General features: G+C 58.3%; 47 protein-coding genes. 16 read left to right on the top strand and 31 right to left on the bottom strand.

What is annotated here, in order from left to right; genetic code table 11:
* Positions 1-260: 260 nt before the first annotated feature.
* Positions 261-1,358, bottom strand: coding sequence for a dimethylsulfone monooxygenase SfnG (gene sfnG / locus EDF73_RS16045; protein ID WP_132730077.1), 1,098 nt, complete (start codon positions 1,356-1,358; stop codon positions 261-263).
* Between the two features lie 636 nt (positions 1,359-1,994).
* Here sfnG and EDF73_RS16040 point away from each other — a divergent pair.
* From EDF73_RS16040 to EDF73_RS16000, 9 genes are all read left to right on the top strand, one after another.
* Positions 1,995-2,315, top strand: coding sequence for a hypothetical protein (locus tag EDF73_RS16040; RefSeq protein WP_132730076.1), 321 nt, complete (start codon positions 1,995-1,997; stop codon positions 2,313-2,315).
* 376 nt (positions 2,316-2,691) lie between these two features.
* Positions 2,692-3,510, top strand: coding sequence for a transporter substrate-binding domain-containing protein (locus EDF73_RS16035; RefSeq protein WP_165905730.1), 819 nt, complete (start codon positions 2,692-2,694; stop codon positions 3,508-3,510).
* A 7-nt stretch (positions 3,511-3,517) separates the two neighbouring features.
* Positions 3,518-4,180: an ABC transporter permease subunit gene (locus tag EDF73_RS16030; protein WP_243655222.1), complete on the top strand. Its 663-nt coding sequence runs from the start codon at positions 3,518-3,520 to the stop codon at positions 4,178-4,180.
* A complete protein-coding gene (locus tag EDF73_RS16025; RefSeq protein WP_132730074.1) occupies positions 4,177-4,818 on the top strand; it encodes an amino acid ABC transporter permease in 642 nt (213 codons plus the stop codon). The genes EDF73_RS16030 and EDF73_RS16025 overlap by 4 nt, the downstream gene beginning before the upstream one ends.
* 31 nt (positions 4,819-4,849) lie before the next feature.
* The gene (locus EDF73_RS16020) at positions 4,850-5,635 is read left to right on the top strand and encodes an amino acid ABC transporter ATP-binding protein (protein ID WP_132730096.1); all 786 of its coding nucleotides are present in this window, start codon (positions 4,850-4,852) and stop codon (positions 5,633-5,635) included.
* Positions 5,632-6,885 (top strand): M20 family metallo-hydrolase, encoded by a 1,254-nt coding sequence (locus EDF73_RS16015; RefSeq protein ID WP_132730073.1) that lies wholly within the window; start codon positions 5,632-5,634, stop codon positions 6,883-6,885. The genes EDF73_RS16020 and EDF73_RS16015 overlap by 4 nt, the downstream gene beginning before the upstream one ends.
* Positions 6,882-7,583: an urea carboxylase-associated family protein gene (locus EDF73_RS16010; protein ID WP_165905729.1), complete on the top strand. Its 702-nt coding sequence runs from the start codon at positions 6,882-6,884 to the stop codon at positions 7,581-7,583. The genes EDF73_RS16015 and EDF73_RS16010 overlap by 4 nt, the downstream gene beginning before the upstream one ends.
* 104 nt (positions 7,584-7,687) lie before the next feature.
* The gene (locus tag EDF73_RS16005; RefSeq protein WP_243655221.1) at positions 7,688-8,230 is read left to right on the top strand and encodes an XRE family transcriptional regulator; all 543 of its coding nucleotides are present in this window, start codon (positions 7,688-7,690) and stop codon (positions 8,228-8,230) included.
* Positions 8,231-8,518: 288 nt separating this feature from the next.
* Positions 8,519-9,925, top strand: a complete 1,407-nt coding sequence (locus EDF73_RS16000) for a GGDEF domain-containing protein (RefSeq protein WP_132730071.1) — start codon at positions 8,519-8,521, stop codon at positions 9,923-9,925.
* A 19-nt stretch (positions 9,926-9,944) separates the two neighbouring features.
* Here EDF73_RS16000 and EDF73_RS15995 read toward each other — a convergent pair whose 3' ends face one another.
* From EDF73_RS15995 to EDF73_RS15910, 18 genes are all read right to left on the bottom strand, one after another.
* Positions 9,945-10,463, bottom strand: coding sequence for a hypothetical protein (locus EDF73_RS15995; protein ID WP_132730070.1), 519 nt, complete (start codon positions 10,461-10,463; stop codon positions 9,945-9,947).
* Positions 10,464-10,682: 219 nt separating this feature from the next.
* On the bottom strand, positions 10,683-11,012 hold the full coding sequence (locus EDF73_RS15990) for a multidrug efflux SMR transporter (protein ID WP_132730069.1): 330 nt from the start codon (positions 11,010-11,012) through the stop codon (positions 10,683-10,685).
* A gap of 17 nt (positions 11,013-11,029) precedes the next feature.
* Positions 11,030-11,440, bottom strand: coding sequence for a multidrug efflux SMR transporter (locus tag EDF73_RS15985; protein WP_132730068.1), 411 nt, complete (start codon positions 11,438-11,440; stop codon positions 11,030-11,032).
* A 14-nt stretch (positions 11,441-11,454) separates the two neighbouring features.
* Positions 11,455-12,147, bottom strand: coding sequence for a hypothetical protein (locus EDF73_RS15980; protein ID WP_132730067.1), 693 nt, complete (start codon positions 12,145-12,147; stop codon positions 11,455-11,457).
* 12 nt (positions 12,148-12,159) lie between these two features.
* Positions 12,160-12,780, bottom strand: a complete 621-nt coding sequence (locus EDF73_RS15975; protein ID WP_132730066.1) for a phosphate propanoyltransferase — start codon at positions 12,778-12,780, stop codon at positions 12,160-12,162.
* A complete protein-coding gene (locus EDF73_RS15970) occupies positions 12,777-13,229 on the bottom strand; it encodes a BMC domain-containing protein (protein WP_132730065.1) in 453 nt (150 codons plus the stop codon). Before EDF73_RS15970 ends, EDF73_RS15975 begins: the two co-directional genes overlap by 4 nt.
* A gap of 11 nt (positions 13,230-13,240) precedes the next feature.
* Complete coding sequence (gene cutD, locus EDF73_RS15965) at positions 13,241-14,188, bottom strand: choline TMA-lyase-activating enzyme (RefSeq protein ID WP_132730064.1); 948 nt, start codon at positions 14,186-14,188, stop codon at positions 13,241-13,243.
* A gap of 56 nt (positions 14,189-14,244) precedes the next feature.
* Positions 14,245-17,637, bottom strand: coding sequence for a choline trimethylamine-lyase (gene cutC, locus EDF73_RS15960; RefSeq protein WP_132730063.1), 3,393 nt, complete (start codon positions 17,635-17,637; stop codon positions 14,245-14,247).
* A 20-nt stretch (positions 17,638-17,657) separates the two neighbouring features.
* The gene (locus EDF73_RS15955; RefSeq protein WP_132730062.1) at positions 17,658-18,827 is read right to left on the bottom strand and encodes a 1-propanol dehydrogenase PduQ; all 1,170 of its coding nucleotides are present in this window, start codon (positions 18,825-18,827) and stop codon (positions 17,658-17,660) included.
* 15 nt (positions 18,828-18,842) lie between these two features.
* Positions 18,843-19,100: a EutN/CcmL family microcompartment protein gene (locus EDF73_RS15950; RefSeq protein ID WP_132730061.1), complete on the bottom strand. Its 258-nt coding sequence runs from the start codon at positions 19,098-19,100 to the stop codon at positions 18,843-18,845.
* Between the two features lie 26 nt (positions 19,101-19,126).
* Complete coding sequence (locus EDF73_RS15945) at positions 19,127-20,731, bottom strand: acetaldehyde dehydrogenase (acetylating) (protein ID WP_132730060.1); 1,605 nt, start codon at positions 20,729-20,731, stop codon at positions 19,127-19,129.
* Positions 20,732-20,784: 53 nt separating this feature from the next.
* On the bottom strand, positions 20,785-21,063 hold the full coding sequence (locus EDF73_RS15940; RefSeq protein WP_015585230.1) for a BMC domain-containing protein: 279 nt from the start codon (positions 21,061-21,063) through the stop codon (positions 20,785-20,787).
* 14 nt (positions 21,064-21,077) lie between these two features.
* Positions 21,078-21,362: a BMC domain-containing protein gene (locus tag EDF73_RS15935; protein WP_041143877.1), complete on the bottom strand. Its 285-nt coding sequence runs from the start codon at positions 21,360-21,362 to the stop codon at positions 21,078-21,080.
* A 16-nt stretch (positions 21,363-21,378) separates the two neighbouring features.
* A complete protein-coding gene (locus EDF73_RS15930) occupies positions 21,379-21,657 on the bottom strand; it encodes a BMC domain-containing protein (RefSeq protein ID WP_001540796.1) in 279 nt (92 codons plus the stop codon).
* A 407-nt stretch (positions 21,658-22,064) separates the two neighbouring features.
* The gene (locus tag EDF73_RS15925) at positions 22,065-22,583 is read right to left on the bottom strand and encodes a FidL-like protein (protein ID WP_085397217.1); all 519 of its coding nucleotides are present in this window, start codon (positions 22,581-22,583) and stop codon (positions 22,065-22,067) included.
* The gene (locus EDF73_RS15920; protein WP_132730059.1) at positions 22,580-23,389 is read right to left on the bottom strand and encodes a winged helix-turn-helix domain-containing protein; all 810 of its coding nucleotides are present in this window, start codon (positions 23,387-23,389) and stop codon (positions 22,580-22,582) included. The genes EDF73_RS15925 and EDF73_RS15920 overlap by 4 nt, the downstream gene beginning before the upstream one ends.
* Before the next feature lie 21 nt (positions 23,390-23,410).
* Entirely contained in the window at positions 23,411-23,989 is a 579-nt protein-coding gene (locus EDF73_RS15915; RefSeq protein WP_132730058.1) for a TetR/AcrR family transcriptional regulator, read from the bottom strand.
* Positions 23,990-24,135: 146 nt separating this feature from the next.
* The gene (locus EDF73_RS15910; protein WP_132730057.1) at positions 24,136-24,918 is read right to left on the bottom strand and encodes an NAD(P)H-dependent oxidoreductase; all 783 of its coding nucleotides are present in this window, start codon (positions 24,916-24,918) and stop codon (positions 24,136-24,138) included.
* 86 nt (positions 24,919-25,004) lie between these two features.
* Between EDF73_RS15910 and EDF73_RS15905 the strand changes: the two genes are divergently transcribed.
* Positions 25,005-25,913 (top strand): LysR family transcriptional regulator, encoded by a 909-nt coding sequence (locus EDF73_RS15905; protein ID WP_132730056.1) that lies wholly within the window; start codon positions 25,005-25,007, stop codon positions 25,911-25,913.
* Positions 25,907-26,350, top strand: coding sequence for a FosA family fosfomycin resistance glutathione transferase (locus EDF73_RS15900; RefSeq protein ID WP_132730055.1), 444 nt, complete (start codon positions 25,907-25,909; stop codon positions 26,348-26,350). Before EDF73_RS15905 ends, EDF73_RS15900 begins: the two co-directional genes overlap by 7 nt.
* 53 nt (positions 26,351-26,403) lie before the next feature.
* On the opposite strand, the gene EDF73_RS15895 is transcribed toward EDF73_RS15900, so the two are convergent.
* On the bottom strand, positions 26,404-27,816 hold the full coding sequence (locus tag EDF73_RS15895; protein ID WP_132730054.1) for a PLP-dependent aminotransferase family protein: 1,413 nt from the start codon (positions 27,814-27,816) through the stop codon (positions 26,404-26,406).
* Positions 27,817-27,993: 177 nt separating this feature from the next.
* On the opposite strand from EDF73_RS15895, the gene EDF73_RS15890 reads away from it, so the two are divergent.
* The 4 genes from EDF73_RS15890 to EDF73_RS15875 all read left to right on the top strand — a co-directional run bounded on the left by EDF73_RS15890 (position 27,994) and on the right by EDF73_RS15875 (position 30,955).
* Positions 27,994-28,158 (top strand): DUF1127 domain-containing protein, encoded by a 165-nt coding sequence (locus tag EDF73_RS15890; protein ID WP_132730053.1) that lies wholly within the window; start codon positions 27,994-27,996, stop codon positions 28,156-28,158.
* Between the two features lie 204 nt (positions 28,159-28,362).
* The gene (locus tag EDF73_RS15885) at positions 28,363-28,827 is read left to right on the top strand and encodes a MarR family transcriptional regulator (protein ID WP_132730052.1); all 465 of its coding nucleotides are present in this window, start codon (positions 28,363-28,365) and stop codon (positions 28,825-28,827) included.
* Between the two features lie 6 nt (positions 28,828-28,833).
* Positions 28,834-29,901, top strand: a complete 1,068-nt coding sequence (locus tag EDF73_RS15880) for an HlyD family secretion protein (protein WP_132730051.1) — start codon at positions 28,834-28,836, stop codon at positions 29,899-29,901.
* Positions 29,891-30,955 (top strand): DUF2955 domain-containing protein, encoded by a 1,065-nt coding sequence (locus tag EDF73_RS15875; protein ID WP_132730050.1) that lies wholly within the window; start codon positions 29,891-29,893, stop codon positions 30,953-30,955. The genes EDF73_RS15880 and EDF73_RS15875 overlap by 11 nt, the downstream gene beginning before the upstream one ends.
* A 2-nt stretch (positions 30,956-30,957) precedes the next feature.
* On the opposite strand, the gene EDF73_RS15870 is transcribed toward EDF73_RS15875, so the two are convergent.
* From EDF73_RS15870 to EDF73_RS15835, 8 genes are all read right to left on the bottom strand, one after another.
* A complete protein-coding gene (locus EDF73_RS15870; protein WP_132730049.1) occupies positions 30,958-31,206 on the bottom strand; it encodes a DUF3343 domain-containing protein in 249 nt (82 codons plus the stop codon).
* Positions 31,203-31,970, bottom strand: coding sequence for a putative 2-hydroxyacyl-CoA dehydratase activator YjiL (yjiL, locus tag EDF73_RS15865; RefSeq protein ID WP_132730048.1), 768 nt, complete (start codon positions 31,968-31,970; stop codon positions 31,203-31,205). The genes EDF73_RS15870 and yjiL overlap by 4 nt, the downstream gene beginning before the upstream one ends.
* A 9-nt stretch (positions 31,971-31,979) precedes the next feature.
* Complete coding sequence (locus EDF73_RS15860; RefSeq protein WP_132730047.1) at positions 31,980-33,131, bottom strand: double-cubane-cluster-containing anaerobic reductase; 1,152 nt, start codon at positions 33,129-33,131, stop codon at positions 31,980-31,982.
* 97 nt (positions 33,132-33,228) lie between these two features.
* Positions 33,229-33,468 (bottom strand): DUF2164 domain-containing protein, encoded by a 240-nt coding sequence (locus tag EDF73_RS15855; RefSeq protein WP_132730046.1) that lies wholly within the window; start codon positions 33,466-33,468, stop codon positions 33,229-33,231.
* 37 nt (positions 33,469-33,505) lie between these two features.
* Entirely contained in the window at positions 33,506-34,750 is a 1,245-nt protein-coding gene (mdtM, locus tag EDF73_RS15850; protein ID WP_132730045.1) for a multidrug efflux MFS transporter MdtM, read from the bottom strand.
* A 56-nt stretch (positions 34,751-34,806) separates the two neighbouring features.
* Positions 34,807-36,099 (bottom strand): DUF445 domain-containing protein, encoded by a 1,293-nt coding sequence (locus EDF73_RS15845; RefSeq protein WP_132730044.1) that lies wholly within the window; start codon positions 36,097-36,099, stop codon positions 34,807-34,809.
* On the bottom strand, positions 36,092-36,754 hold the full coding sequence (locus tag EDF73_RS15840; RefSeq protein WP_132730043.1) for a LysE family translocator: 663 nt from the start codon (positions 36,752-36,754) through the stop codon (positions 36,092-36,094). The genes EDF73_RS15845 and EDF73_RS15840 overlap by 8 nt, the downstream gene beginning before the upstream one ends.
* A gap of 46 nt (positions 36,755-36,800) precedes the next feature.
* A complete protein-coding gene (locus EDF73_RS15835; RefSeq protein ID WP_132730042.1) occupies positions 36,801-37,616 on the bottom strand; it encodes an AraC family transcriptional regulator in 816 nt (271 codons plus the stop codon).
* 214 nt (positions 37,617-37,830) lie between these two features.
* Here EDF73_RS15835 and EDF73_RS15830 point away from each other — a divergent pair, with 214 nt between their 5' ends.
* Positions 37,831-39,201 carry an NAD-dependent succinate-semialdehyde dehydrogenase gene (locus EDF73_RS15830; RefSeq protein WP_132730041.1) on the top strand — a complete coding sequence of 457 codons (1,371 nt, stop codon included), beginning with the start codon at positions 37,831-37,833 and terminating at the stop codon, positions 39,199-39,201.
* A 62-nt stretch (positions 39,202-39,263) separates the two neighbouring features.
* On the opposite strand, the gene EDF73_RS15825 is transcribed toward EDF73_RS15830, so the two are convergent.
* From EDF73_RS15825 to EDF73_RS15815, 3 genes are all read right to left on the bottom strand, one after another.
* The gene (locus tag EDF73_RS15825; protein ID WP_032689621.1) at positions 39,264-39,809 is read right to left on the bottom strand and encodes a YfaZ family outer membrane protein; all 546 of its coding nucleotides are present in this window, start codon (positions 39,807-39,809) and stop codon (positions 39,264-39,266) included.
* Positions 39,810-40,289: 480 nt separating this feature from the next.
* Complete coding sequence (gene yjiA, locus EDF73_RS15820) at positions 40,290-41,246, bottom strand: GTPase (protein WP_132730040.1); 957 nt, start codon at positions 41,244-41,246, stop codon at positions 40,290-40,292.
* Between the two features lie 11 nt (positions 41,247-41,257).
* On the bottom strand, positions 41,258-41,461 hold the full coding sequence (locus EDF73_RS15815) for a YbdD/YjiX family protein (protein ID WP_132730039.1): 204 nt from the start codon (positions 41,459-41,461) through the stop codon (positions 41,258-41,260).
* Between the last annotated feature and the right edge of the window lie 81 nt (positions 41,462-41,542).

Below are 41,542 nucleotides of genomic sequence, written 5' to 3'. Positions count from 1 at the left end.
ATGGTAGTGTGGGGTCTCCCCATGTGAGAGTAGGGAACTGCCAGGCATCAAATACAGAAGTATGGCACTGACCTTTGAGGCAGTTCACTACTCGAAAGAGAGTAGGACAAAAGCGAAAGCTTTTGAACGTTGCGAAGCAACGGCCCGAAGGGTGGATCACCGAGTGATTCATAAACTGCCAGGCATCAAATCAGTAAGAAGCCCATCCTCGCGGATGGGCTTTTTGCGTTTATGATTTTTGCGTTTATGATAGTAGCCGGCTACGGTTGATAAACTGTGGCTTTCTGCTTTTCCAGCTCGCGCACCAGAGGGATGACCTCGCGGCCAAAATATGCCACCTCTTCGTGAAAATGGAGAAAAGCGAGCAGCATTAAATCCACACCCGCCCGCTTTAATTCAACGATCCGTTCGGCGATTTGCTGCGGCGTGCCGATAAGATTGGTTTTAAAACCATCGTTATACTGCACCAGATCGTCAAAAGTCGATGCGGCCCAGTTGCCTTCACCTTCCGGAGAAGACTGTCCGGCATTTTTGACCTCATGAGCGAAGCCTTTCACTGCATCCGGATTGGCTTTGGCAATGATTTCCTGCAGAACGGCCTGCGCTTCGCGTTCGCTCTCCCGGGCGATAACAAATCCATTCAGTCCCACCTTCACCCGGCGCTGGTTCACCTGCGCTTTTGTCCGGATATCTTCCGTCTGCTTACGCACCCCGTCCGGCGTGTTGCCGTTAGTAAAATACCAGTCCGACACCCTCGCGGCCATATCTCTGGCCGCACGCGAACTGCCACCCTGAAAGATCTCCGGCTGCGGATCGAGCGGTTTTGGCTTCAGCGAATAGTCGCGGAAACGATAAAAATCGCCGGCAAAGGTGAAGTGCTCCTCATTCCAGATCCCTCTCAGGCAGCGGATAAACTCTTCGGAACGTAAATAGCGCTCTTCGTGATCGAGCCAGGGTTCGCCGATCGCCTTAAACTCGCCGCGAAACCAGCCGCTAACGATATTGACCGCAATGCGCGGTCCGTACAAATGGCTGATGGTCGCAATCTGCTTTGCCGCCAGCACCGGATTCCAGGGACCGGGCAGCAGAGCGGCTATCACCTTTAATTTCGACGTGTGGCTGAGAATATCCTGTGAAAAGGTGACTGACTCATGTTGATTATCCGCGCCATAACCGGCGGTGAAACGGATTTGCGTCAGGGCATAATCAAAACCCGCCTGCTCGGCAATCTGCGCAAGCTGGCGGTTATACTCCGCGCTCCAGTGGGTCCGCTGCTCGATCTGGCTAATGACCAGCCCCCCGGAAACGTTCGGCACCCAGTAGGCGAACTGAATGGGCTTATTGATATTGTCTGACATAGAACAGCCTCTCGACGATTAAGCAGGATCAACCTGGCTATTAACGTGTCCGACTATTAGCAAATAATAGCCAGTTATTATCCATATTCCTTAATTCTCTCAATTAATAATTATTCAGACCGCTCAGGAATATAAGCAGATATAGCAATAAGCGTTCCAGCAGGATGTGCCAGGTAATTCCTTGTTTTATCATATTATTATGGAGCGATTTTTTTTACAGGCTGTGGCAATTGCAGCAGCGGGCAACACCGCTGTTGCAATTGCATCAGTGGCGTAGCGTCAGATAATGGGTTTTATGTCAGGCGGTAGGGCATTTTTATGGCGGGAAAATAAATCCAGCTGTCGTAGCAGGATATTTTATAGATTTATTATTTAATATTCTGGTGGTGAATTAGTGCTTCCCGGCGTAATAAAACGGCCAGAAAAAGAATGGTATTCTGCTCGTTTATTTCATGATGCGGTTAGCATAAATGGCCCTGATTACTGGACTTTCTGGCGGAAATGCCTTAATTTCCTTAACAAAATCTTAACTGCAAAAGAATCAGAGTTAAAAAGCATGACATTGCGAATCAGGGAGAATTGCCTGGAGTGCAGTCGCCTGGATCATCCGTATGGACGACAACCGCAGGAGAAGGAATGAAAAACCTGCTTAACTGGTCGCCATTACGCCAGCTCATCAGGGGGATTCAGGAACGTTTTACCTTTCTGGTTTTGCTGTGCTGGCCGGCAATCATCTGGCTGGTTTGCAGACTGTTTGTCTGGCTCACCGACAGCGCGCTTGATCTCATGGGCCGCTCCGCCGCACGCTCCTTTACCGTCTATCTGCAGCCCTATATGACACTGAGTACGTTGTTGCGTATCTCTCTGAGTTGGGTAGCGCTGTTATTTATTTTGTTCGGCATGGCGATGGGCTTTACCTGGTTGCTGCGCCGCTTTATGAACCGCAACAGCCCATAGTTTTCGCCAGGGCAGGCCGCGATGGTTTCCTCCTAAAAACCCCTCTTTTTATCTGTGCCAGCGGGCGTTTCTCACGCCACACAAACAGAGACGTTAATATCCTATCCCGTGCGGCTATGCACTGCGAACGTGCAGCGGCGGCATTGATTTTGTGCATCGCTATTTTTTAGCGCCCGCCAGCACGATCTATCTTCACACCCTGAATTTATATATTTTTATATTTATCAATATGTTGATTTTATTTTTGCCGCTTTGAAGTGGTTGGCACATTTCATGCTTTTGTCATTGTGTTCAAGTTACTTGACTAAAGTTCAAACCACTTTCAGAGAGCGAACCCATGAAACCGAGCCATTTTTGCCTACCCGCCTGTTGGGCGATGCTGATATCCGCCAGCGTTTTTTCGTCTGCCGCCTTTAGCGCCGATCTTTTGCAACGCATTAAGGAAGCGAAGGTGATAACGGTGGCCACCGAAGCGCGCTATGCCCCGTTTGAATATGTCGATAACGGTAAAATCGTCGGCTACGACGTGGATCTGATGAACCATATCTTCGAAAAGTCGCTCCCTGGGGTAAAGGTTAAACAGCTGGATCTTCCCTTTCAGGGCATTCTCCCGGGACTGGATGCCGGGAAATTCGATTTTGTGGTTACGGCAGTGACGGTAAACAAACAGCGGGTTGAGCATTTCGCCTTTACTGCGCCGGTGGCGGAATCGACGGTCGCTCTGTTGAAACGGGCGGATGATAGCACCATCCATGCCCCGGCAGACCTGAACGGTAAAGTGGTCGGCTCACAGGCAGGATCGGGCCAGCTACAGGTTCTGCAGTCCTTCGATGAGGCGCTGCGCGCGGACGGCAAACCGGGCATTAAAGAGATCAAACAGTATGTCGCGTTTGATGAAGCCTATGCTGACCTCGCCTCTCATCGTCTGGATGGCGTAGCCCAATCGCTTTCCAACCTCGGACCACTGATTAAAACGCGGCCAGGCGTGTTCGCGACTTTACCGGAAATGCTTGGCCCACAGACCTACTTCGGCTGGGTAGGGCGCAAGGATGCCGACAGCGCGTCGCTGGTGAAATTGATTAGCGACGGGATCGTCGAGGCCAACCGTGACGGAACGATGAACGCGCTTCAGCAAAAATGGTTCGGTTTCACTATGGCCATTCCAGCAACCGACATGCCTGCTCCGGCGCTGTGAGCCGCTGATGATGACGGATTTCATTACAAGCTTTGTCCGCTGGCTCCCGGTGTTGCTGGAAGGGGCATTAACGACGGCAACGCTGTGCCTGACGGCGATGGCGTCCGGATTTATCGTGGGGATAGGCGTCTGGCGCCTGTCGAGAAGTCCGTTACGGGTATATCGCAATGTGGCCCATGGATGGGTCAGCCTGTTTCGCGGCACTCCGGTGCTGGTCCAGCTCTTACTCTGCTTTTATCTGCCTTCCCGGCTCGGGCTGGATATTCCCGGTTTTTTGGCGGCGGCTCTCGCGCTGACCCTTAATACGGCAGCCTATCAGTCGCAGATCCTGCAAAGCGGGTTTGCCAGCCTTGCTCCGGGCCAGATGGAAGCGGCGGCCATCTGTGGTCTCACGCCGCGGCAAATTTTATGGCGCATTCAGGTACCGCAGGTGGTTCGCGCCACCTTACCGTCATTGATCTCTGAACTGATTGACGTGGTGAAGGCTTCGGCGGTGGTGTCGGTGATTGCGTTGACCGACCTGATGCGGGTTGGGCAGCAACTAGCGTCCGCGACCTATCAACCGCTACAGGTGTATCTGGCCGTGGCGTTGGTATATTTGCTGCTAACCAGCCTGTTAGCCCTGCTGGGACGCCAGGCGGAGCGGCACTGGCAGAGGGAGCAACGATGAGCGAACTCGCGCAGTATCTGCCTGATTATCTGCAGGCGCTAGGCGTGACCCTGTGGCTCAGCTTGTGCGCCGCGTTCGGCGGTATGGCCCTGGGGTTTGCCATGAATGGCCTGTGCCGCAAGAGCGGGCTGGCTTTTCGTCTATGGCGTACCTATGTCTGGATCATCCGCGGTACGCCGTTCCTGGCGCAACTGGCGGTTATCTATTTCGGCCTGCCTTCGATCGGCGTCATGCTCAGCGCCGTCGAAGCCACGATCCTGTCTCTGATGCTCTATAGCGCGGCCTATTTTAGCGAAATATTTCGCGCGGCGTGGAACAGCATCCCACCGGGACAGAGAGAGGCCGCGCTAGCGAATAATATCTCCCCGCTACGCTGCTTCTGGCATATCCAGACGCCGCAGGCCGTGCGCTTTGCGCTGCCGCTGCTCGGCAACCAGTTTATTCTGACCATCAAAGAAAGTGCCATCGCCTCGATCATTACCGTACCAGAATTGACCATGACGACGAGTCAGATTGTCGCCAACACCTATAGCTACATTCTGCCGTACACCCTGCTGATCATCAGCTACTGGCTTCTCGCCCAGGGCGTGAGTCTGGGCGTCAGAACGCTGAGCTATGTATTAAGAACCGGAGAATAATGTGAGCAATACATCCGCACCCGTGCTTGAAATGCGTCATGTAGGCAAGTCATTCGCCAACCACGTGGTCCTGAATGATATCAATCTGAGCGTCCATCACGGGGAGATTGTGACGCTGATCGGTCCCTCGGGTTCCGGGAAGACGACCGCGCTACGCTGCATGAACTTTCTCGAAGCCTATGACCACGGCGAGGTGCTGATTAAAGGGCAGCTCCTCGGCTATTCCGGCCCGCAGCGAGGCCCGGCGCATGTCGACAGCCCTGGTCTGATTGCGGAGGTGCGCAAGCCTCTGGCGATGGTCTTTCAGCAGTTCAATCTCTGGCCGCATATGACCGTCCTGGAAAACGTCGTCGCGCCATTGGTGTTGGGGAAAAAGATGCCCCGACATGAGGCGAAGCAAGCGGCTATGTCCGCGCTCGCCCGCGTCGGCATGGCGCAAAAATCTGATGACTGGCCGGTACGATTGTCCGGCGGGCAGCAGCAGCGGGTAGGGATTGCCCGCGCCCTGGCGCTCAACCCGGAATTACTGCTGTTGGATGAGCCTACCTCCGCCCTCGATCCGGAACGCGTTGAAGAGGTTCTCGACGTCATCCGCGCTCTGGCCGGGCAGGGCATGACCATGGTGATGGTGACTCATGAAATGGCCTTTGCCGCGCATATTTCTTCGCGGCTGGTGTTTATGGCCGATGGCCGCATCATCGAGAGCGGGACGCCGCGGCAGATGTTTACCCAGCCGCAGAGCGAACGGTTGCGCAGTTTCCTCGCGCCGCTGTTTCGTCGTCCATTACAAACGGAAGAGCTGGAGAAATTAGCATGAAGGAAGCCAGTTTACGGGCCGCCCGTTATCTGGATGAGTCCTGGCTCAATCAGCTGCTGGCGCAGCTTGCCGGGTTTGGCAAACTGGCCAACGGCGGCGTCGATCGCCAGGCGCTGAGCGAAGTGGAACTTGAGGCGCGCGCCTGGCTTATCGCTCTCGCGCGTGAACTTGGCTGTGAGGTCTACCGCGACGCGGCGGCAAACCTGTTTTTCCGGCGCGCCGGGCGTTTGCCTCTGCCGCCGGTGAGTACCGGCAGTCATATCGATACGCAGCCCTGCGGCGGTAATTATGACGGCTGCTATGGGGTTATCGCCGGGCTGGCGTGCCTGAAGGCGTTGAATGACGCGCAGGTGGAGACGGAACGCCCGATCGAAGTGGTGATCTGGACTAACGAAGAGGGAAGCCGTTTCGCGCCTGGCGCGATGGGATCCAGCGCTTTTGTCGATCCCGCGCGGCTGGCTCGCTATCTCGTGACCGTTGGCGAAGATGGCGTGCCATTTCGCGAGGCGTTAGCGCGTCATCAGCAGCGTTTCGCTGACATTCCACAACGGCCAAATCGGGAGATGGCTGGCTTTGTGGAGCTGCATATCGAACAGGGGCCGGTACTGGAAGCGCGTGATTTGTCCCTGGCGGTGGTGCAAGGTATCCAGGGCGTGCGCTGGTATCAGGTGACCTGTCAGGGGATATCGGCGCATGCGGGAACTACGCCGATGACACTTCGTCAGGATGCGATGATCCTGGCGCGGGAACTAGCGGCACGCATTGAAAACGCAATGTGTGATGCCGACGATACACAGTTGCGCATCACTTTCGGTCGCTGGCAGATTACCCCGAACGCCATCAACACGATCCCTTCCTGCGTAAGCTTTACCCTGGATTTTCGCCATCCCGCAAGGGAAACGCTGGCCCGACTTGATACGTTGATGGCTGGGCTTGTCTGTGAACGGGTGAATGTTGACGCGCTATTAGCTAAAGCGCCGGTCACCTTTGATCCTCACATGAACCATGTTTTGAAAAACGCCGGCAATGCGCTGGATATTGCGCATATGGAGCTGCTATCCGGCGCGTTTCATGACGCGATGAATCTGGCGGAGCACTGTCCCACCAGCATGTTATTTGTCCCCAGCCGTCAAGGCATTAGCCATAACCCGGCTGAATATACTGACCCGCGCTCGTTGGCCGCTGGCGCTCGTACCTTAGCCTGCGCTCTGACTGAGCTTTCCTGTACCATCGAAGGAGTTTATCCATGACTGCGAACACCCACTTCCCAACCTGCTGCGAACCAGACAACGGCGATGCCCTGGGCGTGAATCCAACGGCAACGACACCGATTTCACCCGATGGCGCGCCGGTGATTAACGAGCTCTACACCATCCCGCCGCGCTGCGGCCGCGCCGTACTTCTGCAAAAGGGCCAGCTGATTCGCATCATTAACAGCCCGGGAAGCCAGGTTTGCGATACCTGGTTTTTTAACCGCGCCGATCTTAGCGAGTTCGCCTCGATGGAGCATACCCGCGCGTTTATCGACAAAATTATTCCGCAGCCGGGAGATGTGCTGGCGACCAACCATCGTCGGGCTATTGCAACGTTGCTGACCGATACCTCGCCTGGCGTGCACGATACGCTGATCGCTGCCTGCGACCTGTATCGCTATAGTAATATGGGGATTAACGAGTACCACGACAGTTGCGCGGATAACATGCGTATGGCGCTGAAGGCGATTGGGCTACGCGCTCGCGAAGTTCCACAGCCGCTGAATCTGTGGATGAACACGCCGGTAAATCCTGACTACACCATTTCCTGGTTGCCCACGGTAAGCAAAGCAGGTGATTATGTAGAGATTCGCGCTGAGCTGGACTGTGTGGTGGTGATGTCCGCGTGTCCGCAGGACATTGTGCCGATCAACGGTTGTTCGCCGAAAGAGATTCAATTTGTCGTAATGGCGTGATTGATAATATTCGGGCCCGCCGGTCGCGGGCCTGTTGCTGGCCTTAATGAACCTTATCCATGAAAAAAAATACAGACCTAAAATCTTCAGGTACGCGCCTGGGAATGCGATTGCGTCATGCCAGGCTGGTACAGGAAATGACGCTTAAACAGCTGGCGCAGAAGGTGGGTTGTTCGGAAAGTTTGCTCTCAAAACTGGAAAATGAAGCGGCCAGCCCCTCCCTGGCGATGCTCCACCGGCTGGCCAAAGCGCTGGATACCAGTATTGCCGATCTGATGGCGGAAGACTGGGTGGCCGACGTTCCGGTACTCAAACCGACGCAGCGTCACCGTAAACGCTTTCTGCAACGCAATAAAAAAGGGGGAATTGAGCTGGAGAACCTGACCTGGCACCACAAGGGCGGGTTGCTGCAGGGCAATATTCATATTATCGAACCCGGAGTCGCCAGCGATGGCCTTATTGAGCACCACGGCGAAGAGATGGGCTATGTGCTGGAGGGAGAGCTGGAGTTGCGCCTCGGTGACGATGTATGGCGACTGGAGCAGGGCGATTCCTTTTATTTCCCAAGCCAGGTCCCTCATGGCTATCGTAACGTCGGCACTGTGGTCGCCAAAGTGCTTTGGGTGAATACCCCCGTCACCTTCTGAACGCTTCAGGGGGCGGCCTGCCCCTGGAGACCGGGACGTGGCTCTGCTCCCTCTGGCCTCCGGCCATCATCAGCCATCCCGATCCTCGCCGCTACCGTAGTTAGACGGCGCCCTCCCGCCGTGACGCTATCCGCATGGAAATTACGGGAATGGCGGGCGTACCGGAACCGAGGATCGCCTGGGGAGAAAAGCAGCGCTGCTGCATTTTCAATCTGGTTGACCCTGACGAACTGTTGTATGATCTTTGCCCCCTGAAAAGCGACCTACGCCCGGCGAGTGCTTTATCCAATGAACGATGAAAGCAAAAAATATATCTCCGTTATTTTTAAGGAATGGCTGCCGCTGTACGACGGTCTGAGCGCGGAAGTCAAAGCCGTCCTGCAAAATATCGCCGCTGAGCAGGCGCAAGCGCTGGCGGCGCGCTTTTATGACTTTATTTTTCAGGATCCTGATATTGCCCGCCACCTGACTTATGATCTGGTGCAGGAACGCCTCAGCCGTTCACTGGCGGTGTGGGTCAAGGATATCCTGACCAGCGATAAGGAGCAGCTGCAGGCGCTGGCAGAGCGGCAGTATCATATTGGCAGCATTCACGCGCGCATCGGTATCCCGGCGGAGGCCGTACTGCGCGGCGCACGTCAGCTCAAGGCCGGGCTGATTGAATATGTCCGTGACAGCGATATCGACCACCAGACCGGGATGGCAACCATCCACTACGCGGTGATGGCGATTAATATGGCGATCGAGATGATGTGCCATGCCTACACCCTATCGCACTATCGGGCGACCAAAAATGAAGAGGCTTTTCGCCTGTATAGCCTGATGGACAATGTGCCGATGGAATATGGTAAACAGCAGGCTTCACTCTCCGGATGGGAAAATAGCGCAATTTTTAATATCGTCAGTGAAAATAAGAGCGATATGAATGCGACGTTATTATCGGAGTCAGAATTTGGCCTGTGGTTCCGTCATAAATGCGTGCGCTATTTTAATAAAAATACCCAGATGGAAGAGATTACCGGCTTAATTAGCCAGGTCGATCGTTTAATTACCGGCTGGAAATCATCGAACGGCGATGCAGAATATAAAAATACGCAAAGCCTGCTGCAGGGGATCCATATTCATTGTCAGCAGATCGGCAACCAGCTCGGGGTTATCTTCAGCAGCCTGTCGCAGATGCAGAGCGGCAAAGATTCTCTGACCAGCCTGTTAAACCGTCGCTATCTCCCGGTGGTCCTCAAGCACGAGGTCACGCTCGCCATGGAACATGAGCTGCCGATGACGGTAGCGATTGTGGATATCGACCATTTCAAAGAGATCAATGATAGCTGGGGACATATGGTGGGCGACCGGGCGATCAAGCACGTTGCCGGCCTGCTCGGGGATAATATCCGTTCCAGCGATTACATCTTCCGCTATGGCGGTGAGGAGTTTCTGCTGGTTCTGGTGGAAACCGGTGCGGCCGAGGCCTTCACGCTCCTTGAACACCTGCGCAAAACTATCCGCCAGCTCTCGTTTAACGTTGGCGGCGAGACCGATATCGCGATTACCGCCAGCATCGGCTATGCCGTGCATACCGGTCATCCGGATTACAACCGGCTACTGCGTGACGCCGACAGCGCGCTGTACGTTGCCAAGCGCAGCGGGCGCGACTGTGTGAAGATGTATGAGGGTGGGCACGACCCGCAATGCTAAAGCGCCGTGCCACTGGCGTTCAGAACAGTACCGGTAGCCCCAGCCCACGTTTCACTTCATGCAGCGTCTGCTGTGTGAGGTGATGCGCCCGTTCGCTGCCCTGACGCAGCAATTCCAGCAGCATGCCTTTATCGGCAATAATCGTCGCCCGGCGTTCGCGTATCGGCGCCAGCAGCGTCTGCAGGCAATCCTCCAGCTCGTTTTTACACTGCCGGTCTCCCAGGCCACCGCGCTGGTAGTGGGCCTTCATATCGGCAATCAGCGAGTTATCCTGGTGGAAGGCATCAAGATAAGTAAAGACGACATTGCCTTCGCTTTGGCCGGGATCGGCGATCCGCAGATGGCGCGGATTGCAGACAAATCGTCGTTTTTGCGGATCGCTGCCGTTATCCGTGAGCCCCTGCAGGTCGGCCACGAGAATAAATTGCCGATGATCGTGCTGAAGCTGGACCCGCTGGCGCAGAGAGCCTACGTAGTGGCCGAGGTGCAGCTGGCCGGTGGGACGGTCGTCGGTCAGTATGGTAGGTATGGTATTCATCAGAGACTCCTTACCGTGCGATTAAGCCGAAAGACGTCACTGAGAAACAACAAAGCCGCCTTCCGGCGGCTTTGAAAATGGAAACGAAAATCGTGCCGCCTGTTATGCAGGCAGCCACCAACGACATGGGCGGGCGATGACGACGATTCTGTTCATACGGTTATCCTGCTGCCATGAAACGGGCGTGGGGTAAACCCATGCCCGGGTTACCGTCTGCGCTTACATCGTGGAGAAGACGTTCATGATGATGCCGCCGGAGATGATCAGCAGCATGGCGAAGATCGCCGGCAGATCTGGTTTTTGCTTATACAGGATCATGGAGCAGATGGTGACGCCGACAATGCCAAATCCGCACCACAGCGAATAGGCCACCCCTACCGGAATGGTGCTCATCGCGCGGGTGAGGGCGAAATAGCATAGCGCGTAGGCGCAGACCACCAGCACCGACGGCGCCAGCTTGCTAAAGCCGTTGGTTTTTTTGATCATTGAGGTGCCGGTAATTTCTGAGCCGATGGACAGCGCCAGCCATAAGAATCCGAGATTAAACATATGCTATTCCTTTCCTGTTAGTTGGCGATCTTTTTATCCAGAGCAGTAACCGGCTCGGAGGGCATGTCGGCGCTCTCCTCGCTGCCCATTTTAGAAAACAGATTCATGATAACGATGCCGCTGGCGATTACCGCCATGCCGATAATGGCCGCGGTATCCGGATGCTGGCCGTAAAACGCCATCCCCAGCGTCGACACCACCAGAATACCGGTGCCGGACCAGGTGGCGTAAGCCAGGCCGACGGGAATATCCTTTACCGCCCGGGACAGCGAGTAGTAGCAGGTGCAGTACAGCGCCACCAGCAGCCCGAGCAGCAGCATTTTGGTTACCCCTTCGCTGCTACCGAACATTTTGAGCGTTGAAGTTGCGGAGGTTTCCGAGAGGATAACCAGCAGCATCCATAGCCAACATTTTGTTTTAGAAGACATAATAAACTCCGGATCTATTTATTAAGGTAGGGTTCTTTTTTTCTGTTTTTTAAAAAATCGATAGCGGCATCGGTCAGGACGGCATCGGGAGCGGAAGCCAGCGCCGGATTATTCACCATGTCTGTGACGGTGAGATAACGACGCGGCGCGGCCGCCGGAACCTGCGGGTCTGTTTCCGCTCCCGCAGCCAGCTTCGCCAGCAGCTCATGGATGGTGCACAGCGTGACCCCGCACTCTTCCAGCCGGGCAAGTGTGGACCGCAGATGGCTGGCGTAAGGCGTATTGCTCGCCGCGCCGCGCAGCTGGTTCAGTTCGCTGTCAGGATCGCAGTGATAACGTAATGCCAGCACCGGCAGGCCAGCCAGCAGCGCGTCGTGCAGCCGTCTGGCGAGCGGGCGGTGCACAGCCCCGTTCAGCAGGTCCGCCGCCAGCGGGTAGTCGAGAAACGGCAGCACCACGGCCCGCCAGGCCTGCGAGGGCAGCGCCTCGTGCCAGACGGCGGAGGGGATCACCTCCCCGAGCGCCTGCCACTGCGCGGCGTCCGTTATTCCGTCATCCAGGGCGATATGCAGAGGCAGCCCGCAGCCTGCCAGACGGTTGCGGATCGCATGGCGGTAGCCAGCGGCTGAGCTGACCATCACCAGCACCGGCGGCTGTAGCCGCTGGATAATTCCCGTCACCAGGCGTTCGATTTGTTCGTCGGTCATGGCGGGCCTCCGTTAAGCGATAAGCGCGACCAGCGCGCCGTTTTTTAACCCGGCGGCGTTAGCTTCTTCGGTATCGATATGGAACTCGAGGGCAAAATCTTCCCGCACCCGGACCACCACTTCATCGAACGTCAGCTGACGCTCGCCCCGGCTGCCTACGCGCACCTTCTGCCCGTTGCTGACATGCAGCCGCCGCGCATCCTGCGGCGACATATGAATATGCCGCCAGGCGCAGATCACCTGGGAATGGAGTTCCACGTGGCCCGCCGGGCCAATCAGCAGGGCGCTGCCGGCGTTATCCAACTGCCCGGACTCGCGTACCGGCGCGTTAATCCCGAGGGTGAAGCAGTCGGCGCGGGAAATTTCCAGCTGGGTGACCGGGCGGGTGGGACCGAGGACGCGGACGTTGGTCAGCGAGCCTTTCGGCCCAACGACGGTTACGCACTCCCCGGCGGCAAACTGCCCCGGCTGGCGTAGCGCTTTCAACGGCGTCAGCGTGTAGCCCTTGCCGAACAGCGTTTCGACATCCTGCTGCGACAGATGGACGTGGCGGTTAGAGATGCCGACCGGAATCTCCGCGGCGATGCGCGTCAGGCGGGCGGCGATTTTTTCCTGTAGCAGGGTGTCGATCATGCCTTTTTCCCTTTCTTCATCGCGGTGCCTTTATCCGCCGACTCACCGGAGGCCGGGGGCGTCGTCGGTTCGGTTTTTGCCGGCGCGGTCGGGGTGACCGCCGCAACGTTGAGGTCGCTCCCGGCCTGATCCGCTATCGGGGAGGCGAGGTTGGCGGAGGCCGCCGGGCGCGGCGGGCGGCCTTTCAGATTGCTCAGCGCCGTCACCACGCTGGGTTCCGGGCGCGCGATAACCAGTGAATTGACGTGCTGCCCCGTACCGGCGACCTCGACGCCGCGCTCAATAGCGGTGAGGATCGCGCTGATTTCACCTTCGAAACAGACGCTGACCAGCCCCGATCCGACTTTGCGATAACCAATGCAGGTCACCCCAGCGGCCTTGCAGGCGGCGTCTACGGCCTGAATGGCGGCGACTAACCCTCGCGTTTCAATTACGCCTAAACTTTTCATGTCGGCTCCTGTTAATGGCGAACTAAGCGAATATCAAAATCAAACTGCGTGAAGAACGTTTCCAGCTGGTCCAGCTCTGCCGGCGAGTAAGAGGGGTCCCGGGTAATGGGGTAGGGCATGTCCAGGCGCTCATATTTTTTGCGTCCCAACTGGTGATACGGCAGCATATCGATGCGGCGGATATTTCCGCGTTTCGCCAGCTTCTGCACATAATCAATCGCGCCGGTAATGGCGTCCCACGAATCGTTATATCCGCGTACCAGCGGCATACGCACAATCACGCTGGCGCCGGAATCCACCAGCCATTCCAGATTGCGGCGAATCCCCTCATTACCGATGCCAAACAGGGCCTTATGGTGCTGGCTATTAATTTGCTTAATATCGAATAAGAAGGTGTCGGTGACCGGCGCCAGCTTTTGATAATTCGCCAGCGGCGTGGTGCCCTGAGTTTCGATGGCGGTATTGAGCATCATCTTTTTGCATTCGCTGAACAGCGCGACGGCAAAATCGGTTTGCAGGCTCATCTCGCCGCCGCCGATGGTCACCCCGCCGCCGGAGGAGATATAGAAGTCATAATCCTGCATGATGATCGCCATCAGCTCGCTGACGGTGACATCTTTGCCCATAATATCCAGCGCGTTCTGGGTGCAAATCTCTTCGCATTGGCGACAGCCGATACAGTCTTTATTGCGGTCGACGAAGTGCTTCATCGCGCCATTTTCTTCTGCCCGATAGTGAATCCCGGCCGGGCAGACGTTAACGCAGTCGCCGCAGTTAATGCATTTATCGTGCGAGAACATCACCTGAAACTGGCTGCTGAGGCCTTCCGGGTTGGCGCACCACGGGCAGCGAATATTGCAGCCCTTAAAAAACACCAGCGTGCGGATGCCATCGCCGTCATAAATCGAATATTTCTGGATATTGAATATTCGCCCGGTTAATTCTTGTTTTGCGCTCACACATACCTCCAGTAAAACGAACGGGACATCCGTGTCCAAAAACGTCCGTGTCTTTATCAGAACTTCTCGATGACCGTGCGGCTGATGATCTCGTCCTGTACCTCTTTGCACAGCTCGACAAAGTAGGCGCTGTAGCCGGCGACGCGCACAATCAGGTCGCGGTATTTCTCCGGTTCCCGCTGAGCCTTTTTCAGCACTTCGTTATCGACATAGCTGAACTGCATCTGGCCGTTGCCGAGAATCGAGGCGGTACGCAGCAGGGTGATCAGGCCATGGCGTCCTTCCTGGGTATCCAGCAACCCTTTGAGGAATTTGAAGTTATGCACCATGCCGATGTTCATGGTCTCCACGTTCATCTTGCTCACCGATTTGATGATCGCGGTCGGGCCTTGCTTATCGGCCCCCTGGGTCGGGCTGATACCGTCGGACAGCGGCATCCACGCCAGGCGGCCGTTCGGAGTGGCGTTGGTCAGTTCGCCAATCGGCGTGTTGTTGGAGATCGACAGCGTGCCGTGGCTGAGGGTGGAGTAGAGCATCTTGTACTTACGGCACTCGCGTTCCGTCCACTCGGTGATATCCAGCGCGTACTGGTCGACGTAGTTATCGTCGTTGCCATATTTCGGCGCATTCAGGCAGTCGCGGCGTAGCGCTTCATAGCCTTCGAAATTGGCCAGCAGCGCATCGCGGATCTGCTCGAGGGTGTATTTCTTCTCTTCGTACACCAGCTTGCGGATCGCCGCGAGGGAGTCGACGTAGGTCGCCAGCCCGGAGAAAATCAGCCCCGGCCCGTGGTTAACGACAGCGCCACCGGCGGCGACGTCCCTGCCGCTCTCCATGCAGCCTTCGACCAGCAGCGACATCAGCGGTTTCGGCGCCACGTCGCGGTGGACGCGCTGGCTGATCACCGTCCCAATCGCCGACAGGCGGACGATATGGGCAATCTGCTGTTTCACCGCCGCGTCGAACGCTTCGAAGGTTTGCAGCTCGCGCAGGTCGCCGGTATCCAGCCCCTGGTAACTATCGAACAGCACCATCCGGCCGCGGTTGAGCACGAACTCGATGGCGATGGGCCACTGGGTGTAGCCGGTGGAGGTCCATTGATAGATCCGCCCGGATTTCTGCGGCTCGACACAGCCCATCAGGCAGTAGTCGCGCGCGTCTTCAAAATCGAAGCCTTTACGCAGCATCATCTTGATGTGGGAATCATCGAAGTGGCAGGCCGGGAAGCCCATCCCCGCCTTCACCACGTCGACGATTTTTTCCATATACTTCTGCGGCGACTGGTTGTGAATCCGGCAGGCCAGCGACGGCTGATAGACCTTCACGAAGCGCACGGCGTCCATAATCAGATAGGTCAGATCGTTGCAGGCGTCGCCGCCGGAGCGCTTCTGGCCGCCGACGGTGAGGTTGATAAACGGCTGGTAGCCGGCGAAGTATTTCGCCCCCAGTTCGCTGGACATCCACATCAGTTCGGCGCACTTGATGATGAATGCCTGCATCAGCTCCAGCGCCCCGTCGTGGGTCAGACGGCCTTCACGGATATCGGCCTCGAACATCGGGTAGCAGTACTGGTCGACGCGCCCTAACGACAGACCGGTCTGGTTCTCTTCCACTTCGAACAGCGACTCGACGGTCCAGATGCTTTGCAGCGCTTCCTGCAGGGTTTTCGGCGGGTTCGCCGGTACGTTCTCATTCACTTCGGCAATGGTCAGCAGCTCGGCGCGACGCCGGGCGTTCGGCTCCTGCGCTGCCAGCTCGCGGGCGTGCGCGGCGATGCGCTGAGCGTAGTTCACCACTCCTTCGCAGGTTTCAATCGCCGCTTTGTAGAAGTAGATGCGGTCGATATCCTGCGGATTTTCCATGCTCAGCTGGTCGAGGTGGGCCTGGGCATCGGCTTTGATGCCGTTCATCCCTTTGGTAAACAGCAGCACGTCGTAGCCAGGGCAGGTATCGCCGCCGCCGTTAATCTGGTGATAGGAGAGGTCGCTGACGAACGTCTCGCCGCTGAACGCCCACACCCCGGCTTCACGGTATTGCGCTTCACAAATCTCATCCAGCGAACGGCCTTCCCAGAACGGGACGATCTCTTCGCGGATGGTTTTCTTATCTTCTTCGCTGATCTCAAACGGATCCTGCGGACGGGTGCTCATGGTGTCGAGCTCGTCGCGTACCCAGCGCCAGGCGATATCCGGCGAGAAGGCGCCGGCACGGGCTTTACCGCACGGATGGCCGACGATCAGCTCATCGTTCTGAATCAGAACCGGCGCGGTTTCGCAGGCGCGGCGGAAAGCTTTGGCACGCAGCAGAATGGTGGGCATCCCCGGGTTGGCTTTGACCACTTCGGTGAAGGCCAGCGCGCGGTAAATAGAGACGCTCGGGCGCGCCTGCAGGTAGTGGTTACGCAGGCGCTGCATCCGCGGCGTCAGCCCTTCCATGACCGGAGTAGCGCTGTCGGCGGCGAACGGCACGCTGGCGAGGTGTTGCTTGCCGCGGAACAGGCGCACCGGCAGGTTGAGCGCGCTCAGATTGCGTTGCGCGCAGAGGAACAGAGCGGAGAGTTCGTTGATGACCACGCTGGCGTCATCGAGGCTGGCGCCGTGGCGCAGGGCGTCGAACATCGGATAGCCGTCGATCGCGCAGGCCGCGCGGACTTCGCTCAGTTCCGCCAGTTTGAACCACAGGCATTCAACGATCTCATACGCCTGCTGCGCGGTCAGGGCGCCGCTGGCGATATCGCGTTGATACCACGGCAGCAGGGCCTTGTCGGCGCCTTCCGGGTTCACCGCATAGCTGCCGTTATCCAGCTGCAGCGCCAGCTGGAACAGGTAAAAGGCCTGGCAGGCTTCTTTAAAGTTACGCGCCGGATGGGCCGGCACGTGATGCAGGATCGCCGCGCTCTCCAGCAGCTCGGCCTGGCGGTAGGCGTTGCTTTCCGCCGCCGCAAGGGTTTCGGCGCTGGCGGCCAGCTTCTGCGCGAGGGTGAGCAGGGCGTCGCAGGCGTAAATCGCGGCGCGACAGCCGTTGACTTCATCCATCCCGCTGCGGCTAACGGCGCTGCCGAGGCTGCGGGTTTTCTCTTCCAGCTGGTGTTTGATCGCCAGCACGCCTTTTTCGACAATCAGCCGGTAGTCCGGGGAGTCCAGTTCGTCGTTAAGATTCAGGAAGCGGAACGCCGACGGGCGATGCATTGCGCTCTCATCGTGGAAAATCGCCCCGTGTGGCTGACGGGTCTGGTTGCCGACGATCAGCTCGTCGGGGCTGATGCACACCGGCAGCTGGCGCATCAGTTCATAGAAACGGCGCGCCGGTTTCACGGCGGCGGGGATACCGGCGATATCGCCATCAAGGGCGCTCAGCGCGGCGGCATGTTCGGTACAGAGGGTGCTTTTTTGTGACAGTAAACGTTGTACCAGCACGGTGACGCGCGGGGTTAAGCTGTAGTGTGCCATGGTAAGCTTCTCCAATCTTTTTATGGGTGACCCTGAACGGCAGCGCCGCCCTGGTGACCGGTCCAGGCCCGGCGATAAATCTCGGTTAAGGCGTGAGCGTCCGGGGTGCGCGGATTGGTTGGCGTACAGCTATCGCGCAGCGCCTGGCCGACCATCTCCGCCAGCCGATGATCAAAATCGGCGCCATCAACGTCGGTATCGCCGATGCCGGTTGGCAGGGCCATTTCATCTTTTAAGGTCTGAATCGCCACCAGCAGGCTGGCGACACCCTGGCGGGTGCTGCCGGCGGGCAGGTCGAGCAAATGCGCCAGGCGGGCATATTTAACGGCGGCCTCGGTGTCGCACTGGCCCTGATAATCGGCATTCCATGCCACCACCTCCGCCATCAGCAGCGCATTGGCGCGGCCGTGCGGCACGCGAAAGACGCCGCCAAGCGCGTGGGCCAGGCTATGGGTAATCCCGAGGGAGGCGTTGGTGAAGGCCATCCCCGCCATGCAGGAGGCGTTGTGCATTTTTTCGCGCGCCAGCAGATTGTCGCCGCTGCGCCAGCAGGTCGGCAGATAGCGGAAAACCTGCTGTACTACCTTTTCGGCCAGCGCATCGGTAAAGTCGCTGGCGGCGCGGGAGACGTAGGCTTCCAGCGCGTGGCACAGCACGTCCATGCCGGTATCGGCGGTGATCGCCGGCGGCACCGAAGCCACCAGCGACGGGTCGAGAATGGCGATATCCGGCAGCAGCGATGAATCCACCAGCACCAGTTTTTCGGTATGGGCTTTCACCACCGAAAAGGCGGTGACTTCAGAGCCGGTGCCGCTGGTGGTCGGAATCGCCACGAAGCAGGGAGGCTGGCGCCCGGCCTGCGGACGGGTCTGGGCGAGGGCGAAAATAACCGCTTTGGCCGCGTCAATGACCGACCCGCCGCCCAGCGCCACGACCAGCTCCGGATAGCGGGCGTCCATCAGCTTCATCCCGCGTACGAGGGTGGCGATATCCGGATCCGCGACCACGTCATCCCAGACCTGGAAAGCGATGCCGCGCTGGCGCCAGGGGCCAGTCACGCGTTCGGCAAGGCCAAATTTGACCATCGCCTTGTCGGTCACCAGCAGGACGTTACGGGCCGGCAGCTCGTTAAGGACCGCCAGCGCGTCCTGACCAAAGCGGATCCGGGGTTTCAGCAAAAATTCACTCATTGGGTTATTCGCTCCTTAAGCGTCCCGAAACACGTTCTCGACAATGGCGACCACCGACATGGCGGTGTAGCGATCCTTATTGAGCGCTAAGTACTCTTCCGCCAGGACGATGTCGTGCATGCCGGCGCCGACGCTGTCGACGGCGACCCAGGTCTGGTCTTTCATCGGCTGCTGGTCATCATCTAACTTGACGATCAGCAGCAGGTTGCTGCCGCGTAGCTCTGCGCATTTCTGCGTGGCGACGACATGTCCGACTACCTTTGCGAGAATCATTGTTTTTATCGCCTTATCTCAATGCATTACTGACCTAAGCGCTCCAGCACCTGGCGGATGATGCGTTCCACGTTTTGCTCGTTGATCTCGCCTTCCGCGGCCGCGGCGGCGATCGCAAAGCGGTCATCGGCCGTTACGCTACGGGTCGGGCAGAGCGTGGCGGCGCCCGCGGAGGTGAAACGCTGGTCGTCAAGAATGCTGCGGTGCGGGTTATCCGCTGGGGTGACGATGGTCGGCTGCGGTTCCGGGCGGCTGCCTGGGGCGCGCAGTTCATCGATGGAACGCACGCCGTAGCCGACTCTGCGGATGTTGAGCAGGTTCATGGGGCCGACGTTATCGGAGCTGGAGCCGCCGCCGACCGCGCCGCAGCCAAGGGTTAATGCCGGGGTGATATTGGTGGTCGCGCCGATGCCGCCCAGCGCCGCCGGGGTGTTGATCAAAATGCGGTTAACCGGTTTTTCGAGGCAGAACTGACGAATCACATCCTGGTTGCGGGTGTGGATCACCAGCGTATGGCCGAGGCCTTCGTTGCTCAGCAGTTCCATTACCCGGTGACAGGCGGCCTTCCAGTCCTCTTCTACGTACAGGCCGAGAATCGGGCACAGTTTTTCGCGGGAGTAGGGGTTCTGGTGGGAGACGGTGGTCTGCCCGGCGATCAGCACTTTGGTGCTGGCCGGGACGCTGAAACCGGCCAGCTGGCTGAGATACAGCGCGGTTTTGCCGACCACTTTCGGGTTGATGGTGCCATTCGGGCGCAGCAGCAGGGCCGCCATTTTGGCCGCTTCGCCTTCATTCATAAAGTACGCGCCCTGGGCTTCCAGCTCGCGGTGGACGTCGTCATAAATGCAGCGTTCGACGATGATCGACTGTTCTGAGGCGCAAATGACTCCGTTATCGAAGGTTTTGCTGGTAATGATGTCTTGCACCGCGCAGTGAATATCGGCGCTGCGTTCGATAAAGGCCGGTCCGTTACCCGGTCCACCGCTGATCGTTGGGGTGCCGGAAGCATAGGCCGCGCGAACCATCCCTTCACCGCCGGTCGCCAGAATCAGCGAGACCTCTTTGCTGTGCATCAGCTCCGAGGTGGCTTCCAGCGTCAGTTCGGTAATGCCGCTGACGCAGCCCGCCGGCGCGCCTGCCGCTTCGGCGGCGCGCTTGACGATCTCAATCGCTTTCCAGCTGCACTGACGCGCGCCTGGATGCGGCGAGAAGATAATCGCGTTGCCGGCTTTCAGGGCAATCAGCGTCTTATAGATAACCGTAGAGGTGGGGTTCGTTGACGGGACCAGCGCACAAATCACGCCCAGCGGCACGCCCACGTCCATCACTTTTTTTAGCGGATCGTCATGAATGATGCCGACGGTCTTCATATCTTTGATGGCGTCGTAGACGCGCAGCGAGGCGAAACGGTTTTTCAGCACTTTATCCTGCCAGTTGCCAAATCCGGTCTCTTCCGCGGCCATTTTCGCCAGCGCTTCGGCGTGGTGCGCTGCTTCCTGGGCCACGTTTTTCACGATGGCGTCGATTTGTTGCTGCGAAAAGGTGGCCAGAATCGCCTGAGCCTTTTTGGCGCTGCGCACCAGTTCCCGCGCGTTCTGGCGGGACAGCAAATCGTTATCCAGTTCAATCATGAGTCTATCCTTCATCAGACTAAAAGAGTGGAGACGGGGCGCGCCCTGTCAGGTCATGCCTTGTGCTGCGACGCGATTTTTTCGATATCGTTATGGGGGCGGGCAATGACGCGAGAGGTCACCACTTCGCCAATGCGTTTTGCCGCTTCGACGCCGGAATCTACGGCGGCATTGACGGCGCCGACATCGCCTTTCACCATCGCGGTGACCAGCCCGGAGCCGACGTTTTCATAGCCAATCAGCTCGACGTTGGCGGCTTTACACATCGCGTCCGCGGCTTCAATACAGGCCACCAGACCTTTGGTTTCGATCAGACCAAGCGCTTCTTTCATCATGTTGTCTCCCGTTATTCCGCGACTTTGTAATGCGCGACGATTTTGTTGATGTCGTTATGCGGACGGGCGATAACCAGCGAGGTCACCACTTCCCCGATGCGCTGCGCCGATTCCACGCCGGAGTCCACCGCCGCTTTGACGGCGCCGACGTCGCCTTTCACCATCGCGGTGACCAGCCCGGAGCCGACGTTTTCATAGCCAATCAGCTCGACGTTGGCGGCTTTGCACATCGCGTCCGCCGCCTCAATGCAGGCCACCAGACCTTTGGTTTCAATCAGACCTAATGCATCACCCATTTGCGTTCTCCTGGCCTTAAGCCTTGTGTTTAATGACGATTTTGTTGATGTCGTTATGCGGGCGGGCGATAACCAGCGAGGTCACCACTTCCCCGATGCGCTGCGCCGATTCCACGCCGGAGTCCACCGCCGCTTTGACGGCGCCGACGTCGCCTTTCACCATCGCGGTGACCAGCCCGGAGCCGACGTTTTCATAGCCAATCAGCTCGACGTTGGCGGCTTTGCACATTGCATCCGCCGCTTCAATGCAGGCCACCAGACCTTTGGTTTCAATAAGCCCCAATGCATCACCCATTGTGATCTCCTCCAGAACAGGTTTTGTGATTCGGGAAAACCGTCCGCGTTACGGCGTCAACACGCGGTAGCGGCGTTCGACGTCCACTATAGGGAAATGAAGACTGAGTGAAATTTAAATCCGTGAAATGTTTATTTTTAGATTTTTACTCGGTGATTTAGCCTTTTATAGTCTCTTATTTATCTGTTTATGCTGATGTGTCGTGCGGGAATTTGGCGTTGCCACGGGGGGTTTTTAGCGCGTTGAGGCGCGCCGCGGGGAATGTTAATGGGGTGCTAATTTATTGCGGACGCGGGGTAATATATCCCTCAATTAAATGTGGGTATGGTCATGTTTTTTTCCGCCAGATAAATGCAAAAAGTGCGGTTTCGCGGTGAGGGCGATACCGGGAAAGCAGGGGAGTGGGATTAATCGAACTGGCTGCCGGATTTCAGGGTGCAGACATACAGCGGAGAGTTGATGGAGCTCAGCAGAATTGCCTTCTCGTTGAGCTTCTGGGCGTTAAGAAACAGGCCATCGTGGCTGTCGGACATCTCACGCATAAAATAGGCAAAGATCACGTCCGGGGACTCGTCGATGGACGAGGCGCTGGATTCCCATTTGCTGATGCGGTAGTGGCGCTCGGTGGCAGAGATGCGCTGACTGGTCCAGTTAAATTTGACGTAGCGTTGCAGATAGAGCCAGCCGGCCGCAGAGTCGGTATAGCCTTCGACCACCATCGAGCCTTTGCCGTTGGCGGCAAAATTAAAATGGATATTGCCGTTCACGTTCTCTTTATCCATGTTCTCAAAACGCATGATGGCTTTGCTGGAACAGCTCATCACGCCGTCTTTTTCAACCGGCAGCAGTTTCCAGGCGCTGATCCCCGCGGCGGTGATAAACACCAGGGCCGAGAGAGCGAAGAAGGGACGGGGGGCGAGTCTCATTGCGGCTTCCAGGAGTAGTAGAAATAGTTATCGCAATAGCTGAACGGGTTGTCTTCATGCATGGCGCAGTGGGCGAGAAACACCCGGCCCAGGCCGTTAGTTTCCAGCCTGTCGCCATAGAAGAAGACGAAGCGTTCGCCGGGTTTACACTCCAGCTTCAGCCGCTGGCGCACCTCATCAAAATTTTTGCCGTAGGCGCTGGCGGAGACCGATCGCAGCATCTCGTCGCTGGCCAGCAGCTCGCACTGGCTGTGGGTCATTTGGGTCAGGGTGATGGGGCGGGATTCGCTGCCGCCGACGAAAGCAAAGGCCAGCAGCAGCAGGGCGATGGTCAGCAGGCTGGCTCCGGCGAGATACCAGCAGGTGCCCCGCGCATGCCGCGAGGGGGCGGCGTTTTCCTCGGCGGCGGAAGGCGAAATGGACTCCTGCGCCGGCGGGATTTGCGCCTCGGGCGCGGCCGGAACCACCGCGCCGTCGTCAATGATGGCGATGGTTAAATCGGGGTTGAGCTGCAGCAGGCCGCGCGACACGGTGACAATGATATTGTCGATGTCATAGTGGCGGAAGGTCTTGCGCAGCATGCTCAGGTACTGGTTGAGGTTGCTGTTAGATGAGGTTAATCCGTTATCATCCCAGACCTTTTTCAGCACTTCGTCGCGGCTGATAACCTCGGGATGGCGCAGAAAATAGTACAGCAGCGCGCTGGCGGTGATCGACAGCTGGCTATCTGGTTCATCGCTTCCCGGTAGGGTCAGTGTGCCGTCCGTTGCATCATAAATGAGACGGGCATGGATGTTGTAGCGCATCGCGGCCTCAATCTAAGCGCTTCACGCGGGAAGCGTCATCTTCGTCAGATCGCTCACCAGGGATCGGCGGTGTTCGCTGCTCATGGTGCGCCCTTCGGTGAGCTCCGATAACCAGATGCCGTCGGCGGCATAGCGCACCAGGGTACCGGTATGGCTGTTATCCAGCTCATCCCCCTGCGCCAGATACCCCAGCATCCAGTCGCGCCAGCATTTTCGCAGCACCGGTTCGTCCGGCATCGCCAGCGACAGCACCATCAGCTGGCGGCTTTCGTGGGTGTCCGTCAGGTCGGAAAGATAGTGCAGGTAGGCGCGGGTAAAGCGCCCGTAAGCGATATTATCGGCGGCCATCAGCTCGCTTATCGCCTTTTCCATAATCGCCAGCAGACGGGCGAACAGGGCGAAGAGCAGCGCCTGTTTATTGGGAAAGTGATGCAGAAGACCGCCTTTACTGACGCCTGCCCCCTGAGCAACGGCGTTCAGCGAGAGCGAGGCGATGCCATCCCTGCCGGCAATGGTTGCCGCTGACTCCAGCAGTTGCTGATGCAGGCGGGCGGGATCTTTTTTGCGGTGCTGGGCTTCCATATTCATGGCCGGAATCATACCGACCAGACGGTATGATTATTCTTGATAGCGATCAACATGTTGGGCGGTGCAGGGCGATGGGTTTCCGTTATTGCGCGGAGGCTCACAATTCATCATACCCATGATGGCGATATCCCGTTTGCCCGGGGTATCGCCAGCGCGAATTACCCGTTGTGGCGGTGCACCACAAAGCCGCTCTCTCCCGGCGCCAGCTCCGGACGCAGCGTCAGGGACGGGATCAGATAATCGCCGTGGTTCTGCCGGCGGAACGGGATGGGCGCAGTGTGTGCCAGGGTATCCAGACGCAGCGCCAGTTCCGCGCACTGTTCAGCGAAACGTTCGGCATCGGTTTTTTCCGTGCGGTAGAACACCAGCGGCGGCAGCACCTCGAAGCCGGGGTAAAACAGTATCCCATGCTGGATAGGGAACAGAATATCGTCGATCGGTCCGTTGATACCGCGCGACGAATAGTGCTCCGCCCAGCCGCCGGCGGTGACGACCAGCATCGCTCGCTTGCCGACGAAGGTCCCTTCGCCGTAGCGATCGCCCCAATGGCTATCGCTGTGCTCGCCGACGCCATAGGCAAAACCGTAGGCATACACGCGATCTATCCAGCCTTTCATAATGGCGGGCATCGAGAACCACCACAGCGGGAACTGAAAAATCACCGTATCGGCCCACAGCAGCTTCTCCTGCTCCGCAACGATATCCGCACTTTGCGTTCCCTGTTCAAAGGCCTGCTTTGAGTCGAGCGTCGAACGCCAGAACTCGCCGACCGGCGGGGCGCTACTGTCGTCGGCATCAAAGCCCGCTTTCCAGCGCATGGCGTAGAGATCGGAGACCTGCACCTCGTGCCCGGCCTGCTGCAGATGTTGCACGGCAAAATCTTTTAAACCGCCATTTAGCGAACGGGGTTCAGGATGGGCGTAAATCAACAGTACTTTCATAACATCACCTCTGGGCTGTGGAGAGCTGCAGAGTAGGCGCTGAGCCGTTATAGTAGAAATTAATTACTTAAATCTCAGGTATAGCTGTGATTAATTTACACCGTCTGGACCTTAATCTGCTGCGCACCCTCGATGTGCTGCTGAGTGAACACAACGTCACGCGGGCGGCGCAGCGGCTGAATCTGTCGCAGCCATCGGTCAGTATCCAGCTCGCCAGACTGCGGGAGATCTTTGCCGACCCGCTGCTACTGCCGGGGCCGCGCGGCATGCTGCCTACCGCTCGCGCCGATGAGTTACGCGGGCCGCTGCGCGATGCGCTCACCGCCCTCGAGCAGGCGGTGGCGCCCGCCAGTCGGTTCGATCCGGCGACGGCGGCGCAGACCTGGCGCGTCGCGGCGACAGATTATATGGCCTCGGCGATTTTGCTTCCGGCGTTGCACGCGCTGCGGCTGGCATCGCCGGCCAGCCGCCTGGCGGTGTTTGAGCTCCAGCCGGCACGGCTGGTGCAGCAGGCGGAACGTGACGAGGTGGATCTGGTTCTTCATACCCGGGATGGCGCGCCGCCGGAACTGCATCAGCGACTGCTGTTCAGCGAGCGTTACGTGCTGGCGGGCAGAGCGGGGCACCCGGCGCTCAATCCCGGGCTGAGCCTTGCACGGTTCTGCCAGCTGGAGCAGGCGATCGTCTCGCCGGACGGCGGCGGTTTTCATGCGGCGACCGATATCGCGCTGGCTAATCTCGGGCTGGCGCGACGGGTTGTCCTTTCGGTGCCACATTTCCTGTTTATGCTGGAGACGCTGCGCAACAGCGAGCTGGTGGCGGTGGTGCCGGAGCGGCTGGTGCGCGGGGTTAGCGGGCTGACGGTTATTGAGCCGCCGCTGGCGGTGGCCGGGTTTGATATGCTGATGCTGTGGCACGAGCGCTGGCACCGCGATCCGGCGCACCAATGGCTACGGCAGCAAATCGTGATGTCATTAGAGGATAAACCATGCTGAGCGGATTAAATCACCTGACCCTGGCAGTCAGCGAGCTGGCGCCGAGCGTCGCCTTTTATCACCAGCTGCTGGGGATGAAGCTGCACGCCCGCTGGGACGGCGGAGCCTATCTTGCCTGCGGCGATCTGTGGCTGTGCCTGTCGCTGGACCCGCAGCGGCGCCCCACCCCGCCGGAGGAGAGCGACTATACCCACTACGCGTTTAGCATCGCCGAAGCCGATTTCGCCGGGTTTGCCGCCCGTCTGGAGGTGGCCGGGGTGACGATGTGGAAAGTGAATAAAAGCGAAGGGGCGTCTTATTACTTCCTCGACCCCGACGGCCACAAGCTGGAGCTGCACGTCGGCAGCCTGGCCCGTCGCCTGGCCGCCTGTCGCGAGCGGCCGTATAAAGGGATGGTGTTTTTTGACGAGGACCCGCAGGTGGCCGGGAACCCTTAGCCCCGGTCAGCGCAGCGCTGCCGGGGACAAGCCAGTTCGTGACGGTGAAAAACTCACTCCATCGCCACCTTCACCGCTTCGCCCAGCTTCACCATCACCTCCCGGTGCTTGTCGATCGGCGGCAGGGCGCAGTTGATCCTGACGCAGTTGCGGTATTTCCCCGAGGCCGAAAACAGCGACCCCGGCGCGACCTGGATTTTCAGGCGGCACAGCTGTTTGGCGACGCAGACCATATCCACGTGTTCGGGAAGCTCGACCCACAGCATATAGCCGCCCTTTGGTCGGGTGACGCAGATCCCGCAGGGAAAATACTCCCGCAGCCAGCAGGTATAGATCTCCATGTTGCGCTGATAGATCTGGCGCATGCGCCGCACGTGGCGATGGTAGTGGCCTTCGCTAATGAACGTTGAGGCCGCCAGCTGGGTGGCCGGGACGTTGGTGCCGCTGGCGGCATATTTCATCTGCAGCAGACGATCGTAATAGCGGCCGGGCGCAATCCAGCCGATGCGCAGTCCGGGGGCAATGGTTTTGGTAAAGGAACTGCAGAGCATGACCCGGCCGTCGATATCCCATGAATGAATGGTGCGCGGACGCGGGTAGTCGGTGGCCAGCTCGCCGTAAATATCATCCTCAAAAATGACGATATCGTGGCGCTGGGCGAGGGTTAGCACGGCCCGCTTACGGGCGTCCGGCATAATAAACCCCTGCGGGTTGTTGCAGTTGGGAACCAGGATCACCCCTTTGATCGGCCACTGCTCCAGCGCCAGCTCCAGCGCTTCAATACTGATCCCGCTGTCCGGATCGGTCGGGATCTCAATGGCTTTGATCCCTAAACCGCGCAGCAGCTGCATGGTGCCGTAATAGGTCGGCGACTCCACCGCGACGATGTCGCCAGGCTGGCACACCGACAGCAGGGCCAGCGACAGCGCACTGTGACACCCGCTGGTGATCACCAGATCGTTGGCGGTGACCACGGAACCGCCGTCCAGCATCAGGCGGGCGATCTGCTCCCGCAGTTCGCGGCGCCCCGCCAGTTCGTCATAGTTAAGTACTTCGCTGAGATTATGCTGTACCACCCGGCTGAGCTCGCGCCACAGCGGTTTCAGGCTCGGCTGAGTGACGTCCGGTGAACCGCCGCCGAAAGGGATGATCGATTTGTCGTTGCGCGCGTCGAGCATGGTCAACACCTGATCCCACTGGGTGATCTCCACCGGGCGCTGTACCGGGCGCGACATCGGCGGCACCGGCGGTTGAGCTTTCCGCGGGGCGACAAAATAGCCGGATCGCGGCTGCGGGGTGATCAGCCGCTGTTGTTCCAGGGTCTGGTAGGCCTGCTGAACGGTGCTGATGCTGACTCCGTGCTCCTGGCTCAGGCTGCGTACCGAAGGCAGCTTTTCACCGTCGCGATACAGGCCTTGTTCAATGCGCTCCGCCAGCAGATTGGCCAGATGTTGATAACGCGTCATGCTGTATCCCTTATTTTCGCCATACAGATGGATAAACCGGTACAGATTGGCGGGAAAAATTCCACGCAGATACCGTTTTAGCCAATCTGTATGTTAAAGAAAAGTATTTTGTGAATCTGTATTGTTTAGCCTCGGATCCGTGAAGATAAAGCCTCTGGTAAGGCGAGGAGGTAGAGGATGGAATTTCACGAGAACCGGGCAAGACAGCCGTTTATCGGCTTCGTATTACTGAGTCGGGCGCTCAAAAAATGGTGGCTTCGGGAACAAACCCGACGGGTACTGCAGCGAATGAGCGACGAACAGCTGAAAGACGTCGGGTTACGGCGGGATCAGATAAATTAAAAAATGCGCTTTTCCCCGGACTGCGCGTAAACGCCTTATAAGGGCTATCGCCCCGTAGCCCTTATAAGCGCAGCGTGACCGGGGAAATACCCGCCAGAGTTATGACATTCACGATATTTATCAATTAATGCTTCTGCGTCCGCTGTTTCTTGATACTTACCCTGATAAGTATTATTTTCTTCTCAGCTAACTGAGGAAAGAAACATGACCGAAGACGAACTGTTTGCCCGCCGCCCGATGGGGATGCGGATGGCGATGGTGGTCCGCCAGTGGCGCGCGACCATCGACGCCGCCATCACCGAGACCGGCCTGACCCAGTCAAGCTGGACGGTGCTGATGCAGCTGCATCAGCTGGGGGACAACGTCTCAGTCAGCGAACTGGCGGAGGTGCAGGGCATTGAACTGCCACCGCTGATGCGCACCCTCACGCAGCTCGAAAACCAGGGCTATCTGCTACGTTCAACATCGCCCTATGACAAACGTATACGCCTGCTGACGTTGACGGCGGAAGGTCGGTCGATACTGGAAGAGCTGAACCGCGTGATTGAGGTTTATCAAACCCGGGTCACCCGGACCATTCCGCCGGACGATCTCGCCACCTTCAGCGCCACATTAAATCAAATCGCCTGCAATTTGCGGATCATCCGCGAAGAAGATAATAAGATCTAAAAAACTATGATGACGCCAGAACAAAAATTTGCCCGCTGGGTAAGGGTGAGTATTGCCACTTTCCTGGTGGTATTCGCCTGGTTTATCGTTGCCGATATCTGGATCCCGCTGACGCCGGACTCCACCGTGATGCGGGTGGTGACCCCGGTCGCACCGCGGGTCTCCGGCTATGTGTCACAGGTCTATGTGCACAATAATAGCCAGGTGAAGAAGGGAGACCTGCTCTATGAGCTGGATCCGACGCCGTTTATCAACAAAGTCCAGGCGGCGCAGATTGCGCTTGCCCAGGCGAAGCTGAGCAACCAGCAGCTGGATGCGCAGATCGCCGCCGCGCGCGCCAACCTGCGTACCGCGCAGTACACCGCCCGCAACGATAAGGTCACCCTCGATCGCTACCAGCGCCTGAGCGCCATGCAGAACGTCTCGCAGGCGGATCTGGATAAGGTGCGCACCACCTGGCAGAGCAGCGAACAAGCGGTGAGCGCGCTGAATGCCAGCATTCAGAATCTGTTAATCCAACGCGGGGAGCGTGACGATAGCCGCAACGTCACGCTGCAAAAATACCGTAATGCGCTGGAAGAGGCGCGGCTCAACCTTGGCTGGAGCAAAGTCTACGCCGAAACGGACGGGATGGTGAGCAACCTGCAGCTCAACCCCGGCCTGTATTCTACCGCCGCCACGCCGCTGCTGGCGCTGGTCAGCAACCATACTGATATCGTCGCCGATTTTCGTGAGAAAAGCCTGCGTCATACCGGAGTGAATACCGATGCCGCGGTGGTCTTTGACGCTCTGCCGGGTAAAGTCTTCCCGGCGCACGTCACCAGCAGCGATGCCGGTATTCTGGCCGGCCAGGAAGAGGTTAACGGCCAGCTGTCGCAGCCGGAGCAGTCCACCCGCTGGGTACGCGATGCCCAGCGGATGCGTATCCACGTCGCCCTCGACGAGCCGCTGGAAAAGGCGCTGCCGACCGGGGCTCGCGCTACGGTACAGCTCTATAATAGCGAGGGGCCGTTCGCCCGTACCTTTGCCGGGCTGCAGATCCATCTGGTGAGCCTGCTGCACTATGTCTATTAATACGCTGGCCCGGGTCTTCACCCCGCACGGCAATATCGTCTATACGGCGAATGACTTTCGCCAGACGCTGCGCATTGCCTTCGCCGGGATGATTGCGCTGAGCATATCGACCTTCTACGACGTGCAGTACGGCGTTTTCTTTGTGGTCTATCCGCTGATGCTGCTGTCGCTGGTGCCGGTTTTCAACCGCCACGTCGCAACGCAGTTCATTTTTAGCGCGGCGGTGAATTGCGTGGAAATGGTGCTGATCGTCGGCTATTTGTCGCAATGGCCGGTGATCATGACGCTGGTGGTTTTTGGCCTCTACGTGATGCGTTTTCGCTTTATGAGCCAGGGGCCGCTGTTTCTGCTGGGGTCGATGGGGGTGGTCTGTCAGAGCACGATGCTCAACTTTATGAGCTATCCCACCAGCAACTGGCACACGCTGCTGTTCTCTAATATGGAAGCCTGCGTGATGGCGGTGGCGCTCAGCGCGTTAATGAATTACCTGATCCCGGATGTGGAACCGCGGAAGCCGCCGCCGCGCATCGAGAAAGACGCCGCCCGCATCCGCCATGAGTCTCTGCTCTCCGGTACCGTCGCCACCCTCATTTTCGTGGTCTTCCAGATCTGCGATCTGAGCGATTCCCTCTCGGCGCTGATGGCGGGGATTTTGATCCTCTTCCCGATGCACTATCGCGGCGCGGTGATCAGCTCGCTGTGGCGCGTGGTGGGGGTGGTGCTGGCGTGCCTGTATATTCTGGTGGTGCAGCTACTGATCTATGATTTCAGCAATCATATGGTGCTGATGATGCCGCTGATCGGCCTGGGGTTGGCCTTCAGCGCGCGCCTGCACGTGATGGAGAAGGTCGGCGCCGGGGTGGGTTTCGCCAGTATTACCACGATCGGGATTATGTTCGGCCAGAACCTGCAACCCGACCAGGATCTGATCTTCAGCGACCTCTATCGCATCACCTCGGTGACCACGTCGCTTATTGTGACGCTGACGCTGGTCTTTCTGGTGCACCGGATCCTGAACTGTTTCGCCCCGACGCGGTTTGTCATCACGGAATAGCCTCAGGCTGGCCAGCTTGAGGCGCAGCGCCACTGCCCATCGGCATAGCGGTAAATCGCCGCCGTTTCCCCGGGGGTCACCCAACGCTGCTCTTCTCCTGGTAGACAGCGCAGATAAATGCACAGCCCGCAGCCGCTGCGCAGCTGGCGCGGGATATCCTTGACCTGAAAGGAGAGTCCCGCCGCCTGCAGGGCTTTACGCATCCGCACCACCCCTACCGTTGAATGAAATAAAAACAGATACGTCGTCATTCTCGTCGCCTCTGGCGTTGGCCGATCAGCGCCGCGCCGATGGCCCCGGCAAACTGGGCGTCCGGATGCCTGTGCACCACCATGCCGACGTGACGTTCCAGCATAGCGGCGAACGTCGCGCAGCGGCTGACGCCGCCGGTAAACAGCAGCGGCCCCTGCGCCGGCAGCCGACCGATGAAGTGGGCGCTGCGCCGGGCCATGGCGTTAACCACCCCGGCCAGAATAGCCTCCGGTGGTACCCCCGCCGATCGCAGGCTGATCACTTCGGATTCGGCGAAGACCGTGCACATGCTGGTGATGGCGTGCGGCGTAACGCCCTCGGTGATAGCATCCAGCCGCTCTACGCTGGCACCAAGCGTGCGCGCAATCACCTCAAGAAAGCGCCCGGTGCCCGCCGCGCATTTGTCGTTCATCAGGAAGTCGCTGAGATTGCCGTGCTCATCGAGCTGGATCACCTTGCTGTCCTGGCCGCCGATATCAATCACCGTGCGGGTTGCCGGAGCCAGCAGGCGGGCGCCAAGCCCGTGGCAGGAAATCTCCGTCACCTGCTTATCGGCAAAATCCACCAGCTGGCGGCCATAGCCGGTTAAGGTCAAAAACGGCCGGGATGCCAGCCCGGCGCTGAGGGTTTCCCGGGCTTCGACAATCGCGTCGGCGGGGCGGAACGGCGTCGGGCACAGAAAGCGCCGCTGGATGATGCCATCCGCCAGCAGGATGCCCTTCGTCGCCGTGGAACCTGAATCAATACCTAGCGTAAAAACCACGACTCTTCCTTACAGTATTTCAATAAACGCCGCGACGCGGGTGTTGAGCTGACCGATATCGGCCGTCGAATAGTCGGTTTCAATCGCCATATAGGGGATGTGGTGCTGCTGGCGGACGTGGCGCTTAATCGTCAGCGACTCCACCGCATAGGTGTGGCAGGCCTGTAAAATCACATCCACCACGCCATCCGCCTGGTACTCTTCGACCATCTGGCTCAGCAGGGTTAAACGCTGGTCGTTCGGCGAGATGCAGGAACAGCCGATGGCGAGGTATTTGTCGGTCAATGCGTCGTAGACGTCGCCGCTCTCTGCCACGCAGCGTTCGGTGGCCTTCGCGCCGGTGCAGTTCTCATAACCGACCACCCAGCCGCCGTTCTCTTCGATGGCGCGGACCACCTTTTCCGCCGCGCCGCCGATCGGGCAGCCGGTGATCAGAATACGCGGGCGGGCCGCCAGCCGGGTGCCTGCCTGCCATTCATGACGTACGCGATCGGCCATCTCGTTCAGCTCGGCGATCAGCGCTTCTTTGTCAAAACGGAAGGTCGCGCCGTAGACCACTTTTAAGATGTCGCTGCCGCTGAGCGCGGGAGGATTAAGCTGGCCCACGCGATAGAAATTGGCCAGCGCCCGGCGCTCGCGGTTCTTCAGCACGATCGCCTCGCGCAGCGCCGCCTCGCTGATTGGGGTAGCGAAACGGGCTTCCAGCGCCTGCTGTAAACGCAGAATCTCCGCTTTCCATAGCGCTCGCGAGGCGGGATCGCTGGCGCTGTTCGGCAGCTGCATCACGTGGACCGCTTTAAACTCTGCCATGTACTCGTACATTTTCTTTTTGCCATCGCAGGTGGTTTCGCCGACTACCAGGTCGGAAAAGTAGAAGTAGGGACATTTGTCCGTTTTGCCAAAGCCGTAGCTGCTTTTAATCAACGGGCAGAGGTTGCGCGGCAGCTCTTTCTCCGCCTGATCGATGGTTTCATCGGAGGTAGAACACAGCGAGACGACCACCGCGCCAGCCGCCATGGCAAGCTCCTGCGGCATAAAGGTGCAGTAGGTGCCCACCAGCGGAATGTTGTGCTCTTTGAGTTCCATCACGGTGAGGAAGCCCTTCTGGCGGGCTTCGGAGAACTGATCGAAAATGGCGGGTAGATCGGTGATAAGCGACATGGTTTTCCTTCCCCGTACACGGGAGATGATGCAAGAATCTGCATTATAACCATGCCATAAGTGTGTGTTTATTGATCTCCTGCGGGCGTTAACCGACCTAATAGACTTTTTTCAAATCCATCTCTTCCTGAATCCGCTCGCTCCAGGCGAGATGGGTCCGGATGGCCTCTTCGATGCCGGCGTTGTAAAACAGCGGCCCCAGCTCTTTGGCGATAAAGTCGACAAAAAACTCGGCGTCGAACTGCTCCAGCTCAAGGTCGAAATGGGTTTCACAGTATGTGCTTAGCTTCTCGCGTAGCAGGTCGCGCTGCGCCGGGCTGAGTTCAATATCGCTCATCTTTGCTCTTTCTCTGTGGGGTTATACGCTAAGGTTATCAGGATTGCCGGGCTTCGATGGCCGCTTCTGAACGTTGGCGCAGGTTGTGCAGTAACCCGACCAGGCAGCAGGAGGCCGCGATCCCGGCGACCACCGCCAGCATGTGGAACGGCAATCTGCCGCCGTGAAACCATAGCCAGCGCGCCCCCTCAATGGCCAGCGCGCTGACGCTGAGGATCACTATATTCAGCGACGCGGAGACGGTGCCTTTCGGCAGATCGTTGGAAAACAGGGTAAAGCGGAACAGCGTCGGGAAAATCAGCCCGATGCCGAAAGAGTAGAAGCAGGTCCCCAGCACCGACCATAGCCAAACGTGCGGCCACGCCAGGTTGCCGAAAATCAGCAGCGCCAGCCCGATGGCCTGGAGGGGCAGCGCGCTCAGGACGAAGCGCGGGCGCGTGGGGTCCTGCACCCAGCGCGCTACTGACAGGTTGGCGATAATCACCGCGCTGAAGACCGGCACCTGGACCCAGGCGAATTCGCCGCTGCTGAGCCCGCCGTCATCCATTAAGATAACCGGCGAGACCGCCACCCAGCTCATCAGCGGGATATAGCTCAGCGAGAGCGTGGCGGCGCCGGACAAAAAGATCCGGTCGCGAAAGACGTCGCGGAAGTCACGAACCACGCTACCGGCGCTGAAGGGCACGTCGCCGCGGCGCACCGTTTCCGGCATGTTCAGCAGCAGCCCCAGCCAGGCGATAAACCCCATCGCGGCGATAATCCCGAACAGCGCTTTCCAGTGGACGAAGTGCATCAGCGCCGCGCCGGAAAGCGGGCCGACGATCGGCGCCACCAGGACGATCGAGGTGATCACCGCCATCAGCTTAATCGATCTTTTCTCATCAAAGGCCTCCTGCACGGTGACGTAGCCGACCGTGGCGATGAAACAGATGCTGGTGCCCTGAACGAAGCGCGCGACGAGGAACTGCGTCATGGAGGTGGTCAACATCGTCGCGAGACAGGCGAGGGTGAAGAGCAGCGCTCCGGCAAGCAGTACCGGCCGACGGCCGATACGGTCTGAGAGCGGTCCCAGCAGCCACTGCAGGGCCATACCGCCGGCCATATACAGGCTGACCGAGGCCGGCGCCAGCGCCACGTCGGCGTTGAAATCGCGCACCACGTGGATGATCCCGGGCTGGATAAGGTCGGTGGTCAGATAGGCGGAAAAATCATAGAGAATCAACGCTATGGGAAAGACAAGCGTAGCGGAATGACGAGCAAATAGTCGCGATATCCATCGCATAGTCTGCCCCTCCTTATCGGGTATTTATCGCCGGAAGCGTTGTGATGCTACCATTTTCAGCCAATCTTAAGATGCAGCAGCGTCGGAATTTGCGATAACAGCCACAGCAGCAGGCCGATGCTGCCGCCGACCAGAGTGCCGTTGATGCGGATAAACTGCAGGTCTTTACCGATGTTCAGTTCGATTTGCCGCGACATATCCCGCGCGTCCCAGCTTTTAACCGTATCGCTGATATGGCGGGTCAGGAAGGCGGCAAACTCCGGCGCCACCCGGTGGGCCGCCTGCTCAAGGTGCTCGTTCAGCGACTCGCGCAGCGCATCATCATGGAGCAAGGTCTCGCCAAACCACTGTCCGGCGTCGGCAATACGCTGTTTAATCCGCGAATCATCGTGGGTGACGTCGTTTTTAATCCACGTCCGCAGGTCGGCCCACACCTCGCCAAGGTAGCGGTTGAAGGTTTCATCGTTTTTCAGATACGCCTTCATGTTCTCCGCTTTTTCGGCCAGCAGCGGATCGGATTTCAGGCTGTCGATCAGTTTTAGGGTTGCGCGATCGAACGCCTGGCGGATCTGATGGCTGCGATCCTGGGTCACCTCGTCGAGCAGGGTATTGACCGCATCGGTGACCATATCGGCGCTGTGCTCGCCCAGCCATTCGGTGGGCAGGATTTTGGCCTTCAGCGGGTGTTCGGTCTCCAGCCAGCGGACAATCCCGCGGGCGATGAACGCGCGTGAGCTATCGCGCTGCAACAGGGCGATCAGCTGGGTAATCAGCGAGTCCAGCAGCTTCTGGTGGCGATTGTTGCGGGTTAATCCCTCCAGCATCATGGCGCTGGTCTGCGTCAGGTCGACCTTATCAATCGCCTTGTGTACCGCCCGGCGCAGCAGGCGCTGAATGCGGGCGTCGTCGGTGAGCTCGAGAAAGCCGCTCATCACCTGCAGCAGATGGTGACCCACCCGCTGGGCGTTGGCCGGCTGGCTGAACCAGTTGCCGAGCATCAGCGCGGGTTCATAGCGGCGGATGAGCGCCACCAGCGAGGGGGTGTCGAGGAATTTCTCCTGCACGAAATAGCCGAGATTATCGGCGATCCGGTCTTTATTACGGGGAATAATCGCCGTATGTCGGGAGATAAACGGCAGCGGAATACGGCGAAACAACGCCACCACCGCGAACCAGTCGGCCAGCGCGCCGACCATCGCCGCTTCGGAAATGGCCTTCAGCGCGCTGACCCATGGCGTCGGCGGCAGCAGCAGGGTGGTGATAAAGATGGCGACTGCAATCAGCAGCAGCGACAGCGCCAGCAGTTTGGCGCGTTTCAGTTCAGCAAGTTTTTCCATAGGCTTAAGCATATAACCTGACGGCGGACTCGTGCAAAAACTGCCACACGATCCACAGGCCGAATCCCATTAGCACCGCCCCCGCCGCCCGCTCAACGCGCCAGATCATACCGGAGAGGCGGCGCTGAACCGGGGCAAGCGCGATCAGCGAGACCAGCAACAGATCCCATACCAGCACCACGCTGACCATCCAGATGCCGCAGGTTGCCTGCTGCAGCAGGGTAACGTCGGGGCCGAGCATCGAAGTCATCAGCGCCAGATAAAACAGCGCGTTTTTCGGATTGAGCAACGAAGAGCCGAGCCCCAGCAGCAGCTGTTTAGCCAGCCCGGGCCGTGCGCCAGGGGTTGTGTGCCAGTCCAGCGCCGACGGGCGACTTTGCAGCAGCCGACTGCCAATCCACAGCAGATACGCCGCCCCCAGCAGCTCGACCAGGGTAAACAGCAGCGGCGCCTGGCGCAGCACGCCCCAGCCGATAATCGCCAGCAGGATGTACAGCCCGTTGCCGGCGGCAATCCCGAGACACAGGCCGCCGCTGCCGCGCAGGCGATAGCGGATGGCGTAGCCAATCAGTAAAAAGAAATCCGGCCCGGGACTGAGCAGGGCGACGAAGTGGGAAAGCGCCAGCGCCGGGAAAGCGGGCGGAAAAAGCGGGGAAAACATGTCCATAGCGACCTCTGAAGTAACCTGAAGTCAGGCTACGGCAGCCGGAGCGCTAATTATTGTCTGATATTGATCGGCCAAGCGCGTACTGGCGCGGCGTGGCGGCGGTATAGCTGACGAAGGTTTTATGGAAGTGGCTCTGGTCGGCAAAACCCGCCTGGTAGCCGACATCGGCAATCTCATCCCCGGCGCGCAGGCGCGTTTTGGCGAATTCGATACGCGCCATATTCATAAAGCTGGCGGGGGTCAGGCCGGTGTCCTGCTTAAAGGTGCGAATCAGCGTCTCTTTACGCAGGGCGAACTCGTGGGCCAGCGCGTCGAGCGAGGGGGGCGCCAGCAGGTCCGCCGCCAGGCGCTGGTAGAGCTGGGAGCTGATGGCGCGCAGAGGCGTTTCCGCGGCGGCCTGCAGCGGCAGCGCCTGAAGTAACTGCGCCACCCTGGCTGGCAGAGCGGCCGTTTGCTGCTGCGCCATTAACGCCACAATCTGCTGATATTGCGCGAAAAGTTGGCGATGGCGAATCACCGGCTGCGCCACGGTCAGCTGCGCATGGCGAGGCATCTGCGGCAGCTGCTGCAGGCACCAGCTCATATCGAGGTAGAGCATATGGTAGCTTCGCGGCTGCCCGCTGCGCGGGTTACAGCTGTGCGGCATTTGCGCCGGGATGACAATCAGATCGCCCGGCTGCAGGAGATACTCCTGCCCGTCGCAAACACAGCAGGTTTCCCCGGCGACAATGGCCCCCAGCGACAGCTGCGGGTGACGGTGTCGTTTATAGGACTGGCGGCTTTGCCAGGTGCTGCGCAGCTCCAGCCAGGGGAGAGTTTCATCGCGCCAGAAGGTCTGCGGGATATCACGCGTGCGGCTCACGGCCTGCTCCTTTGCTGAGGGGATAGTTGGGTTTTATAACACGCCCGTCCGGGCCTGTCTGCGGGATGAGGCGCGCGCCGTCGGCGGCGACCCCCAGTACGGAATCCTCCGTATATACCTAACTTTACCCGCATGATTAGCTATCTCTACTACCCTTAATAGCCTGAGTAGTATTTATGACTACATGATTAGCGATAACAAGGAGACATACGATATGGCTTACCAGACGGTGAATCCTGCAAATAATCAGTTGATTAAAGAGTACGCCCCGCACAGCGATGCGGACGTGGAAGCGGCGCTGCAACGGGCGGATGCGCTCTACCATTCCGCCTGGTCGAAGGGCGATATCGGACAGCGCTTACCGATCCTGCACAAGCTGGCGGATCTGATCGACAGCCGGGCCGAAGAACTGGCGAAAATTGCCAGCCAGGAGATGGGGAAACTGATTGCGCAAAGCCGCGGCGAGGTGAAACTCTGCGCGCAAATCGCTCGCTACTACGCCGATAACGCGCGACAGTTTCTCGCTCCGGTGAAGTATCAATCTGACCTCGGCGAAGCCTGGGTTGAGCACCATCCCATCGGCGTGCTGATGGCGGTGGAGCCGTGGAACTTCCCTTACTATCAGCTGATGCGGGTACTGGCGCCGAATCTGGCAGCGGGTAATCCGGTGATCGCCAAACATGCCAGCATCGTTCCGCACTGCGCAGAGACCTTTGCCCATCTGGTGCGCGAGGCGGGGGCACCGGAAGGCGCGTGGACCAATCTGTTTATCTCCCAGGATCAGGTGGCGAAGATTATCGCCGACGATCGTGTCCAGGGCGCGGCGCTGACCGGCTCTGAAAAAGCGGGGAGCGTAGTGGCGGCGCAGGCGGCGAAGCACCTCAAAAAATCGACCCTTGAGCTGGGTGGGAACGACGTGTTCATCGTGCTGGATGATGCCAGCCTCGAAAAGGCGGTGAAAACCGGCGTGCAGGCGCGACTGAACAACGCCGGGCAGGTCTGCACCGCCGCCAAGCGTTTTATCCTGCATGAGAAAATCGCCGATACCTTCCTCAGCCAATTTACCGAGGCGTTTAAGCAGGTGAAAATGGGCGATCCGCTGGACGAAAGCACCACTCTCGGGCCGCTGTCTTCTAAAGACGCGCTCGCGACGCTGACTACACAGGTCAACGAGGCGGTGAAAAACGGTGCGAAGCTGCACTTCGGCGGCAAAGCGGCGCAGGGGGAGGGCAACTTCTTTGAACCGACCATTCTGACCGGCATCACGCGCGAAAACCCGGCATACTTTGAGGAGTTCTTCGGCCCGGTGGCGCAAATCTACGTGGTGAAGGACGACGACGAGGCGGTGAAACTGGCGAACGATTCACACTATGGTCTCGGCGGGGCGATCTTCAGCCAGGATATCGAACGGGCGAAGCGGATGGCGTCGCGGATCGAAACCGGGATGGTCTATATCAACTGGCTGACCGATACCGCGCCGGAGCTGCCGTTCGGCGGCGTGAAGCGCTCCGGTTTTGGCCGCGAGCTGTCGGATCTGGGGATTAAAGAGTTTGTGAACCAGAAGCTGGTAGTCATTCGCCGGTAAGCTCAGAACGCTAAAAGAAAAAACCTGCCACCCGGCAGGTTTTTTTACTGTTATCGAGGTTGTCAGAAGGTGACCCCACCGCCAATATAGGCGCCGTCAATCAGGGTGTGGTTCGGACGACCGTCTTTCCCGTCGACGCTCACGTGACGGTAGCCTACTTTCAGCGTCACCGGGGTAATCGGAGTCCAGCTCACGCCGCCGTTGGCTTCAACGTAGTTTTTCACGCTGTTGTTCAGGCCTTCGGGCGCGGCATAACCTTCACCGAATACGTGGATGCTGTCGGTCAGCGCAACGTTAACGCCGCCGCCGATTGGGAACGCCACGCCGTTATCGCCTTTTTTCGGCCCAAGGTAGATGGCTTTCGCGCCGGCATTCAGCATTACCGGGCCAACTTCCAGGTTATAACCCGCGCCAACGCCGCCGGTCTGGGTACCGTCGTCGGTATTTTTGAGCCAGTTGCTTTCGGCATAAAGACCGGAGGAGGATTTACCCAGTTCCATATTGAGGTTGGTAAAGTTTTTCCCCTGCTCGACGGTAAAGCCCATCGCCATTGCGGAGCCGGAAACCGCGGTCAGCGCAGAAAGGATAAGGATATTGAGCTTTTTCATGGTTTATGCCTCGTCATCAAATTAATCTGAGGACACCCTAACAGGTGATATTTACGACTGCAAATTTGATATGGGTCGAGGTTTTATGCCGAAAATGTTATTAAAACGCTCTTTTGATGTTGTGAATTGGTTACCTTGTCGCTGCGTCAATGATTAACGTTTTGCCGTTTAGGGTAAGTTTAATTTTTTGCCTAAACAGCAATTGAACGGGGCGGGAGATATTGATTGGAGCTGAACTTATTCGCTTTCTAATAATTTCCGAAAATGTTTCTATAGTAACAAGCAAAAACTTAAATTTACATTTCTGTGATTAAAAATGACTCTAATGCCTTAAGAGAAACGCTCGAATTGCGCTATGAAGCGATCGTCTGAAAGTACACCGAAGGAAACGTTATCTCTCGTGATACATGGAAGGAACGATATAGCGCCTGATGCCTTCGCTTTGTCCCTCTCCCCCAGGAAGAGGGAACGTTCGAACCGTTACTTCCGCAATCCGGCGAACGCCGCGCGGATCTCCTCTTCCGGCAGGTTAATGCCGATAAACACCAGCGTGCTGTGCGGGGCCTCGTCGCCCCACGGGCGGTCCCAGTCGGCGCTGTATAAGCGCTGGACGCCCTGGAACAGCAGGCGGTTCGGTTCGCCGTCGATCCACAGCATTCCTTTGTAGCGCATCAGCTGCCCGGCGAATGAGAGCAGCAGGTTTTCCATGACCCGCGACACCTCGCTGATATCGACCGGGTAATCCAGCTCGACCACGATAGACGAGACGTCGTTTTGCCGATCGGCGATAAAGTGAAAGCGCGGTTTATCAGTGACCACGTTCTCTTCCAGCATAAAGCCGCTGGTATTAAACAGCTGGCTCAGGTCGATATCGCCGTGGACGACGGTATACACCGGCGCCCGGGCGTTGATGCGCGCCAGCCGTCCGCGCAGCGCCTCGCTGTTGCCGGCGACGTCGGTTTTGGTCAGCAGGATACGGTCGGCATAGCCCACCTGCGACTGGGCGATGGTGAACTGGTTCATCTGCTGGTCGGCGTGAACCGCATCCACCAACGCAATCACGCCGTCCAGCAGATAGCGTTCGCAGAGAATCTCATGGGAGAAAAAGGTCTGAATAATCGGGCCGGGGTCGGCCATGCCGGTGCACTCAATCACCAGCCGGTCGAAAGCAATGTCGCCGCGATCGCGGCTGTCGAGCAGATCGAGCAGGGCGTCTTCCAGCTCGTTGGAGCGGGTGCAGCAGATGCAGCCGTTGGTCAGGGTTTTGATCTGCGTGGCGCGGTCGCCAATCAGCTTATCGTCAACGGAGACTTCGCCAAATTCGTTTTCGATGACGGCAATTTTAAAACCGTGCTGCTCATTGAGAATATGGCGCAGCAGGGTGGTTTTGCCTGCGCCAAGAAAACCGGTCAACAGAGTGACTGCAATCGGTGCCATGTTTGCCTCCATTAACAGCAGCGTACGCCGCCTTTACCGTCGCCGCCGTAGCGGGCCTGCTGGCGTTCGCGGAAAAATTCGTTATAGGTCATGTACGGCTTATCCGGATGGTTGGTCTGCATATGCTCGACGTAATTGTCGTAGTCCGGAATGCCAATCAGCATCTTCGCCGCCTGACCCAGGTACTTTTTAGCCTGACCTAAGTTACCAAACATGACGCGTTCCTGATATGTGTTGAGCCCGCCGATCGGGTTATTTGGGCGGCCATTCACTGACAAGCCCCGCCGAAGCGGGGC

It is taken from the genome of Klebsiella sp. BIGb0138 (genome assembly GCF_004342285.1).
Taxonomy (GTDB): Bacteria; Pseudomonadota; Gammaproteobacteria; order Enterobacterales; family Enterobacteriaceae; genus Klebsiella.
Note: the sequence above shows the minus strand (reverse complement) of the source record. Positions and strands in the feature narration are given on the sequence as shown.

Bases quoted from the DNA above. Each gene is read 5' to 3' on its own strand.
- sfnG (WP_132730077.1), bottom strand. From the start codon at position 1,358: ATGTCAGACAATATCAATAAGCCCATTCAGTTCGCCTACTGGGTGCCG.
- EDF73_RS16040 (WP_132730076.1), top strand. From the start codon at position 1,995: ATGAAAAACCTGCTTAACTGGTCGCCATTACGCCAGCTCATCAGGGGG.
- EDF73_RS16035 (WP_165905730.1), top strand. From the start codon at position 2,692: ATGCTGATATCCGCCAGCGTTTTTTCGTCTGCCGCCTTTAGCGCCGAT.
- EDF73_RS16030 (WP_243655222.1), top strand. From the start codon at position 3,518: ATGATGACGGATTTCATTACAAGCTTTGTCCGCTGGCTCCCGGTGTTG.
- EDF73_RS16025 (WP_132730074.1), top strand. From the start codon at position 4,177: ATGAGCGAACTCGCGCAGTATCTGCCTGATTATCTGCAGGCGCTAGGC.
- EDF73_RS16020 (WP_132730096.1), top strand. From the start codon at position 4,850: ATGCGTCATGTAGGCAAGTCATTCGCCAACCACGTGGTCCTGAATGAT.
- EDF73_RS16015 (WP_132730073.1), top strand. From the start codon at position 5,632: ATGAAGGAAGCCAGTTTACGGGCCGCCCGTTATCTGGATGAGTCCTGG.
- EDF73_RS16010 (WP_165905729.1), top strand. From the start codon at position 6,882: ATGACTGCGAACACCCACTTCCCAACCTGCTGCGAACCAGACAACGGC.
- EDF73_RS16005 (WP_243655221.1), top strand. From the start codon at position 7,688: ATGCGATTGCGTCATGCCAGGCTGGTACAGGAAATGACGCTTAAACAG.
- EDF73_RS16000 (WP_132730071.1), top strand. From the start codon at position 8,519: ATGAACGATGAAAGCAAAAAATATATCTCCGTTATTTTTAAGGAATGG.
- EDF73_RS15995 (WP_132730070.1), bottom strand. From the start codon at position 10,463: ATGAATACCATACCTACCATACTGACCGACGACCGTCCCACCGGCCAG.
- EDF73_RS15990 (WP_132730069.1), bottom strand. From the start codon at position 11,012: ATGTTTAATCTCGGATTCTTATGGCTGGCGCTGTCCATCGGCTCAGAA.
- EDF73_RS15985 (WP_132730068.1), bottom strand. From the start codon at position 11,440: ATGTCTTCTAAAACAAAATGTTGGCTATGGATGCTGCTGGTTATCCTC.
- EDF73_RS15980 (WP_132730067.1), bottom strand. From the start codon at position 12,147: ATGACCGACGAACAAATCGAACGCCTGGTGACGGGAATTATCCAGCGG.
- EDF73_RS15975 (WP_132730066.1), bottom strand. From the start codon at position 12,780: ATGATCGACACCCTGCTACAGGAAAAAATCGCCGCCCGCCTGACGCGC.
- EDF73_RS15970 (WP_132730065.1), bottom strand. From the start codon at position 13,229: ATGAAAAGTTTAGGCGTAATTGAAACGCGAGGGTTAGTCGCCGCCATT.
- cutC (WP_132730063.1), bottom strand. From the start codon at position 17,637: ATGGCACACTACAGCTTAACCCCGCGCGTCACCGTGCTGGTACAACGT.
- EDF73_RS15955 (WP_132730062.1), bottom strand. From the start codon at position 18,827: ATGAGTGAATTTTTGCTGAAACCCCGGATCCGCTTTGGTCAGGACGCG.
- EDF73_RS15950 (WP_132730061.1), bottom strand. From the start codon at position 19,100: ATGATTCTCGCAAAGGTAGTCGGACATGTCGTCGCCACGCAGAAATGC.
- EDF73_RS15945 (WP_132730060.1), bottom strand. From the start codon at position 20,731: ATGATTGAACTGGATAACGATTTGCTGTCCCGCCAGAACGCGCGGGAA.
- EDF73_RS15940 (WP_015585230.1), bottom strand. From the start codon at position 21,063: ATGAAAGAAGCGCTTGGTCTGATCGAAACCAAAGGTCTGGTGGCCTGT.
- EDF73_RS15935 (WP_041143877.1), bottom strand. From the start codon at position 21,362: ATGGGTGATGCATTAGGTCTGATTGAAACCAAAGGTCTGGTGGCCTGC.
- EDF73_RS15930 (WP_001540796.1), bottom strand. From the start codon at position 21,657: ATGGGTGATGCATTGGGGCTTATTGAAACCAAAGGTCTGGTGGCCTGC.
- EDF73_RS15925 (WP_085397217.1), bottom strand. From the start codon at position 22,583: ATGAGACTCGCCCCCCGTCCCTTCTTCGCTCTCTCGGCCCTGGTGTTT.
- EDF73_RS15920 (WP_132730059.1), bottom strand. From the start codon at position 23,389: ATGCGCTACAACATCCATGCCCGTCTCATTTATGATGCAACGGACGGC.
- EDF73_RS15915 (WP_132730058.1), bottom strand. From the start codon at position 23,989: ATGATTCCGGCCATGAATATGGAAGCCCAGCACCGCAAAAAAGATCCC.
- EDF73_RS15910 (WP_132730057.1), bottom strand. From the start codon at position 24,918: ATGAAAGTACTGTTGATTTACGCCCATCCTGAACCCCGTTCGCTAAAT.
- EDF73_RS15900 (WP_132730055.1), top strand. From the start codon at position 25,907: ATGCTGAGCGGATTAAATCACCTGACCCTGGCAGTCAGCGAGCTGGCG.
- EDF73_RS15895 (WP_132730054.1), bottom strand. From the start codon at position 27,816: ATGACGCGTTATCAACATCTGGCCAATCTGCTGGCGGAGCGCATTGAA.
- EDF73_RS15890 (WP_132730053.1), top strand. From the start codon at position 27,994: ATGGAATTTCACGAGAACCGGGCAAGACAGCCGTTTATCGGCTTCGTA.
- EDF73_RS15885 (WP_132730052.1), top strand. From the start codon at position 28,363: ATGACCGAAGACGAACTGTTTGCCCGCCGCCCGATGGGGATGCGGATG.
- EDF73_RS15880 (WP_132730051.1), top strand. From the start codon at position 28,834: ATGATGACGCCAGAACAAAAATTTGCCCGCTGGGTAAGGGTGAGTATT.
- EDF73_RS15875 (WP_132730050.1), top strand. From the start codon at position 29,891: ATGTCTATTAATACGCTGGCCCGGGTCTTCACCCCGCACGGCAATATC.
- EDF73_RS15870 (WP_132730049.1), bottom strand. From the start codon at position 31,206: ATGACGACGTATCTGTTTTTATTTCATTCAACGGTAGGGGTGGTGCGG.
- EDF73_RS15860 (WP_132730047.1), bottom strand. From the start codon at position 33,131: ATGTCGCTTATCACCGATCTACCCGCCATTTTCGATCAGTTCTCCGAA.
- EDF73_RS15855 (WP_132730046.1), bottom strand. From the start codon at position 33,468: ATGAGCGATATTGAACTCAGCCCGGCGCAGCGCGACCTGCTACGCGAG.
- mdtM (WP_132730045.1), bottom strand. From the start codon at position 34,750: ATGCGATGGATATCGCGACTATTTGCTCGTCATTCCGCTACGCTTGTC.
- EDF73_RS15845 (WP_132730044.1), bottom strand. From the start codon at position 36,099: ATGCTTAAGCCTATGGAAAAACTTGCTGAACTGAAACGCGCCAAACTG.
- EDF73_RS15840 (WP_132730043.1), bottom strand. From the start codon at position 36,754: ATGGACATGTTTTCCCCGCTTTTTCCGCCCGCTTTCCCGGCGCTGGCG.
- EDF73_RS15830 (WP_132730041.1), top strand. From the start codon at position 37,831: ATGGCTTACCAGACGGTGAATCCTGCAAATAATCAGTTGATTAAAGAG.
- EDF73_RS15825 (WP_032689621.1), bottom strand. From the start codon at position 39,809: ATGAAAAAGCTCAATATCCTTATCCTTTCTGCGCTGACCGCGGTTTCC.
- yjiA (WP_132730040.1), bottom strand. From the start codon at position 41,246: ATGGCACCGATTGCAGTCACTCTGTTGACCGGTTTTCTTGGCGCAGGC.
- EDF73_RS15815 (WP_132730039.1), bottom strand. From the start codon at position 41,461: ATGTTTGGTAACTTAGGTCAGGCTAAAAAGTACCTGGGTCAGGCGGCG.